General features: G+C 51.6%; 45 protein-coding genes (2 of these 45 only partly in view). 34 read left to right on the forward strand and 11 right to left on the reverse strand.

The window, feature by feature from the left end:
• The 10 genes from AC6R10_RS18350 to crp form a co-directional block, all read left to right on the forward strand.
• On the forward strand, positions 1-2,092 hold the 3' portion of the coding sequence (locus AC6R10_RS18350) for an SLBB domain-containing protein (RefSeq protein ID WP_500673120.1). 488 nt of this gene lie to the left of the window's left edge; the window shows 2,092 of its 2,580 coding nt (coding positions 489-2,580); its start codon lies off the left edge, out of view; it ends in the stop codon at positions 2,090-2,092.
• Between the two features lie 87 nt (positions 2,093-2,179).
• Positions 2,180-3,166, forward strand: a complete 987-nt coding sequence (locus AC6R10_RS18355) for a Wzz/FepE/Etk N-terminal domain-containing protein (RefSeq protein ID WP_500673121.1) — start codon at positions 2,180-2,182, stop codon at positions 3,164-3,166.
• A gap of 160 nt (positions 3,167-3,326) precedes the next feature.
• Complete coding sequence (locus AC6R10_RS18360; protein ID WP_500673122.1) at positions 3,327-3,509, forward strand: hypothetical protein; 183 nt, start codon at positions 3,327-3,329, stop codon at positions 3,507-3,509.
• Positions 3,510-3,611: 102 nt separating this feature from the next.
• The gene (locus AC6R10_RS18365; protein ID WP_500673123.1) at positions 3,612-4,289 is read left to right on the forward strand and encodes a YjbF family lipoprotein; all 678 of its coding nucleotides are present in this window, start codon (positions 3,612-3,614) and stop codon (positions 4,287-4,289) included.
• Between the two features lie 48 nt (positions 4,290-4,337).
• On the forward strand, positions 4,338-5,105 hold the full coding sequence (locus AC6R10_RS18370; protein WP_500673124.1) for a capsule biosynthesis GfcC family protein: 768 nt from the start codon (positions 4,338-4,340) through the stop codon (positions 5,103-5,105).
• Positions 5,106-5,107: 2 nt separating this feature from the next.
• Positions 5,108-7,333, forward strand: a complete 2,226-nt coding sequence (locus AC6R10_RS18375; RefSeq protein ID WP_500673125.1) for a YjbH domain-containing protein — start codon at positions 5,108-5,110, stop codon at positions 7,331-7,333.
• Positions 7,334-7,493: 160 nt separating this feature from the next.
• The gene (locus tag AC6R10_RS18380; RefSeq protein WP_500673126.1) at positions 7,494-8,990 is read left to right on the forward strand and encodes an SH2 domain-containing protein; all 1,497 of its coding nucleotides are present in this window, start codon (positions 7,494-7,496) and stop codon (positions 8,988-8,990) included.
• Between the two features lie 168 nt (positions 8,991-9,158).
• Positions 9,159-9,371: a YheU family protein gene (locus tag AC6R10_RS18385; protein WP_500629854.1), complete on the forward strand. Its 213-nt coding sequence runs from the start codon at positions 9,159-9,161 to the stop codon at positions 9,369-9,371.
• Between the two features lie 94 nt (positions 9,372-9,465).
• Positions 9,466-10,335 carry a phosphoribulokinase gene (locus AC6R10_RS18390; protein WP_500673127.1) on the forward strand — a complete coding sequence of 290 codons (870 nt, stop codon included), beginning with the start codon at positions 9,466-9,468 and terminating at the stop codon, positions 10,333-10,335.
• A 257-nt stretch (positions 10,336-10,592) separates the two neighbouring features.
• Positions 10,593-11,225, forward strand: a complete 633-nt coding sequence (gene crp, locus AC6R10_RS18395; protein WP_004410522.1) for a cAMP-activated global transcriptional regulator CRP — start codon at positions 10,593-10,595, stop codon at positions 11,223-11,225.
• A 193-nt stretch (positions 11,226-11,418) separates the two neighbouring features.
• Here the strand turns inward: crp and AC6R10_RS18400 are convergent, their stop codons facing one another.
• From AC6R10_RS18400 to AC6R10_RS18430, 7 genes are all read right to left on the reverse strand, one after another.
• Complete coding sequence (locus AC6R10_RS18400) at positions 11,419-12,210, reverse strand: DUF1338 domain-containing protein (RefSeq protein WP_500673128.1); 792 nt, start codon at positions 12,208-12,210, stop codon at positions 11,419-11,421.
• A 119-nt stretch (positions 12,211-12,329) separates the two neighbouring features.
• Complete coding sequence (gene astD / locus AC6R10_RS18405) at positions 12,330-13,787, reverse strand: succinylglutamate-semialdehyde dehydrogenase (RefSeq protein WP_500673129.1); 1,458 nt, start codon at positions 13,785-13,787, stop codon at positions 12,330-12,332.
• Positions 13,788-13,846: 59 nt separating this feature from the next.
• Positions 13,847-14,866, reverse strand: a complete 1,020-nt coding sequence (gene astA / locus AC6R10_RS18410) for an arginine N-succinyltransferase (protein ID WP_500673130.1) — start codon at positions 14,864-14,866, stop codon at positions 13,847-13,849.
• 195 nt (positions 14,867-15,061) lie between these two features.
• Complete coding sequence (locus AC6R10_RS18415) at positions 15,062-16,273, reverse strand: aspartate aminotransferase family protein (protein WP_500673131.1); 1,212 nt, start codon at positions 16,271-16,273, stop codon at positions 15,062-15,064.
• A 539-nt stretch (positions 16,274-16,812) separates the two neighbouring features.
• Positions 16,813-17,397, reverse strand: coding sequence for an aminodeoxychorismate/anthranilate synthase component II (locus AC6R10_RS18420; RefSeq protein WP_500629864.1), 585 nt, complete (start codon positions 17,395-17,397; stop codon positions 16,813-16,815).
• A gap of 140 nt (positions 17,398-17,537) precedes the next feature.
• Positions 17,538-20,129: an ExeM/NucH family extracellular endonuclease gene (locus AC6R10_RS18425; RefSeq protein WP_500673132.1), complete on the reverse strand. Its 2,592-nt coding sequence runs from the start codon at positions 20,127-20,129 to the stop codon at positions 17,538-17,540.
• A 370-nt stretch (positions 20,130-20,499) separates the two neighbouring features.
• On the reverse strand, positions 20,500-21,036 hold the full coding sequence (locus AC6R10_RS18430; RefSeq protein WP_500673133.1) for an FxsA family protein: 537 nt from the start codon (positions 21,034-21,036) through the stop codon (positions 20,500-20,502).
• A 270-nt stretch (positions 21,037-21,306) separates the two neighbouring features.
• Between AC6R10_RS18430 and aspA the strand changes: the two genes are divergently transcribed.
• From aspA to AC6R10_RS18475, 9 genes are all read left to right on the forward strand, one after another.
• Positions 21,307-22,758, forward strand: coding sequence for an aspartate ammonia-lyase (gene aspA / locus AC6R10_RS18435; RefSeq protein ID WP_500629848.1), 1,452 nt, complete (start codon positions 21,307-21,309; stop codon positions 22,756-22,758).
• 213 nt (positions 22,759-22,971) lie between these two features.
• Positions 22,972-24,279, forward strand: coding sequence for an anaerobic C4-dicarboxylate transporter (locus AC6R10_RS18440; protein ID WP_500673134.1), 1,308 nt, complete (start codon positions 22,972-22,974; stop codon positions 24,277-24,279).
• A gap of 445 nt (positions 24,280-24,724) precedes the next feature.
• On the forward strand, positions 24,725-26,188 hold the full coding sequence (locus AC6R10_RS18445; protein WP_500673135.1) for a YfcC family protein: 1,464 nt from the start codon (positions 24,725-24,727) through the stop codon (positions 26,186-26,188).
• Between the two features lie 701 nt (positions 26,189-26,889).
• On the forward strand, positions 26,890-28,110 hold the full coding sequence (gene arcA, locus AC6R10_RS18450) for an arginine deiminase (protein ID WP_500673136.1): 1,221 nt from the start codon (positions 26,890-26,892) through the stop codon (positions 28,108-28,110).
• Positions 28,111-28,212: 102 nt separating this feature from the next.
• Entirely contained in the window at positions 28,213-29,124 is a 912-nt protein-coding gene (arcC, locus tag AC6R10_RS18455; RefSeq protein WP_500627493.1) for a carbamate kinase, read from the forward strand.
• An 87-nt stretch (positions 29,125-29,211) separates the two neighbouring features.
• Positions 29,212-30,222 carry an ornithine carbamoyltransferase gene (locus AC6R10_RS18460; RefSeq protein ID WP_500673137.1) on the forward strand — a complete coding sequence of 337 codons (1,011 nt, stop codon included), beginning with the start codon at positions 29,212-29,214 and terminating at the stop codon, positions 30,220-30,222.
• A gap of 250 nt (positions 30,223-30,472) precedes the next feature.
• Positions 30,473-30,964, forward strand: a complete 492-nt coding sequence (locus tag AC6R10_RS18465) for an arginine repressor (RefSeq protein WP_334554683.1) — start codon at positions 30,473-30,475, stop codon at positions 30,962-30,964.
• A 226-nt stretch (positions 30,965-31,190) separates the two neighbouring features.
• Positions 31,191-32,999 carry a protein-disulfide reductase DsbD gene (locus tag AC6R10_RS18470; RefSeq protein ID WP_500673138.1) on the forward strand — a complete coding sequence of 603 codons (1,809 nt, stop codon included), beginning with the start codon at positions 31,191-31,193 and terminating at the stop codon, positions 32,997-32,999.
• A gap of 122 nt (positions 33,000-33,121) precedes the next feature.
• Complete coding sequence (locus AC6R10_RS18475; RefSeq protein ID WP_334554691.1) at positions 33,122-33,751, forward strand: response regulator transcription factor; 630 nt, start codon at positions 33,122-33,124, stop codon at positions 33,749-33,751.
• Between the two features lie 23 nt (positions 33,752-33,774).
• Here the strand turns inward: AC6R10_RS18475 and AC6R10_RS18480 are convergent, their stop codons facing one another.
• Positions 33,775-35,496 carry a potassium/proton antiporter gene (locus AC6R10_RS18480; RefSeq protein WP_500673151.1) on the reverse strand — a complete coding sequence of 574 codons (1,722 nt, stop codon included), beginning with the start codon at positions 35,494-35,496 and terminating at the stop codon, positions 33,775-33,777.
• A gap of 385 nt (positions 35,497-35,881) precedes the next feature.
• On the opposite strand from AC6R10_RS18480, the gene AC6R10_RS18485 reads away from it, so the two are divergent.
• The 3 genes from AC6R10_RS18485 (at position 35,882) to AC6R10_RS18495 (ending at position 38,480) form a co-directional block, all read left to right on the forward strand.
• Positions 35,882-36,145, forward strand: coding sequence for a DUF4212 domain-containing protein (locus AC6R10_RS18485; RefSeq protein WP_500673139.1), 264 nt, complete (start codon positions 35,882-35,884; stop codon positions 36,143-36,145).
• Between the two features lie 12 nt (positions 36,146-36,157).
• Positions 36,158-37,885 (forward strand): sodium:solute symporter family protein, encoded by a 1,728-nt coding sequence (locus AC6R10_RS18490; protein ID WP_334554695.1) that lies wholly within the window; start codon positions 36,158-36,160, stop codon positions 37,883-37,885.
• Positions 37,886-37,991: 106 nt separating this feature from the next.
• A complete protein-coding gene (locus AC6R10_RS18495) occupies positions 37,992-38,480 on the forward strand; it encodes a hypothetical protein (protein WP_500673140.1) in 489 nt (162 codons plus the stop codon).
• An 83-nt stretch (positions 38,481-38,563) separates the two neighbouring features.
• Here the strand turns inward: AC6R10_RS18495 and AC6R10_RS18500 are convergent, their stop codons facing one another.
• The 3 genes from AC6R10_RS18500 to AC6R10_RS18510 all read right to left on the reverse strand — a co-directional run bounded on the left by AC6R10_RS18500 (position 38,564) and on the right by AC6R10_RS18510 (position 44,320).
• Positions 38,564-42,055 carry a hybrid sensor histidine kinase/response regulator gene (locus tag AC6R10_RS18500; protein ID WP_500629839.1) on the reverse strand — a complete coding sequence of 1,164 codons (3,492 nt, stop codon included), beginning with the start codon at positions 42,053-42,055 and terminating at the stop codon, positions 38,564-38,566.
• Positions 42,056-42,179: 124 nt separating this feature from the next.
• The gene (locus AC6R10_RS18505; protein ID WP_500673141.1) at positions 42,180-43,412 is read right to left on the reverse strand and encodes a 3-phenylpropionate MFS transporter; all 1,233 of its coding nucleotides are present in this window, start codon (positions 43,410-43,412) and stop codon (positions 42,180-42,182) included.
• 182 nt (positions 43,413-43,594) lie between these two features.
• Positions 43,595-44,320: a hypothetical protein gene (locus AC6R10_RS18510; RefSeq protein WP_500673142.1), complete on the reverse strand. Its 726-nt coding sequence runs from the start codon at positions 44,318-44,320 to the stop codon at positions 43,595-43,597.
• 273 nt (positions 44,321-44,593) lie between these two features.
• Here AC6R10_RS18510 and AC6R10_RS18515 point away from each other — a divergent pair, with 273 nt between their 5' ends.
• The 12 genes from AC6R10_RS18515 to purH all read left to right on the forward strand — a co-directional run.
• Entirely contained in the window at positions 44,594-46,420 is a 1,827-nt protein-coding gene (locus AC6R10_RS18515) for a DUF294 nucleotidyltransferase-like domain-containing protein (protein WP_500673143.1), read from the forward strand.
• 8 nt (positions 46,421-46,428) lie between these two features.
• Positions 46,429-47,064, forward strand: a complete 636-nt coding sequence (locus tag AC6R10_RS18520) for a 3'-5' exonuclease (RefSeq protein WP_487902786.1) — start codon at positions 46,429-46,431, stop codon at positions 47,062-47,064.
• Positions 47,065-47,288: 224 nt separating this feature from the next.
• Positions 47,289-49,241: an acetate--CoA ligase gene (gene acs / locus AC6R10_RS18525; protein WP_500673144.1), complete on the forward strand. Its 1,953-nt coding sequence runs from the start codon at positions 47,289-47,291 to the stop codon at positions 49,239-49,241.
• Positions 49,242-49,653: 412 nt separating this feature from the next.
• The gene (aroQ, locus tag AC6R10_RS18530; RefSeq protein ID WP_334554711.1) at positions 49,654-50,103 is read left to right on the forward strand and encodes a type II 3-dehydroquinate dehydratase; all 450 of its coding nucleotides are present in this window, start codon (positions 49,654-49,656) and stop codon (positions 50,101-50,103) included.
• A 96-nt stretch (positions 50,104-50,199) separates the two neighbouring features.
• Positions 50,200-50,664, forward strand: coding sequence for an acetyl-CoA carboxylase biotin carboxyl carrier protein (gene accB, locus AC6R10_RS18535; protein WP_487902788.1), 465 nt, complete (start codon positions 50,200-50,202; stop codon positions 50,662-50,664).
• 15 nt (positions 50,665-50,679) lie between these two features.
• Positions 50,680-52,026: an acetyl-CoA carboxylase biotin carboxylase subunit gene (gene accC / locus AC6R10_RS18540; protein ID WP_487902789.1), complete on the forward strand. Its 1,347-nt coding sequence runs from the start codon at positions 50,680-50,682 to the stop codon at positions 52,024-52,026.
• 180 nt (positions 52,027-52,206) lie between these two features.
• Positions 52,207-53,094 carry a 50S ribosomal protein L11 methyltransferase gene (prmA, locus tag AC6R10_RS18545; protein WP_334554717.1) on the forward strand — a complete coding sequence of 296 codons (888 nt, stop codon included), beginning with the start codon at positions 52,207-52,209 and terminating at the stop codon, positions 53,092-53,094.
• Positions 53,095-53,247: 153 nt separating this feature from the next.
• Positions 53,248-54,210 (forward strand): tRNA dihydrouridine synthase DusB, encoded by a 963-nt coding sequence (gene dusB, locus AC6R10_RS18550; protein ID WP_334554981.1) that lies wholly within the window; start codon positions 53,248-53,250, stop codon positions 54,208-54,210.
• A gap of 71 nt (positions 54,211-54,281) precedes the next feature.
• Positions 54,282-54,578, forward strand: a complete 297-nt coding sequence (gene fis, locus AC6R10_RS18555; RefSeq protein WP_000462885.1) for a DNA-binding transcriptional regulator Fis — start codon at positions 54,282-54,284, stop codon at positions 54,576-54,578.
• 154 nt (positions 54,579-54,732) lie between these two features.
• Positions 54,733-56,193, forward strand: a complete 1,461-nt coding sequence (locus tag AC6R10_RS18560) for an HD-GYP domain-containing protein (RefSeq protein WP_500673145.1) — start codon at positions 54,733-54,735, stop codon at positions 56,191-56,193.
• A 293-nt stretch (positions 56,194-56,486) separates the two neighbouring features.
• Positions 56,487-57,473 carry a sensor domain-containing diguanylate cyclase gene (locus AC6R10_RS18565; protein ID WP_500673146.1) on the forward strand — a complete coding sequence of 329 codons (987 nt, stop codon included), beginning with the start codon at positions 56,487-56,489 and terminating at the stop codon, positions 57,471-57,473.
• Between the two features lie 194 nt (positions 57,474-57,667).
• Positions 57,668-57,671: the beginning of a bifunctional phosphoribosylaminoimidazolecarboxamide formyltransferase/IMP cyclohydrolase gene (gene purH / locus AC6R10_RS18570; RefSeq protein WP_500673147.1), read on the forward strand. 1,589 nt of this gene lie beyond the right edge of the window; only the first 4 of its 1,593 coding nucleotides appear in the window; the start codon lies at positions 57,668-57,670; its stop codon lies beyond the right edge, outside the window.

A 57,671-nucleotide genomic window follows, 5' to 3' on the forward strand; every position in this document is an offset into this window, starting at 1 on the left:
ATCGTTCCAAGATCTCGATAGCGAACTCACCGCACTCATCAAAGAGCGCACTATAGGTGTCAATGTCACTGTCTCTATGGGCAGTATGCGTATGATGCAAATCTACGTCACCGGTGAAGCCACCATGCCCGGCGCGTACAATGTCAACGGTCTCACCACCATCACACAAGCATTGATTGCCGCGGGTGGGGTAAAAAACACGGGCTCATTGCGTGAAGTTCAGCTCAAGCGCAAAGGCCAAACCGTTGCCAAGCTCGATCTGTATCAACTGCTGCTTAAAGGCGATACAAGCCAAGACGTGCGCTTACAAAAAGGCGATACCCTCTTTATTCCAAGCAAGAAGTCCAACATCACCATCAGTGGTGAAGTCACCCGCCCAGCGCACTTCGAGTTAACCACGGCCACGCCACTGTCCACCGTGGTCGAGTACGCAGGTGGTACGCTCAACACTGCCTACCTCAGCAGTGTCACTGTGCGCCGACAAACGCAGCAAGGGATTGTGGTCGATACGGTGGATCTTACCCAGCCAGCCGGTCAGCAATATCGCGTTAAAGATGGCGATGAAATTTTTATCTCCAAGGCCAGCAATAACATTGTTGATGCAGTCGCCGTGCGTGGCCAAGTCACCAAACAAGGCGTGCATGAGTATAAAAAAGGAATGCGTATCTCGGATGTCTTATCATCACTCGACGATGACCTACTTCCTTCTGCTGATCTTAGCTATGCCTTGATTGTCAGAGAGCGTACACCTCACGGAAAAATCGATGTACTGCAGCTAAACCTAAGAGAAGCAGTGACAAAGCCAGGCTCGCAGGCTGACCTCATTCTCGCCAACCGCGATCAGATTTTTGTTTTATCGAACAATTACGACGCGGATTTCTGGCTAGGCAAGGGCGCCCAAAAGCGCAGCGCCCTCGATCAAAAACGTGATACGGATGAAAAAGTCGGCACAAGCGCCGGGCAAACCAACACATCCCGTGCTTCAACATTGGCCGATAATGAAACTTTGACCCTGAGAGAACGTGAGCTTAAACCTATTTTGCAGCGTCTAAAAGAGCAATCCTCGTGGAAGGAACCCGCTCAAATCGTGCAAATTGTAGGCGAAGTGAAATTTCCGGGCACCTACCCGATCACTGAGAATATGACCGTCGCCGATCTCGTTCAAGCTGCGGGAGGCTTTATGGAGTCTGCCTACTTGGATGGTGTGGAAATGACGCGTTTTGATCCTACAACTGAGGACGAGACTAAACTGCTCGACAAGTTGAAACTCAACCTCTCATCCCTATCAACCAACGATGCGCAACGCAAACTGGTGTCAAAAGACCGCATTGCTGTTCTGAAGAATACCGCATGGCGATCAGAAATGGTGGTTCAACTGAGCGGTGAAGTGATGTATCCAGGCACCTACGCGATCAACCGGGGTGATACTATTTTGGACGTCATTGAACGTGCAGGCGGCTTGACTGACTACGCTTACCCGAACGGAGCTATCTTCTCACGTGAGAGCCTAAAAGAGCGTGAGCGTCAACAGATGGCGCACCTACAAAGCACACTAGAAAGCCAAATTGCGGGATTAACCTTACGCAAGAATAGCTCTTCTGCCAGCTTCTCATCGAGCCCATCTGAAGCGATGGCACTGGTGCAAAACTTGGCGGACACGCCTGCGCTAGGGCGTATGGTCATCGACTTGCCGGCCATTTTGGAAGGCAATCAAGAGGCCAATATCATGCTGGCGAATAATGATAAGTTGTACATTCCTGAATTTGACAAGTCTGTCTCTATCATCGGTGAAGTGCAGTTTACCTCGACCCATACCTTCGATTACAGCAAGACGGTAGACGATTACATTCAACTGGCGGGCGGCACGAAAAAGCAAGCCGATACTGATCGCGTCTACGTTGTGCGCGCGGATGGCTCCGTCATGCTGCCGAATAACTCATTCTGGTTCAGTCGCAGCAGTGAGTCCTTACAGCCAGGTGATACCATCATAGTACCGATTGACGTCGATTACCTCGATGGCCTGAGCACCGTCACCTCCGCCACTCAGATCTTGTATCAGTTGGGTGTCGCATGGAGCGCAATCAAAGACTAACGCTCTCCATTTTACTTGCATAGCGAAGCGCACTGGTGAAAAGCATAAGCCCCAGCGCGCTTCGTTTAACCTAAGCCGAAAGATATTATGTCGAAATCTCAACCAATTACACAACAAGACGGACACTACCCATTCCCGCCTTCTTATTACGCTACAGCGCCCGCCGATGACGAAATCGATCTGCGTGAGCTGTTTTATGCACTTTGGCGTGGCAAGTGGATCATCCTATTGACCACGGCTGTTTTTGCCGTGGGTGGCGTGTTGTTTGCGCTATCTCAGCCAAACACCTACAAATCGGAGGCTCTACTGGCGGCTACGCAAAGCAGTGGCAGCGGTGGTTTATCAGGATCGCTAGGAAGTCTCGCTGCCTTTGCAGGCGTCAATATTGGCAAAGGTAACACCGCGGATCCCAAAATTGAGGCATTGGCGGTCCTTCAATCGCGCAAGTTTATCGAAACCTTCATCGAGAAACATCAGCTGTTGGTGCCGCTGATGGCTATCGAGTCATGGAATCCCGACACGGACACCGTGCGCTACAACGCTGATCTCTATGACACCATCAGTGGCGAATGGCTACTCGATGACGAAGGTGAAAGCCTCGAGCCGACCCTATGGGAGGCGCACAAAGCATTTAAGCAAGTGCTGTCTGTCTCAGAAAACAAAGACAGCGGCATGGTGACGATTTCGATTGTCAGCAAATCGCCCTTTATTGCTCAGCAATGGGTCACACTACTGATTGAAGATCTTAATCAATGGATGAAAACCCAAGCGTTGAGTGAAGCGGGAGACAAAATCGCCTACTTGCAAGAGCAGATCACTCGCACCTCGATCACTGAGCTACAGAATATGTTCTACTCACTGATTGAAGAGCAATACAAAACGCAAATGTTGGCGGAAGTGGAAAAAGAGTTCGTATTCAAAACCATCGATCCTGCCGTGGCGCCGGAAGAAAAAGATGGCCCGAAACGTGCTTTAATCTGTGTACTCGCCACATTATTGGGTGGCATGCTCGGCGTCGCCATCGTGCTCGTTCGCTTCGCGTTTCGTAAAGAAGAAGAGGCGCCTTCGGCATAACGCGAAACAGACATTCAGTGTTACCGAGTATGCTAACAGTTTTACATTCTATAAATAGTCTCATAGAATGAAGGGGAAGGGGCTATGCCCTTTTACATCGATGTTTAGTAAGTAAATTTACTTCAAGGAATAAAGTAACATGAAAAAAATTGCACTAGCTATGCTAATCGCAATGGGCGTTTCTGGTACTGCAGCCGCAAATGAAGCTGCTGGCACTGGCGCTGCTGGCGCTGGCGCTGGCGCTGCAGGCACTGTAGTAGCAACAACAGCACTATTAACAGCGGCTCTAGTTGTAGGTACTAGCAGTGATGGTACTGACGGTTCGACCGACGGTTCGAACTAATATCGTTAGGTGCTCATAATCAAACACCCTTAGCTAAGCTAAGGGTGTTTTTTTAGGTGAGATTCTTTTATATTGCCTTATTTGCCCCGTTAGGATTACAGGATGTTAACGCTTAGGAACCCACTTCGTTTCATTTTTTCCGCCGCACTTCTTCTTCTCATATCAGGATGCACACAGCGCTTTGAGGATATCAATGCGACCTTCAAAGAAGTCGTATGGGGTTCAGAAGATATTCACTTACCTAAAGCTCATGTCGATGAGTTGCCTTACGCAAGTATCTACGCTCGAATTAATGATGGTGGACAAATTTTCATGGTGCTCGCGTTTGCAGATACCAACCCAGAAACAGGTCGAACTCAACTGCAATGGCTATCAACAGACCGCGCTATGATCGCCACTGAAAATGGTCGTATTGTAAAAACCCAAGGCCTCCCTTTTGCGAACCTTGCCGGCCTTAGCCAGGTCAATCAGCCGCTGCCCGATGTCGGCACAAAAAGTGAGTGGCAAGCGGAGTACGACTGGCAGCCTGGGTATTACTACGGTCAACGTGCCAACGTCAGCTCAAAAGAAATGGGCCAAGAAACCGTGACCTCACTATTGTGGGAAAAAAGCACCACGAAAATCACCGAGCAGGTGTCGTTTGCTGCGCGCCATAGCGACATGATCAATCATTTCTGGCTCGACGATACCAATCAAGTGGTAAAAACCAAGCAATGGCTGGTGCCCGATGAGCTCTTCATTGAGCTTGAAATTTTAAAACCTTACATCAAAAAACAATAACGGCACTGACACGCCCATTTCTGCACAGGGATAGATAGGACATTCATCATGTTAACACCCATATCTGCACGCCTTTTAAGTGTGCTCTCTATGCTGCTGCTCAGCCTGTCCACTTACGCTGAGACACTCATCGTTGACTTACCTAGCAGTGAGATTTCGCTGCAATACTCAAGCCCTGTTCGTCTTGAACAAGTGCTCTCTGATGCGCGTGAGAACACACCTACAGGAACTTGGCAGGCCTACCCACTGGGTCATCGCTTGTTTAATAAAAACAAACAGCGTGAGGCACGCCAACAGAAACAGCAGGTGATCAACCGCCTCAATGAAGCCTTGCAGGAAGGCCCATGGTTTACCGACAACACAGAGCAGAAACGCTCGATTGGCATGCTGCTCGAGGACATCAAACAGTGGAACGTCGGCTATCGCGAGACGCTGTCGCTCGACTACGATGACATCCGTATCCACCCTCGTCACAACCCTCAACTCAGTGGCCATTTCACCCTAATAGCGGGTGAGCGTACACCGAGTATACAAATTGAAGGCCTGCTATTTAGCCCGCACCAAGTGGCGTTTGATGCCAATAAAAGCGTCAGTGACTACCTTGCCCCGATTCAAGCGCACCCGAGCGCGCACAAGAGCAAAGTCTGGGTGATTTACCCAGACGGGGAAATTGAGCGTGTCGGTTACGCTTACTGGAACGATCAACGCACCGCCCTTGCGCCAGGCAGCGTGCTTTTTCTTGGCTTTGATGTCGAATCAGGCCCACTTTATGACTTAGAACCACAATTGGTTCGCCTACTGAGCATGAGGAAGTAACCATGAGTCGCACTTTACCTACGTTTGTCTTCTCCTCATGTGCGCTACTGGTCAGCCAAGCGCTGCACGCCAGTCAAGATTGGCAAAAGGCCGATTGGGCGGTGTCCCAAAGTGACTTTGGTGGCGTTGGCCTGATGCAGGTGCCGACTGGGCGTATGGCCCCCGAAGGGGAGTTTAACCTCGGCATCAATTACAACGACGACTACTACCACTATACCGCGACCGTGCAGTTGATGTCGTGGTTTGAGACCACCATTCGTTATACGCGCGTGCCTGACGTGCTATACAACTCAAACCCTGCGTACAGTGGCGATAACCTCTATACCGATAAAGGGATCGACTTTAAGCTTCGCCTTCTAGAAGAGAGCTATTGGCTGCCTGAAGTCTCCGCTGGCGTAAGAGACTTTGGTGGCACCGGCCTATTTGATGGCGAGTTCGTCGCCGCCACCAAACGCTTTGGACCACTGGATGTCACATTCGGTATGGGTTGGGGCTATTTAGGTGAGCGCGGAAACGTCACTAACCCTTTCTGCAAAGCAAGTGACAAATTTTGCGACCGCGACTCCAGCTTTAAAAATAATGGCGGCAGTGTCGATTTTGAACGTTGGTTTAAAGGCCCAGCCGCCCTTTTTGGTGGTTTAGAGTACCAAACCCCGTATGAGCCACTGCGTCTAAAAGTAGAATACGAAGGGAATGACTACAGCCGAGATTTCCCGGTCACCCGAGGCAATAAACCTATGCCTCAGCACACACCATGGAACGTTGGCCTTAACTACCGCGTCAGTGACTGGGCCGACGCAAAGGTCAGCTATCAGCGCGGTGACACCCTCACTCTGGGCTTGAACATTTACACCAACTTCAATGATATTGCCGCTAACTGGCGTGATGAGGAGAAGCCGCAAAGTGTGCTAAGGCCAAGCGCTCAAGACACCGACTGGCAAGCGATGGCACAGCAGCTAGAGAACAACGCCGGCTACAAGCAAAATCGCCTCTACAAGGAAGGAAACGTACTTGTCTTGACTGCAGAGCAAACCAAATATCGTGACCGAGACGAAGCGCTCGAGCGCAGTGCACTCATCATGAATAATCAAGCGGATACGTCCATCGAGACCTTTAAAGTCATCGAGACCAAAAATGGCGTGCCGTTAACCCAAACCACGATTGATCGTGCCGAGTTTGCCCATGCGGCCAATGCGCTCTCTATCGATGCCAGTGTGCCCGATGCCTTTGAGCATGGTGAGCCTCAAAATAGCTCTCATGCTTCACCCCCCCTTGCGACGACAAAAGAACGCTGGACTTATGGCATCGAACCCAAACTAACCCAATCATTAGGTGGCCCAGAAGGCTTCTATCTATACAGTTTAGGACTCAATGCCGGTTCTAGTCTTTGGTTGACGGATAACATCGAATTTGGTGGTTCAATTTACTTTAACTTGATAGACAACTACGACAAGTTTAACTACGTCGAGAACTCACCACACATACGCAACCACGCCACTCCTCGTGTACGTACCATGTTCCGAGCGTATGTGCATGACAACCCAGTACGTCTCAACCACTTGCAGTTGACCTGGTTTGAGCAGCCCGCCCAAGACATCTACACCCAAATGTACGGTGGCTACCTGGAGATGATGTTTGCCGGTGTGGGCGGCGAAGTGCTCTATCGCCCAAGAAATACCAACTGGGCAGTGGGCGTGGATGCCAACGTCGTAAGCCAACGAGATCCTAACTCTTGGTTTGGCGTCTATGACGATGAGTATTTCTATTACAGCGGGTATGATGCCGATAACTGTGATGGAAGAAGCGATCCTTGGAGATGTAAAGCTTACGTTCTTGACCAAGGCTTTACCGGCCACGTCACGGGCTACTATATGCCGCAGTGGCAATTCTTTGACGGTACCCTGTTTAAAGTCAGCGCAGGACAATTCCTCGGCGGTGACATCGGTGCGCGCGTCGATTTCTCCAAACAGTTTAAATCCGGCGTAACTGTCGGTGCATACGCCACCTTCACTGACCTGACCGCGGATGAGTATGGCGAAGGCAGTTACAACAAAGGCTTCTACATCTCTGTGCCGTTTGATCTTGTAACGGTCAAACCAAGTACCGGCCGAGGTACCATAGGTTGGGAGCCCATCACTCGTGATGGTGGCCAAATGCTCAACAAGCAATATGATCTGTTTGATGTCACCGACCCTCGCTCGCCTTGGTATCAACGCCCAGGCAACTGATGCTCGGTTAAGCCTTCACCCAATCTCGCCGCCTCCCACGGGCGGCGCTTTTTTATCAGCACTTTCACCATTAATATAAATAAGCTCCGATACCGTACAACGGCATAACTTTTGCTTTCTTATACCCATGCACTTTTGACTCTGAGGCGAGATTTTGACGATGACTTTAACCAAAAAGGCGAGCGTATTAGCCCTACCTTTACTGCTCCTAGGCTGTGGCGGAGGGGAAAGTGGTGGAGGTTCATCACCACAACCAGTAGCGAAATATACACTGAACTTTTACGCGCTTGTAAACGTCGCCCAGAGCGCGGTTTCCAACTGTGCTGTTTATGGACAAGATGACGAAGATAATCCAACAGAATACACGGTGGCAAGAAAAGCAACCGGACAGAACCTTAATGTGTATGTTCACAATGAGGATGGCTCATTAAAGCAAAGTTACAACAATACGAATTGGTCTAATGGTAGTTTTACTTTTAATCAGAGCGTTGTGCCATCAGACGGTTATCTAAGCATAGTAGCGACCAATACGGCCGCTGGGTTTACCGGATACGACATCCTAACAATGGAAAAGTCACTAATTCCCTCCAGTTTTAATATCAATGCGAAAGGCGAGACCTCACAAAGCGCATGCATCACCAGTACTAGCCAATCTTCACCACAAGATTTTACCGGCCACATATCTAACGACGGTGATTCTCAAGATGGGTGGTTTGCTTTCCACTCAGCGCAAGAAGAGGTGAGCGGTGCGCAAAATAGCCCGATTGAATTTAGTAGCATCTCTAAAAAAGATGTATTAGCCGCGAGATATTGTCGCGAGACTCCCACGCCGACAACCTGTAACGCAGGTGAATTACTTAAGTTCAAATTTGTCACCACCGCTAACCTTGGCACAGCGGCAAACCCAATCGAGCTCAATGATGTTGATGACAGCAGTTTAGTTTGGACACCTGATACCTCAGCAGAGACCACCATCGATCAGGCGAATCTGAACGTTTACCGTTCAGGCACTGGGGCGATTTTGTGGCAAGCTCTCAATACTGCATCAGCCAGTTCGTATAGCTACGCCAACAGCCTAGACGCACTCTATTACCTTAACGTATCTGGTGACCACTCATCATGGGACTTTGAGTACACGAAACAACCTCAAAATGTTTCAGTCGAAATAGACGAATCTTCAACACTGACAGATAGCAATATTCCCGCGGTTATCACGGTATCTCCACCCACTTTAGTTGGATGTTCTGGATATACCATGGACTGCGTTGAAGGCTACGATACCACACCACCTGCATCCCTCGACCTGCAAAGAACCTTGGTTCAATCTACGCTCGATAACACCTCGACAAGACAAAGTATCTACGCGACGGCAAAGCAATATCAACCACTCATGTCGTTTGATAACGGTATCGACACTAGTTGGAACTCTTCCCTTGATAAAGTGGAAGTATCGCTCGTCGAAAGCGCAGCAAACAGCGATGTCGAGGACGCTCTATTGACCAGTAATTTTGATGCTTATGCTATCGCCAACAATACTTATTTAAGTAAGAACTACGCTGATAGCATCGGTGTACTAGAGAACTCAGCAACCATTGAAACTACGCTCAATAAACTCCTATTCACTGAGTACAAGATTTTCAGATATAGTCATCAATAAGTTCGCAAACTTAATCAAGACTGGGCAAAAAATCGCCCATTATTTTACCAAGGGAGAGCCATCGCGCTCTCCCCTGTACGTTATACCGCGAGTGCATAAAGTCCCTAGAACCCCTCTAGGAACTAGGCACTGACGACTAGGAACTCCCCCATCAACCAACGAGGCCCTATGATTATCCCTTGGCAACAAATCGCTCCTGACACCCTAGACAACCTGATCCGTGAATTTGTACTGCGTGAAGGGACGGACTATGGCGAGCAGGAAATCTCTCTTGACGAGAAAATCGCCCAGATCCGTCAGAGCTTGGTGAGTGGTGAAGCTGTGGTGGTCTATTCAGAGCTGCATGAGAGCGTGGATATTCAACTCAAATCAAAGTTTTAATATTTCCAGTGCGTTAAAAAACGCCATACCGTGATCAATCAATAGAACATGCTATATTGGTCATCATTTGACAAGGAATAAGACAAGGTTTGTCATGTCAGCAAAACACCCCATTATTGCCGTAACGGGCTCTTCCGGTGCGGGCACAACCACGACCTCTGAAGCGTTTCGCAAAATGTTTAACATGATGCGCGTGAAACCGGCTTGGGTGGAAGGGGACAGTTTCCACCGCTTTACGCGCCCAGAAATGGATGTCGAGATCCGCAAAGCGCGCGAGCAAGGACGCCACATCAGCTACTTTGGTCCGCAGGCGAACGACTTCCCTGCGCTGTCTGCGTTTTTTAAGCAGTATGGCAATGAAGGCACAGGGCAAATTCGTCGCTACTTGCACACCTTCGATGAAGCCGTGCCCTACAATCAAATGCCGGGCACCTTCACGCCGTGGCAAGATTTGCCGGAAAATTCTGACGTCTTGTTCTATGAAGGACTGCATGGCGGCGTGGTGGATGGTGAGGTTAATGTCGCCCAACACGTCGACTTTTTGATTGGCATGGTGCCGATTGTGAACTTGGAGTGGATTCAAAAATTCGTCCGTGACACGCGCGATCGCGGTCACTCACGCGAAGCGGTGATGGACTCGATTGTCCGCTCGATGGATGACTATCTCAACTACATTACCCCGCAATTTTCGCGCACCCACATCAACTTCCAACGCGTGCCGACCGTCGATACGTCCAACCCACTTAACGCTAAAGGCATCCCAAGTTTGGATGAGAGTTTCGTGGTGATCCGCCTGCGCGGCATCAAACAGGTCGACTTCCCATATCTGCTCGCTATGATTGATGGCTCTTTCATGTCGCGCCACAACACCATTGTCGTGCCGGGGGGTAAGATGAGTTTTGCGATGGAGCTCATCGTCAGACCTATCCTACAGCAGCTTATCGAGACGGGTAAAATTGGCTAGCGATCAGTCCTAAGACCCGTTTACTTGTCATACCGTGATCATGTGCACATTTTTGCGTAAACAATCACCAACTTGACACGATTAAAATCAAGAAATCCCTTTTGAAAAAGGCTACTATTTGTAACCGAAACAAAGATGGCTTGCAGCATTGAATAAGTGCTCTTATCCTAAAAAGCCTTGTTCAAGGCTTCGCGTCTTTTACTGGCGCGACAAAAATGGAAAGCGGCAAGCGTACCCTGCAGAGGAAGTGAGATATTATGGTTCTAGGTAAACCTCAAACCGATCCAACATTAGAGTGGTTCCTGTCACATTGTCATATTCATAAGTACCCATCAAAAAGCACATTGATCCACGCCGGTGAGAAAGCAGAGACGCTTTACTACATCGTCAAAGGCTCTGTGGCGGTACTGATTAAAGACGAAGAAGGTAAGGAAATGATCCTTTCTTACCTAAACCAAGGTGACTTTATCGGTGAACTTGGTCTATTTGAAGAAGATCAAGAGCGTACCGCTTGGGTTCGCGCTAAATCACCTTGTGAAGTTGCAGAGATCTCATTCAAGAAATTCCGTCAGCTTATCCAAGTCAACCCTGACATCCTGATGCGTCTATCTGCGCAAATGGCAAGCCGCCTACAAGTGACGAGCCAAAAAGTCGGTGACCTCGCCTTCCTAGACGTGACAGGCCGCATCGCGCAGACGCTACTTAACCTAGCGAAACAGCCAGATGCCATGACGCACCCAGACGGCATGCAAATCAAGATCACTCGTCAAGAGATCGGTCAGATTGTCGGCTGTTCACGTGAGACCGTTGGCCGAATCTTGAAGATGCTTGAAGAGCAAAACCTGATCTCCGCCCACGGTAAAACCATCGTCGTCTACGGCACGCGATAAGAGTTAGAGGCGAGTTCCTAGTGACGAGTTCCTAGAGAAAACCTTTAAAGATAAGAAAGCCACCCTGTCTACCAGCGGTGGCTTTTTATTTACCAGGCCCTAGCACCATCACCCACTACCCATCACCCATTTCACCAGCCCCCTCTAGGAACTAGTAACTAGGAACTAGGCACTCCCATCAACTAGGCACTCCCTACCCATTCGTACTCTCAAATATCTTATCCGCTGACGCCGCGACAAACCCTGGGTAGAGCTCCCCATTACTCATCTGATAGCGTTTGGCAAATTCGTAGAAGCCGCCTGGGATCACTTGCGTACCGTCACTAAAGCTCACCTCGACTTTGTCTGCCATGGTGGACGATTGCTCAAGCAGTACCTCTGGTGAGCCTTTCACTTCGCCGCCCGACTCATTGATGACAAAACCCGCTTGGCGAAGATGCTCATTCACCGCCGCCACCTCGTCAAATGCCTTGAGCTGATTAACGCTTACGGTGAAATGGTTAGCCCCATAGCCGTGCGCCGCAAGCCATGCTGCGTACTCACTCTCTTGGGCGAGGGTTTGAAAATCTTCATAGCTGAGATCCCACAAACGGCCCGCATACAAAAACTCATGGCTTTGTAGTGTGGATGCCTCCACTTGTGCCACCAGCTTGCTGACAATGCTTTGCAGAGGCGCTGAGCACTCTTCGACTTTCAGCTCACTGATGAACACTTTTGGCAGCGTCGGATCGGCGTGCTCATAGTGCTTGGCGACCAAGTGCTTGCTCTCAAAAAGATAATCACCACACGCTTGGTAACCCAGTGCAATAAATGGCGCAGCTAATGTCTCGATACCGAGCGGCGCGATGTTAAAGGTGCGCAGCGCAATATGGTCATTGATCAGCGGCTCATCTTCTTCTAAAAGCTGATGAACCTTGGCCGCTTGAGGGCATAGACGAGAAATATAGTCTTGCCACAGTAAATCGAACAGTTGAGCAGGCGTCATAACGTCTCCATGTTAATCGTGAAGCTGAATCGTAAAGCTAGTTCTTTAAAAGAATGGCTTAATCACAAACCTAGCAATGAATCGAACACCTTGGGCTCCAAGCGAGCCCAAGGTGCGTCTTACAGTTCTACACCCGGGCTTAACGTCTCAGGCAGCAAGGTGTGCTCGCCTTCCATCGACGCCATAGGGTAAGCGCAATAATCCGCAGCGTAGTAAGCACTTGGGCGAAGGTTGCCCGAGGCGCCCGGTCCGCCAAACGGCGCATCGCCACTCGCCCCAGTTAATTGGCGGTTGCGATTGACGATCCCTGCACGAATGTGGTCAACAAAGTAGGCCCACTCATCATCATCAGTGGACACCAGTCCAGCAGAGAGACCAAAGCGGGTGTCATTGGCCAGCTCAACCGCGCGCTCAAGACCTTGATAACGCACCACTTGCAGCAGCGGGCCAAAATACTCTTCATCTGGCAGCGCGTCGATGGCCGTGACATCAATAATCCCCGGAGTGACAAACGCCGCCTCGCCCGCTTTCGCTTCCACCAAGCTCACACCACCAAGGCTCTGTAAGTTCGCCTGTGCGTTGAGGATAAAGTGTGCCGCAGCTTTAGAAATTTGTGGTCCCATAAAAGGCGCTGGCTCTGCAAACGGCTGATCGACGCGCAGCTTGCGTGTGGCCTCAACCAAGCGATTGACCAAGGCATCGCCTTTGTCGCCCACAGGCACATAGAGACGACGCGCGCAGGTACAACGCTGCCCAGCACTGATAAAGGCCGATTGCAAAATGGTGTAGACCGTTGCGTCCAGCTCACCGTAGTGCTCACTGATGACCATAGGGTTGTTGCCGCCCATCTCCAGTGCCAGCATCTTGTCTGGCTGACCTGCAAACTGACGATGCAGCAGATGACCCGTATTGGCGCTACCAGTAAACAGCAGGCCGTCAATGCCTTTGGACTCCGCCAGCGCAATGCCCGTCTCTTTGCCCCCTTGGACTAAATTGATCACGCCCGCAGGTAATCCGGCTTGTTGCCACAGCTTCATCGCTAGCTCACCGGTCAGCGGCGTTTGCTCTGACGGCTTGAACACCACGGTATTGCCCGCCAGCAGCGCTGGGACAATGTGACCATTGGGTAAATGACACGGGAAGTTATACGGGCCAAACACCGCCATCACACCCAGCGGGCGATGGCGCAGCACAATTTGGTTGCCCGCCGCTTCACGGGTACTTTCGCCTGTGCGATCATGATAAGCGCGAATAGAGATGGCAATTTTGCCCGCCATCGCCGCGGCTTCTGTGCGCGTTTCCCACAACGGCTTGCCGGTCTCTTTAGCAATCACTTCGGCTATCTGCTCGCTGCTCTCTTTCACTTTTTCAGCAAACGCCAGCACGATGGCTTCGCGCTGCGCAAAGCTGAGTTTTTTCCACGTCTGAAAGGCGTTTCTCGCCGCGCTGACCGCCGCTTCGACTTGCGCGCTGGACGCGCTGTCACCCTGCCAAATGACCTCGTCATTGTACGGGCTGGTTGAATTCATCGGCTCGCCTTGTCCGGCCAGCCACTCTCCTGCAATCCAATGAGTCATGTTGTTTTCCTTGTCCAATTCTACTGCCATTACTGGGCTGACTATTCCTGAGATAGCGATTACTGAGCCAGCATACGCACATAGTCACCATCGCCGACTTGCAGCGCGTTCGCCACCTCTGGCGCTAGGATGACCGAACCCGACTCTTTGTCGTACGCCGCTTTGGCGGCGGTGGCTCTAAAGTTCTCAAATGAGGTGTTAGCAATCAGGTAGTCCTGAGAACTGGCGTGTTCAGAGAGGCTCACTTTGGCTCGAAACGATTCTCGCACCGACTCGATATTGCGCACCTCACACTCAACCGTTGGGCCGCCGTCAAAAATGTCGACATAGTTGCGACAGGTGAATCCTTCTTTCTCTAGAAGGCGCAGCGCCGGCTTGGTGTTCTCGTGCACTTGGCCGATCACCGCTTGCGCCTCTTTACTGAGCAAGTTGATGTAAATCGGCAGCTTAGGCATCAAATCGGCAATGAAGCCTTTTTTACCGATCCCGGTAAGATAATCCGCCATGGTGAAATCAATCGAGAAGAAGTGCTCTTGCAGCCATTGCCAAAACGGCGAGTTGCCGTTCTCATCAGAGACACCGCGCATCTCGGCAAACACGGTTGTCGAGAAGCGATGCGGATGCTCGGCCATCATCAAAAAACGACACTTCGACATCAAACGACCATTAAGCCCGCCACGGAAACTGGGTCTGAGAAACAGCGTGCAAATCTCACTGCATCCGGTGTAGTTGTTGCCAAACGTGAGCAGTTTCACCACGTTATTCACGCCCAGTTTGGGAGATGAGTGAACAATGGTGCTAATGTGGTACGAGTAAAACGGGACATCCCAGCCAATCGAGGCTTCGATTCCGGTACACCCGGCCACTTCCCCCGTCTCGCTGTCAAACCCAACCATCAAATAGCCTTCGTCACCGGGCTCGGTCACATTGGCTTTGCCGAAGCTGTATTCGGAATGGGTAATGCGGTTCGTCAACAGCTCTTCGTTGACGGGTAGAGAAGTAAATCCGTGACCAGACTCCACCGCGCATGTGTGCAGCGCGTCATAGTCCGAAATAGAAATAGGGCGAACAACCAGCATCGATACTCCCTCCTGATGCGATATAAGTTCCTAGAGGTAAGGTCCTAGTTCCTAGAAAGCAGTGCCTAGTTCCTAGAGGCGAGTTCCTAGAAAACAGTGCCTAGTTCCTAGAGGCGAGTTCCTAGAGAAAGGAAAACCTCACTCTAGGAACTAGGAACTAGGAACTAGGAACTAGAAACTAGACACTCACAAAACCTAAACCAAACTTGCGATGGCTTTATCTAAACGTGCGAGACCTTGTTCGATCTCTTCTTTGGTGATCACCAGTGATGGCGTGAAGCGCACGACGTTAGCGCCGGCGACCAGTACCATCAGGCCTTCTTTACCTGCGGCGACCAGAACATCACGAGCGCGGCCTTGCCACTGCTCATTCAGTGCAGCGCCAAGCAGTAGGCCTTTACCGCGAATTTCGTCGAACAGGTGGTACTTGGCATTGATTTTGTTCAGACCATCACGGAACAGGGCTTCACGCTCGGCAACCCCTGCCAATGTGTCTGGTTGGCTGACGATATCAACCACGGCCTCAGCGACCGCACACGCTAGCGGGTTACCGCCGTAAGTCGAACCGTGCGTGCCCACTTTCATGTGCTCCGCGAGCGCATTGGTGGTCAGCATTGCCCCAATCGGGAAACCGCCACCGAGTGATTTCGCTGTGCTCAAAATATCCGGCGTCACACCCAAACCTTGGTAGGCGTAAAAGTTGCCAGTACGGCCGTTGCCGGTTTGCACTTCATCGAAGATCAGCAGCGCATTGTGCTTGTCACACAGCTCGCGCACAGTCGCAACAAACTCGTCCGTTGGCGAGATAATGCCGCCTTCGCCTTGCAGCGGCTCCATCATGATGGCGCAGGTGCGATCTGAGATGCGCGCTTTCAGTGCTTCGACATCGTTGTAAGGCAAGTGCGTAACATCGCCCGGTTTCGGGCCAAAACCATCCGAGTAAGCCGCTTGACCACCGACCGTTACCGTAAAGAACGTTCGGCCGTGGAAGCCTTGTTTAAAGGCAATAATTTCCGATTTTTCAGGGCCAAACTTATCGGCTGCCACGCGGCGAGCCAGTTTTAGCGCCGCTTCATTGGCTTCTGCGCCTGAGTTAGCAAAGAAGACTTTCTCGGCAAAGCTCACTTGGGTCAGCTTTTTCGCTAAACGCAGCGCTGGCTCATTGGTCATCACGTTGCTCAGGTGCCACAATTTTTGACCTTGCTCGGTCAACGCCTTCACCATCGCAGGGTGACAATGCCCCAAGCAGCTCACGGCAATCCCCCCTGCAAAGTCGATATACTCATTGCCTTGCTGATCCCACACGCGAGCACCCTCGCCTTTCACTGGGATCATCTCCATTGGGTTGTAACAAGGCACCATCACCTCATCAAACAGACCGCGTTCTACGTTCACTTCAGTTGTCATCGTCTTTCCCTCTCGATACTGCTCACTGGATCGCTGTTGCTCGATATCTCTTCATTGATTGGATATCTCTTCATTCATTGAAAGTCTCTTCGTTCATTGGTGTCGCCCACGACGTTCGCTTATCACGTTACCAATAGAGACAGAAAACAGAATGTTTTGCATATCAGCCATCACAGCATTGTATTTACAATTAATTAACCATTTCAATAGTGATTTATTCTTTTTATAGGCACCATAGGAGGCAAAACCCTATTGAGCTTGAGTATTTATGCACGATGCCACCCCTTTTATGAAGCAATTTATTCTTATAACAAAGATAAGCAGGGGTTTAACCCAGAGGCAACAAGGCGCGAGCCCAGAGCGCCACTTGGCTAACGAATAGTTTTTCAATCGCTATGCAAACGGCAAGTTATGAAATAAATGTTAAGAAAAGTGATCTGAGTGCGGTTTTCAGCACATTAGGAAAGAGACGAGTGTTGCACGCGGCTTGCTGACCGATTTGAAGACAGTTTTAAACTATGCGCATTCAATCATGCGCGTTAAACCATGCGCGTCAGGAAATTCGCCAGCAGCTGATGCCCTTGCTCGGTTTTGATCGATTCCGGGTGAAACTGCACCGCGTCAATCGGCAGAGTGCGGTGCTGATAGCCCATGATCTCATCCATGCTGCCATCGGCGAGTGTCGTCCAAGCCGTGAGCTCAAACTCACTCGGTAGGCTGTTTGCCTCGACCACCAGCGAATGGTAACGCGTCACCGTTAGCGGGTTATTGAGCCCTTTAAAGACGCTCTTACCCGTATGGATAATGGGGGAGGTTTTGCCGTGCATCACTTGACGCGCACGCACAACTTTGGCGCCAAAGGCTTGGGCAATCGCTTGATGCCCTAAGCAGACACCAAGAATCGGCAGCTTACCAGCAAAGTGGCGAATGGCCGCTAGGGAAATCCCCGCTTCATTGGGCGTACATGGCCCGGGGGAAATCACCAAATGGCTTGGCGACAGCGCCTCAATCTCTTCAAGCGTGATCTCATCATTACGTCGCACCAACACCTCGCAGCCCAACTCACAAAAGTATTGGTAGAGGTTGTAGGTAAACGAGTCGTAATTGTCGATGATCAGTAGCATGAGTGGCGATGACACACAGGTTGGTTTTCACTGGGGCGGTATTGTGCAACACCATGCTAGAAAGGCAAGGGAAAAGCGCAAAAATAAGGCCAGCAAACGCTGGCCAGAAGTTGATGTGATGAGGTTGATGTTGCGAACCCTTAGTGGGTTCTTCTGCGCCATAACGCCAAACCAAACAAGCCTGCCAACGCGCCAAGGCCAAACGAGCCTGCCATGTTGAGCTCTAGCACCGCTGGATCATGATCCGACGAGCGGTAGTGATCGCGATAGGTCGGCAGATCCCCTTTGTACTCTTGGTTGTAATCAAACAGCGTCGACTCGCCACCATTGATGTGCCAATCGGTCGCATCGACAAAGTGTTTGTTGAGGCTTGGACTTATCAGCAGGTGATCCAACGCGCCCACTTCATCATTGTACGAGTAGCTCCAGCTCTCTGGATGCGCTTTCGCGACTGCATTGATGTACCCGTAGTTGTGGGTGATCACCGCACCTTGATCGCCAAACTGCTCCTCACCATTGATCACGGTATTGCGTGCCGCGGTGATGGTTTTCGCGTACTTCTCTGGGGTGTAATCGGTCAGCACCAAGAGTGGATCTTCCATCCCGTAGGCGTTGAGGTCGCCCAAAATGACTTTGTGTCCTTTGATGGCCTGCAGCGCATCACCCAGCGCGACGGCCGCCGCGACGCGGAACTGCTCACACGACCCTTGCCAATCGGAATCTTGGCCACCCTGACCGCCTTGCTCAATCGGCGCAGCGTCTTCCCAGCACTTAGAGCCTTTCGATTTGAAGTGGTTGACGGCCACCGTAATGGTCTCTTTGGTGCCGCGTACTTTGAATGTTGGCGCGAGAGAGTCACGTTGGTAATTCTTACCGTCTTCAATTACTTTACCGTTGTCATCCAGCACTTCCGGTGCCTGCTGAGAAGGCATGGCAATCACACGGGCTTGTTTGAGCTTGACCACTTTCGGCCGATAGAGCACACCCGTGGTAATCGCATCGGTGCCCACAAAGTCTTGCCCGTCCTCACTGCCGTCGCCATTGCTGTCAATCGCGACATAGCGGTATTGGTCGCGCTTGCTCTCGATGCGCGCATTGAGCTCCTGCACTAAGCGGTGAATCGCCCCGCCCTCACCAAAGCCGTTGTTTTCGATCTCCATCAAACCGATGATGTCGGCATCTAAACGCAAAATGGCGTTGAGGATTTTCGCCTCCTGCACCTCAAACTCCTCAGCGCTGTTGGCGCCGCGATTGTCGCCAAATGGGTTGCTATCGCCACCGAATGGGGAGTTAAAGTAGTTGAGTACGTTGAAGGTCGCGATACGCAAGTCGCCTTGCTTCAGCTCGGGTGTATCGGTGCGTGGATCGTTATGGACAAAATTCTCCGCATTGAGTGAGTTGGTCGCGATTAAGCGATACTCGTTGTAGCTGTAGCTCAGCACGCCCTCTAGACCGATGACGGTGTCATCGATACGAATGTAGTCCTCGGTGGAGCCATCTTGGTCGACGTCAGTGCGGCCAAAATCGGCGTAATACGGGATCTGCCCATCCGCGGCTTTTTGATCCGATTCGACAAACAATCGGCGCGCCGCGTTGCTTGCGCTTTGCTCTAACGCCTCTGGCGAACCAGCCGCAAAGACTTGGTTAGGCTGCATATTGATTCGCTCGTGCGCCAAGACCATATTGTTGCGACGCGCCGCGTAATCATAACCAAAAGTGCGCGTCACACGCATATCCAGTTCAGCCGAGGTGCGCACGAGCATGCCTTCATAACGCTCTAGCGTTTGGGCAAAGCTCTGATCACTCTCGATAGGCGTGATATCGACCGCCACGGGCGCGGCTTGCTCGCCCGTTTTCACCCAGTCGTTCGCTTTAAGCTGAGTGAGATTGTAATACTCTTGCACCTGACCTTTGACACATACCACATCGCCCGCATTGAGATCGGAGCTGGACTGATTGGTGTACACAAACAGGCCTTCGGAAGTGAGCGGATTGCCATCATCGCTCAGTGCTTGCAGGTAGAAACCTTTGGTGAGCCCAGTGGTGACGGCGCTGACCACCCCTTGGACAAAATAACTCTCAGCGGTGATGTATGGGTAACCATCAATAAAGGGTGACGTACTGCCTTCCCCTTGGATGGTTTGAATGTCGGTAAAGTTTGGCTCTGCACCATCTTGAGTACAGGCAAAAGGCTCCGGCAGCTCAGCGCCATCCAATACGCCAAGACCTGTGATGTCATCCGTTTCTAGTGCCACCCAGTCGCTGGCGTTATAAGTGCTTGAGGGCGTCATGGCTTCACTGGCGCGCACTAAGGTGACGTTTTCACCAAAGCTCACATCGCCCATCACACCGATGATGTCGTGTACGTTGCCCTCATAGAGCAGTGCGATAGGATCATCACCATTAAAGCTGGTGATACCGTGGATTTCGTTCGCCACGGCTCGTGTTTCGGCATAGGCTTGTGAGTTCGCCACCACCCACACGCTTTTCGCCGCGAGGGTGACGGAGTCCAAATCGAGTGTGGCGCCCCACTCACCATTGCCGTTGGTGGATTTGGCAAGTTGGAAACCAGTCAGCGTGACGGCTTCCTCGCCAGTATTGGCGATCTCGATGGCTTTGTTATTTGAGCTTCCCTCGACATATTGCGAGAGCAAAATATCTGCGGCTACCGGCGCAGATAAGGCACTGGCCACCACGGCGGCCAGTAAACTGGGTGTGAATGTGTGTCTCATCGTGTTTCCCTTGCATGCTTTCTGTTCGATGCGAGAAAGCGCGTTCCATATCACTTTTCGTATGAGAAAAGACCTATAAAGCACGACAAGTGTTGATGTTTTTTATGAAACAAAAATATAGGAATCATTACAACGAGAAGTAGATCTCATTGAGCCGATGAATAACGGAAGTGTGGTCAACTTTTCAACAAAACAGGAAAGCATGCTGTTGCAAAGATGCGATTAAGCAGATGATTCTAGGAACAATTCGTTGACAGCCCGACTAAGCGACACCCATCCACGCAGCACGTAAGCCGCCCCTAAATAAACACGCTGCGGCCCATAAAAACGACAAAAGCGCCCGCAGGCGCTCATCATCAGAGCCAAGACCCTATTTTAATTTTGGCTTGTCGTTCTCATCGTCTTTGCGTTCGAACTCACCTTCAAACGTCTCCCCCTGTGTCGAGTCAGACTCAAACGGCGAAGCGCCGTCACGATGGAAAGGGTCTTGATGAGAAAAGGGATCATGAGAGAATGGATCATGACCAAAGCCACTCTGCCCACCCACCGATCGAATCACCATTTTGCTCATCAGCGTTTTGGCGATCATGGCACGGGGCGCCGGCAGTAACACCAACATGCCTAATGCGTCGGTCAAAAAACCGGGAGTGAGCAGTAAGACACCCGCCACCGCCAGCATCACGCCTTCCATGATCTGCTGCGCGGGAAGCTCACCTTGTGCCAGGCGCTGCTGCACCGACAGTAACGTTGCAACGCCTTGGCTGCGCACTAAAGAGGCGCCGACAAACGCGGTGACCAGCACCAGACCGATGGTCGGCCATAAACCAAGAAACCCACCCACTTGGATAAACAGGCCGATTTCAACAATAGGTACAATGATAAATAGTAAGAGTAAGATAGGAAACACACGCCCTCCTTTGTTGCCCTCAGTGTACGCGCAAAGCCTGTACAGGCACAAATCTAAGCGGTAAAAAAGTGTTTACCTCTCACGATGAAACTTTCAGTAAATAAATATAAAAAAGGTGATCAAGTTACTATTTTTATGCGCTAGGTGCAGTATGATGTGCCACATAAGTCAGGACGGATTTATAGCCCAAAATTCTGATGAATGGATTCTTAGACTACAGAATGGCTAGCATTTAACTTTATTATCAGAATAATACTCTAAGGATCCTGTATGGCTACCCTAACCGATGCCACTAAGGCACTTTCCCCTGCAACACGTCTTGAAGAAGATTTATTGGGTGAGCGTCACGTCCCTGCCGACGCTTACTACGGCATCCACACCCTACGTGCGATTGAAAACTTCAACATCTCTAACATGACCATCTCCGACGTGCCGGATTTTGTCCGCGGTATGGTGATGACCAAAAAAGCCGCGGCGCTGGCCAACAAAGAGCTGGGTGTAATTCCAAAGGATGTGGCGAATTACATTATCCAAGCGTGTGATTTGATTCTAGAAACCGGCAAGTGCATGGACCAATTCCCATCAGACGTCTACCAAGGTGGCGCGGGCACATCGGTCAACATGAACACCAACGAAGTGATTGCCAATATCGCCCTCGAATTAATGGGCAAGGAAAAAGGCGAGTACGACTTCATCAACCCAAATGACCACGTCAACAAGAGCCAGTCGACCAACTGTGCCTACCCAACCGGTTTTCGCATTGCGGTGTACAACAGCGTGCACAAACTGATTGAATCGATTGAATACCTCAAAGGTGCGTTCGAGCTTAAGAGCCAAGAGTTCAAAGATATCCTCAAGATGGGCCGTACTCAGCTGCAAGACGCGGTGCCAATGACGGTCGGTCAAGAGTTCCACGCTTGGGCGGTGACACTCAACGAAGAGATCCGCGCGCTTGAGTACACCTCAAAACTGCTGCTCGAAGTGAACCTTGGCGCAACGGCCATCGGTACGGGTCTCAACGCGGCGCCGGGCTATCAAGCAGCGGCAGTCAAACACTTAGCACAAGTGACTGGTCTTGATGTGGTCCCTGCGGAAGATTTGATTGAAGCTACCTCAGACTGCGGCGCCTACGTGATGACGCACGGCGCGCTGAAACGCCTAGCGGTGAAGCTATCTAAAATCTGTAACGACTTGCGCTTGCTCTCTTCTGGTCCTCGCGCAGGTCTAAACGAGTTGAACTTGCCACAGCTGCAAGCGGGCTCTTCCATCATGCCTGCTAAGGTCAACCCTGTGGTGCCTGAAGTGGTCAACCAAGTCTGCTTTAAAGTGCTGGGTAACGACAACACCATCTCTTTCGCGGCAGAAGGCGGTCAATTGCAGCTTAACGTGATGGAGCCAGTGATTGCCCAAAGCATGTTTGAGTCGATTTCGATTCTGTCTAACGCTTGCGTGAACTTGCGCGACAAATGCATCGACGGCATTACCGTCAATAAAGAAGTGTGCGAAAACTACGTCTACAACTCGATTGGTATCGTCACTTACCTCAACCCGTACATCGGCCACCACGAAGGCGACATCGTCGGTAAGATTTGTGCTGAAACCGGTAAGAGCGTACGTGAGGTGGTGCTAGAGCGTGGATTGCTGACGCCAGAAGAGCTGGATGACATTCTTTCGGTTGAAAACTTCATGCGTCCAACGTATAAAGCCAAGCGCTACGAGTAAGCGCAAAAATAGGGCCTGCGGGCCCTTTTTTAGGCACGCATCCGGTAACCACACTTTTCCTATGGATTACTCTCATACAAGGTAAACAACACGCAGTGATTATCTAAACCTTCATGCCGCTGGCCTGCGTTCAAAGGCGCGAAGCATTAGATAATCAAAATCAAACATTCAATATCAAACATTCAATATCAAACATTAAACGAGGATATAGCTATGGTCGCAGTGGAGCTCATTGTTGTTCTGCTCTTCATTTACTTGGGAGCAAGAATCGGCGGGATTGGCATCGGCCTTGCCGGTGGTGCGGGTGTGATTGCCCTGTCTTTGGTGTTGGGCGTGCCCACCAGTCAGGCGTTCATTCCAGTTGACGTTATCTTAATCATTATGTCCGTGATTACCGCGATTGCCGCCATGCAAGTGGCCGGTGGTATGGACTGGCTGGTTCAAGTAGCGGAAAACTTTTTGCGCAAACACCCTGAACGAATCACTTTTTACGCGCCGATCGTCACCTTCTTAATGACCTTGATGGCGGGTACCGGCCACACGGCGTTCTCAACCTTGCCTGTGATTGCTGAAGTGGCAAAAGGCCAAGGCGTGCGCCCTTCTCGTCCACTGTCGATTGCCGTCGTTGCCTCGCAAATTGCCATCACGGCATCGCCAATCTCAGCGGCGGTCGTGGCTTTCGCGGCGATGTTGGCGCCAATGGGCGTGGACTACCTCACGCTACTGGCGGTCTGCATTCCAACCACTTTTATTGCTTGTATGATTGGTGCGTTTGTCGCCAACTTCATGGGTAAAGAGCTAAAAGACGATCCTATCTACCAAGAGCGTTTGGAAAAAGGGTTGATCAAACTAAGCAGCGACACGCAACGTGAGATCCTGCCAACCGCAAAAACCGCCACCTACATTTTCTTGGCGGCGATTGGTTTTGTGGTCTGCTACGCGGCGGCGATTTCAGGCTCGGTTGGCCTAATTAAAGACCCTGCGCTTGGTCGTAACGAAGCCATCATGACCGTGATGCTCGCCGCGGCGGCCGCTATTGTGCTGGTGACCAAAATCGATGCAGCGAAAATCCCATCAGCCGCGACCTTCCGCTCAGGTATGACGGCGTGTGTCTGCGTACTGGGTGTTGCATGGCTTGGTTCAACATTCGTCAATGCGCACGTGGCAGAAATCAAAGAGCTGGCGGGCGATCTCTTGTCTGAACATCCTTGGATGTTGGCGATGGTGCTGTTTTTTGCCTCTATGCTCCTTTACTCACAAGGCGCAACCACAGTGGCGCTTATGCCTGCCGCGCTAGCGATTGGTGTCGCGCCACTGACCGCCGTTGCGTCCTTTGCCGCCGTCAGTGCTCTGTTTGTACTGCCGACCTACCCAACGCTGTTGGCTGCGGTTGAGATGGACGACACTGGCTCAACGCGCATCGGTCAATACGTGTTTAACCACCCGTTCTTTATTCCTGGTGTGGTGACCATTGCCTCGGCAGTTGCACTCGGCTTTACCTTTGGCGGTCTGCTGATCTAGTCTCAATAAGACGCCATAAAAATAATTCGATACAAAGGGAGCCGAGCGCTCCCTTTTATTTTGCACTGAATAAAAAATCACAGATCACAGACGGTTTTTGATTGACATCAAAATAGCGTTAATTAATAAAACCTTCTCGTTAACCAAATCGATTGAATAAAATTCCCAGCGTTTATTTTTACTGCTATTAAATCCATTCACTCTTTCTAAAAAAATCCAAAAACCAGCATAGAAATCCAACTATTTCACTTGAATACCCTAGCGCTTTTTCCATGAAAATTTTGGCAAAAAATATAGGACAGTAATTTGTGACCCGCTCCAAGGTTAATCTTTGAGACGAAATTTACACTAGTTTTAAATTCGATCATGCCTATCAATAATAACGCTATCTATTGTCACAGATTCACTTGTATTCACCCTTTGCAATACAAGTAAGGAGATCATCATGACCACTCAAACTGTCCCTAGAGAACATAAAAACAGCGAAGAGAAAAAACGCGGCTTTTTTGCCAATTTTAAATTCCCTTCCGCCTACACCATCTTATTTGTCTTAATAGCCCTTGTGGCCATGTTGACGTGGATTATCCCCGCTGGCCAATATGACCGCGCCATGAATGAAGACCTAGGCCGTGAAGTGCCGGTGACGGGCACTTATCAGCCTGTGGAAGGCAATCCACAAGGGGTGATTGATGTCTTGCTTGCGCCGATAGATGGCTTTTATGACCACAACAGCTACGAAGCGGCCGCGATTGATGTGTCGCTGTTTATCCTCGTCATCGGCGGTTTCTTGGGCCTAGTGACTAAAACCGGCGCGATTGATGCTGGGATAGAGCGCGTCACTCACCGCCTTGAAGGACGCGAAGAGATGATGATCCCCATCTTGATGGCACTGTTTGCCGCAGGCGGCACCGTGTATGGGATGGCGGAAGAGTCCTTGCCTTTCTATACCTTACTTGTGCCCGTGATGATGGCCGCACGTTTTGACCCTGTGGTCGCCGCCGCGACCGTGTTGCTCGGTGCTGGGATTGGCTGTTTGGGTTCAACCATCAACCCGTTCGCCACTGTGATTGCCGCCAACGCCTCTAGCATTCCCTTCACCGATGGCATCATGCTACGCGCCATCATGTTGGTGATTGGCTGGGCCATCTGTGTCGCCTATGTGATGCGCTATGCACGCATGGTGCGCCAAGACCAATCCAAATCGATTGTGTTTGATAAGTATGAAGAGAACAAAGCGCACTTCTTGGGTAATCAATCCGAGCAAGGCCTTGAGTTCACCACCACACGCAAAGCGATTCTGACCATCTTTGGCCTCTCGTTCGCGGTCATGATTTACGGTGTCTCCATTGCCGGTTGGTGGATGGCGGAAATCTCAGCCATGTTCCTGGCCGCCACCATCATCGTGGGTATCGTGGCACGCATGAGTGAAGAGGAGTTCACCACCAGCTTTATTGATGGCGCCCGCGATCTACTTGGCGTTGCCCTCATCATCGGGATTGCGCGCGGTATTGTGGTGGTGATGGATCGCGGCATGATCACCGATACCATCTTGTACTCAGCAGAGCAGATGGTGACTGGGCTCTCCTCGGTCGTCTTTATTAACGTGATGTTCTTCCTAGAGATTTTGCTCTCGTTCTTGGTGCCGTCGACCTCTGGTCTTGCCGTACTCACCATGCCGATTATGGCGCCATTGGCCGACTTTGCCGGCGTCGGTCGTGATTTGGTGATCACCGCATACCAATCAGCATCAGGACTGGTGAACCTCATCACGCCAACCTCAGCCGTGGTGATGGGTGGCCTTGCGATCGCCCGCGTGCCTTACGTGCGCTGGGTGAAATGGGTCGCGCCGCTGCTCGCTATCTTGACTCTGTTCTGCGTATTGGCGTTAAGCCTAGGTGCGCTACTCTAACCGCTCGCGCAAAGCCGTTAAGCAGGATAACGAAACGGTTGTCCTGCCTCCTCCCTGCTTGCAAGACTCAATCAAGAAAAAAGCCACGTGTGTGGCTTTTTCTTTATCTGCACTTTCTTTATCTACTCTTTCTTTATCCGTACGTTTCAATTTTTATTCCAATTGGATAATCCATTTTTATAGGCTGGGTTAGTTTTTCTTATCTAAAAATAAAAACCACGCTTTGGTGAATAAAAACAAAAACAAGCGTGATCACCTAGACAAATTAGCACATTCATTTATTAACAAATGCCGTCAAAAGCGAAACAAAGTCACTATATAAAGAAAAACAGCGCATAAAACCGCACACTCATTCCATCCATTATAAATATCGACATGAATACAATTCCCTCTCTTTACCATGATTGACTCTCACGGCACTATTTTTCTGTCACTCGGTGAATAAAAATCCTTACAGAGCGAAAAACAAACACCGTCACAGCTTGGTAACAACTGCATGGATATTGTTAAAACCCTAGGCGTAGCAAGGGCTGCAAGAAAAAATGAAGTGTGACTGAGCGCAGAGAATCCTCCTCTCCAGGGCGTAATATGAATATCAGAACAACAAAGTGAATAATTAAATTCACTCTCAAATAATCCCTACACCCTTATTTAATTTGTCACAGATGCATTAAATAAAAAATAAATAGAGAGATACGATTATGAGTAAGTTATACGTAGGTTCTGAAATCGGTCAATTACGTCGCGTGTTGGTTCACCGCCCGCGTCGTGCTCTCACCCACTTAACCCCCTCAAACTGCCACGAGCTACTGTTTGACGACGTGTTAGCGGTCGAACGTGCCGGCGATGAACACGATGTGTTTACCCAGACGCTGCGCGATCAAGGGGTGGAAGTGCTGCTATTGACCGACATGCTGGCAGAGACGCTGGCAGTACCAGAAGCCAAGGAGTGGCTACTCAATCGTCAGGTGTCTGACTACCGCTTAGGCCGAACCTTTGCCAACGACGTGCGCTGCTATCTGGGCGACTTGCCCAACCTTGAATTGGCCAAGATCCTCACCGGCGGCCTCTCCTACGCGGAAATGCCTATGCGCTCTTCCTCGATGATGCAAGCGCTGCATGCACCGACCGATTTTATTATCGAGCCGCTGCCCAATCACCTCTTTACCCGTGATACCTCCTGCTGGGTCTACGGTGGCGTCTCCATCAACCCGATGGCTAAGCCAGCTCGCCAACGTGAAACCAACCACGTGCGCGCCATTTACCGCTGGCACCCAACCTTCGCTGGCCAAGAATTCATCAAATACTTTGGTGATGAAGAGGCGCTGTACGACAACTCAACCATTGAGGGCGGTGACGTATTGGTCATTGGCCGTGGCAGCGTCTTGATTGGTATGTCTGAACGCACCACACCGCAAGGGGTGGAGCACCTCGCTGCCGGCCTATTTAAACACGGCCAAGCCAAACAAGTGATTGCGATGGAGCTGCCTAAACATCGCTCTTGCATGCATTTGGATACCGTGATGACCCACATGCGTGAAGACACCTTCTCCGTCTACCCAGAAGTGGTGCGCAAAGACGTCAAATGTTGGAGCTTGACGGGTGACGAGTCTGGCGCGGTGCGTGTCAAAGAGGAAGGCTACTTTGTCTCGGCGATTGAAAGAGCGCTCGGCGTTGGCCAACTCAACCTCATCACCACGGGCGGCGATAACTTCAACGCTGAGCGTGAGCAGTGGAACGACGCCAACAACGTGTTGACCGTCAAACCGGGCGTCGTGATTGGCTATGAGGGCAACACCTACACCAATGAAAAATACGACAAAGCCGGCATCAAGGTACTGCCCATCCCTGGGGATGAATTGGGACGAGGCCGCGGCGGCGCTCGCTGCATGAGCTGCCCGATTGAGCGCGATGGCATCTAAGCCCGCGGTCGTCACAGACGCCATCGTTATCAACCCATTCATCCTTATCATCGGATCAACAAGGAGCAAAAGCGGGCGCTTTTGCTCTGTGGAGACAGAGCTATGAACAAACAAACCGTCGTTGTCGCCCTAGGGGGCAATGCGCTACTTCGCCGCGGTGAGCCGCTCGAAGCCGAGGTGCAGCGCCACAACATTGAAATCGCGGTCAACACCATTGCCAAAATCGCCGAGCACTACAACGTGGTGTTGGTGCATGGCAACGGCCCGCAAGTGGGGCTGCTTGCGCTGCAAGGCCTTGAGTACAAGAAAGTCGCGCCCTACCCACTCGATGTGCTGGGCAGTGAAACCCAAGGCATGATTGGCTACATGCTGATGCAAGAGTTTAAAAACCAGATGCCGAGCACCAACATCACTTGCATGTTGACGCAAATGACCGTCGACCCAAATGATCCGGCCTTCGCCAATCCAACCAAACCGATTGGACCGATTTACCAAGAAGCCGAAGCGCGCGAACTGGCTGAGCGCTATCACTGGACCGTCAAACCCGATGGCGCGCATTTTCGCCGCGTCGTACCGAGCCCTAAACCAACAGGCATCATTGAACACGAAGCCATTACCAAGTTGATCGCCGAAGGGCATTTGGTGATCTGTACCGGTGGCGGCGGCATTCCTGTCAAACGGGAAGGCGGTAAATTGATGGGCGTTGAAGCGGTGATCGACAAAGACATGTCCGCCGCCTATCTCGCCAAACAGCTCAACGCCGACGCGCTATTGATCCTGACAGACGCCGACGCCGTCTACCTTGATTGGGGCAAGCCCACTCAGCATCCGCTACGTGCCACCACCCCTAGCGAGCTGGCGCACTATACGTTCGATGAAGGCTCGATGGGGCCAAAAATTGATGCCTCGTGCGAGTTCATTCGCCAAGGAGGCAAGGTGGTTGGCATCGGCGCCCTCGAAGATGGCCTAGCGATTTTGCAAGGCACCGCCGGCACCAACATCACCAAAGGCTAACAACCAACAACGAGGCTCGGGCCATCTTCGCGCCGAGCCTAAACAGGCATTGCACGTCATCATCTCTTTTTAAGAAGGAAATTCACCATGGCTTTCAATTTACGTAACCGCAACTTCCTTAAACTGCTCGACTTTACCCCACGTGAGATTGACCATCTGCTCGCGCTCTCTGCTGAACTGAAAAAAGCCAAATACAACGGTTACGAGCAGCCGCGTCTCAAAGGCAAAAACATCGCGCTGATTTTCGAAAAAACCTCAACCCGCACTCGCTGCGCGTTTGAAGTGGCGGCGTTTGACCAAGGCGCGCAAGTCTCCTACTTGGGCCCCTCTGGCTCACAAATCGGCCATAAAGAGTCAATGAAAGACACCGCACGCGTATTGGGACGTATGTATGACGGCATCGAATATCGCGGCTTTGGCCAAGAGATCGTCGAAGAGCTCGGCCGATACGCCGGTGTACCCGTCTGGAATGGCTTGACCGACGAGTTCCACCCCACCCAAATCCTCGCTGACTTCCTGACCATGATGGAACATGGCCGCGGCAAAGCGCTGCGCGACATCTCCTTTGCCTACCTTGGCGATGCACGCAACAACATGGGCAACTCCTTGATGGTGGGCGCGGCGAAAATGGGCATGGACATCCGCCTCGTTGCGCCAAAGCAGTTCTGGCCAGAAGAGAGTTTGGTCGCCACCTGCCGCGACATCGCCCTGACCACAGGCGCTAAAATCACGCTCACCGACGATGTGCAAGAGGGCGTGCAAGGCTGTGACTTCCTCTACACTGACGTCTGGGTATCGATGGGCGAAGCGAAAGAAGCGTGGGCTGAGCGCATCAATTTGATGCTGCCGTATCAAGTCAACATGGCGATGATCAAAGCCACCGGTAACCCGCACGTGAAGTTCATGCACTGCTTACCCGCCTTCCACGGCGAAGACACCACGGTCGGCAAACAGCTCGCGAGCGAATATCCCATGCTCAAAGACGGCTGTGAAGTGACGGATGAAGTGGTCGAGTCGGACTACTCGATTGTCTTCGACGAGGCGGAAAACCGCATGCACACCATCAAAGCGGTGATGGTGGCGACGCTCGGCGCGTAACCACCGGCTTTAGATGAACTAAGAGACTCGCGGGGCTGATAAAAGCCTCGCTTTATTAGAATAAATGACCAGAAAAACACTTTTTCATTAGTTTTTTATTTGGTGACAAGTGTCATATAGCCACACTTTTATTGGTGATAAACTCAGCGTGCGTAACGGCGCTTTTTCATTGAACAACCTACAAGGGTACATAGATGGAGCTGTGTACTCATTCCCATCAGGATGGCGATAATCATAATAAGGGGTCCTTATGAGTGACACTCTTCATCTCGCGGACGACCAATTTGCCGATGACAAAACCCTCACTTCAGCGTGCAAACGGCTACTGCAACAACAAAGCTTTTCCACTCAAAATGAGCTCAGAGAAGCCCTAGTGAACATCGGTTTCGAGGGCATCAGTCAATCGACCGTCTCTCGCTTGCTGTCGCAACTTGGCGTCGTCAAAGTGCAAAACGCCTGCGGCAAAAAAGTCTACTGCATCACGGTCGAAACTGCGCCAGTGCGCGTCGAGTCCTCCATCTCTTCGCAAATCGAGTTCATCACCCACAACCAATCCATGGTGGTCGTCAAAACCCACCCCGGCAGCGCCCAACTGGTCGCCCGCCTCGTCGACATCGACCCACACACCGAGATACTCGGCACCGTCGGCGGCAACGACACCGTACTCATCATCCCAAAAGACACACAAAAGATAGATGCGTGTGAGCGGATTGTGCGGATGAGATTAGGAGTGAGTTCATAGGGAATAGGTCCTAGAGGCGAGTGCCTAGTTCCTAGAGGGATGGTGATGGGTGATGGGTACAATCTTCTAGGCACTAGGAACTAGAAACTAGGCACTAGGAACTAGAAACTAGGCACTAGGAACTAGAAACTAGGCACTAAAAACTAGAAACTATTTGAAACTTATCCATCCGATCTCCTGTCTGATTGAGTTACACTGAATCCATCTTAGTTAACGTGACGGTCTTATGCGCTTCGCTTTCTCGCTTGTTGTACTGATTCTTTCTCTCTTTTCGAGCTCGGTGTGGGCTCTGTTTGGCAATTCGCAATCTACGTTCAGTCCTGCCAATGAGGACAATCGTTTTGTCACTGTTGATGAGGCGTTTGCCTTCAATGCGGTGCAGCAAGGCGCGCGGGTCTATCTCGATTGGCAAATCAAGCCAGATTACTATCTCTATCAAGATAAGATTGCCATCAGTGGCGAGCACATCACGTTAGGCGATATCACACTGCGCCAAGGTGAGCCCTATCATGATGAGTTTTTCGGTGACGTGAACATCTACACCACGCCGCTGTTTGTCGAGGTGCCTTTGGCCGAGTATCAAGCCGGGGCTCGCTTAATGGTTCAATACCAAGGCTGCGCCAAAGCCGGTTTCTGTTATCCGCCAGAAACTAAGGTCATTGACCTGACCTCGTTTGATTTTCAAGACGCCGATGTAGTCATCGCGCCCACCGCCACCAATTCAGAAAAGACGCCTATTACGACTGACACGGCGACAGACTCATCACGCTCACAACAGGCACAACTAGCCGATCGCATCAGCGAGAGCGTTTGGACACCACTGCTGTTTCTCGCACTGGGTATTGGCCTCGCCTTTACCCCATGTGTCTTGCCGATGTACCCGATTTTGACCAGCATTGTGCTCGGCGGCGGTCAGATCAACACGCGCCGCGCATTGGGCCTTTCGTTTGTCTACGTGCAAGGCATGGCATTGACTTACACCTTGCTCGGCTTGGTGGTGGCGCAAGCCGGTTTGCAGTTCCAAGCGGCGATGCAGCACCCCGCGGTGTTGATAGGGCTGAGTGTGTTATTCGTCGCGCTGGCCTTGTCGATGTTTGGGCTCTATACGCTGCAACTGCCAAGTCGCCTGCAAACTTGGCTCAATCAACTGAGCAGTCAGCAGCAAGGTGGCAATCTGCTCGGTGTGTTTAGCATGGGGGCGATTTCTGGTTTAGTCTGCTCACCCTGCACCACAGCGCCGCTGTCGGGCGCGCTCTTGTATGTGGCGCAAAGCGGCGACTTATTTACCGGAGGGATCACCCTCTACGCGTTAGCACTTGGTATGGGCATTCCTCTGATTTTGGTCGCGGTCTTTGGCAATCAGCTATTGCCCAAAGCGGGAGAGTGGATGAATCGCGTCAAGACGCTGTTTGGCTTTATCCTCCTCGCGGCGCCGATTTTCTTGCTTGAACGCATCCTGCCCGAGCTGTGGAGCAGTGCGCTGTGGTCGGGGCTCGGTATCACGGCGTTTGGCTGGCTCTATCACAGTAAAAATGCGCTGCCTTTTGGCGGCTGGAAGCAAAGTGTAGTGGGCATTATTGCGGTGCTCGGCTTGTTCGCCAGCGCTCAGCCGCTGCTCAATCTTTGGTTTGATGGCCCAAGCACCCACTCGCCAGCCGCTCCGAGCATTGAGTTTACCCGCATCAACAACGTCGCCGAGCTCAACTTAGCCCTCAGCCAAGCCCGAGAGCAAGGCAAACCTGTGATGCTCGATTTTTATGCCGACTGGTGCGTCGCGTGTAAGGAGTTTGAGAAATACACCTTCCACCAAGCCGATGTGGAAGCCAAGCTGAGCGAGTTTGTGTTGTTGCAAGCCGACGTCACCCGCAACCAAGTGCAAGACATCGAACTACTCAAGCAACTCGGCGTGCTCGGGTTACCGACCATTGATTTTTGGGATGCCAATGGCCAGCCGATGCAACATGCTCGCATAACAGGATTTATGCCAGCCGAGACGTTTTTAGCGCACCTTGAGGCGTCTTACCCAAAGCCATGACAGGCGCCTCAGATTTGCGTTCAAAACCCGATACACTTCAGACTTTTAGCGGATAAAGATTGTCCGCCGCGGCAAAGCTGACAATAATTCTATTAACTAAATCATCATAAGTGTGCAACGTCATGGACTCGACCTACACCATCATCATCGCAGACGATCACCCGCTGTTTCGCAACGCGTTGTTCCAATCGGTACATATGGCGGTCAGTGGGGCCAATCTGCTTGAGGCCGATTCCCTCGATGCCTTGATGACGCTGCTCGCCAAAGAAGATGAGCCCGACTTGCTGCTGCTCGATCTGAAAATGCCAGGCGCCAATGGCATGTCTGGCTTGATTCAACTGCGCGCCGAGTACCCAGAGTTGCCGATTGTGGTGGTCTCAGCCAGTGAAGAGCCTTCCGTGGTCACGCAAGTGAAAAGCCACGGCGCGTTTGGTTTTATCCCTAAATCGAGTGACATGCGCGAGCTGGTGAAAGCCCTCAATCAAGTGCTGGCGGGCGACCCTTACTTCCCTGAGGGCTCTATTGTTGAGAATGCAGCGTGCAATGATCTCGCTGAGAAAATGGCGACCCTCACCCCGCAGCAGTACAAGGTACTGGGTATGCTCTCCGACGGACTGCTCAACAAGCAGATCGCCTATGAGCTCAACGTCTCAGAAGCGACCATCAAAGCGCACATGACGGCCATTTTCCGCAAGCTGGGGGTAAAAAATCGCACCCAAGCGGTAATACTACTTAGCGAACTCAACGACTAGCACTAACAGAAGACAGGCCAACTCTACTCTGGCTCTTGCGAGTCCGGAAGGCACAGACCCAACTGCGTCACTTCGTAGTTCTCCACTTTGGAGATGACAAACCTCAGCCCCTGCCAATCAAAACTGTCACCAAGCACCACTTGATGGGGCAGTTGCTCCGCCACCAACTGCTTTAGCGTGAACGTCGCGTATTCAACAGGCACATCAATGCCGTAGTGCTGACACACATCGCTAAGCGAAACCTCTGCGGCAAAAAAGAAGTCACCAAAGAAACGGGTTTGAGTTTCCGCCAAAGGCGCAGTGCTAAACAGTTGGCTTAACGGCTCAAGGTTCTCTTCTCGGCCCAGCACGCATAAAGTGTCGCCCGCTTGCAGCACAGTGCTGCCCGATGGGTGGAGCAAAGTTCGCTGACGAAACAGCGCCGCAATCCGCGTTCCATCAGGCATCGCCAACTTACTCAGTGGCTCACCAATACACCACTTCTCCGCTTCCAAGCGATAAACATAGAGCTCCCAATTGCTGGTTGGGAAAATCTCGATCCCTGCCCGTGCCACCGGCGCGGGCTGAGGTGGCAGCTCTACTTTGGCCAGCTTGGCCGCCTTGGTTAAACTCACGCCTTGCACGATCAGCGAGACCATAACGACGAAAAAGGCGATATTGAAATACATCTGCGCATTGGGCAGCCCAGCCATCAAAGGGAATACCGCCAAAATGATCGGCACAGCGCCGCGCAATCCGACCCAACTTAAAAACCACTTCTCCCTGGAGCGAAACTTGCCAAACGGCAGCAAACTGAGCCACACCGCAATAGGGCGAGCAAATAAAATCATGCCGAAGGCGAGCACCAGTGCCGGCAGTGCGATGTCGAGTAAATCTTTCGGATTGACCAACAGACCAAGCACAACAAACATGATGATCTGGCTAAACCATGTCAGTCCATCCATGACATTCAAAATCGAGTGTTTTGAGCGCGTCGGCAAATTACCCAGCAGCAAACCAAACAGATAAATGGTGAGAATACCGCTGCCGCCCAAGGTATTCGACAATGCAAACAGCCCAACGCCAAGCCCCGAAACCAGAATCGGGTACATGCCTTCTGGTAATTGGATGCGATTGATGATTTGCAAAGACAACCAGCCGCCACCAAGCCCAAGGGCGATGCCGATACCAAACTGCATCATAAAACTCAGTGACACGAACCCAACGCTGAGCACCGCGGTTGGATCCGCCAGTACCGCAATCAAGGTAATGGTGAGAAACACCGCCATCGGATCATTGGTGCCTGATTCAATCTCCAACGTCGCGCCCACCCGTTCATTGATGCTGCGCCCTTTAAGGAGTGAAAAGACCGCCGCTGCATCAGTGGAACCCACTATCGCGCCAAGCAGCAAGCCTTGTAGCAAAGTGAGATTGAAGAGCCAGGTGGCGAGCAAACCAGTGAGAAACGTGGTACAAAATACGCCAAAGGTGGCCAAAGAGAACGCGGGCCAAAAAGCGAGCCGAAAACTGCTGAGCCGAGTCCGCAAGCCACCATCGAGCAAGATGATGGCCAGGGCTAAGTTACTGACCAGATAGGTAGTGGAGTAGCTGTCAAACTTGATGCCTCCCGGGCCGTCTTGACCGGCCAGCATACCGACGCAGAGAAACAACACGAGGATCGGCACACCCAGGCGCGAGGAGAGCTGGCTGAATAACACACTGATAACAAGAAGAAGCGTCCCAGTGAGAAACAGTCCATTAATCATATCTACTGTCAAGCTTTACCCTCCTTAAATACAATTGGAGTCAATGAGTTATTCTACCCATAGTTCCCTCTTGGCAGTAGCGAGAAATTGTCAACATATGCAAATTGTCGGTGAACAAATCGACACTGATTGAACGATTCTTTGCTCAAGACATTAGACCTTTGGCTAACTTAACAAGTTATTAACATCACAAAATTATCAGTAAACCTCGCTAAGCGCCCATTTTAGGGCGCTTTTTGTCGTTATCGCCCCGACTAAAGTTGAAAGGTTTTTCGCCCATTGCCTTGCTAATGTACATGGTGAAACATTTTTTTAACAAGCGCTAACCTCAAAAGCAGGTTAACCGAACACCCCATTTAACTAGCGAAATCGTAAGGAGGCGGCAATGGCGTTCGAAAGTCAGGAAAGAGCCAAAGCCTACTGGGATAAAAACGTAAAACTGATGATCACCTTAATGGTCATCTGGTTTGTCGTATCTTTTGGCTGCGGCATATTATTTGTCGACGTACTGAATGAAATTCAAATCGGTGGATACAAACTCGGCTTCTGGTTTGCCCAGCAAGGCTCCATCTATGCGTTTCTTGGCATTATTTTCTACTACGCGTGGAAGATGCGCCAACTGGACCGTGAATTCGGCGTGGATGAGTAAGGAGTCACTCAGATGGATTTGAAAACAATCACGTACCTTGTTGTGGGTGCCACTTTTATCCTCTATATCGGGATTGCGATTTGGGCACGCGCTGGGTCAACCAAAGAGTTTTATGTCGCAGGTGGCGGGGTTAACCCGATTGCCAATGGTATGGCGACGGCAGCGGACTGGATGTCAGCGGCGTCGTTTATCTCGATGGCGGGTCTGATTGCCTTTATGGGCTACGGCGGCTCCGTCTTCTTAATGGGTTGGACGGGCGGCTACGTGCTTCTCGCGCTGCTGCTCGCCCCTTATCTACGTAAATTCGGTAAGTTCACCGTACCTGAGTTTGTCGGTGAGCGTTTCTACTCCAACACCGCGCGCGTGGTGGCGGTTGTCTGTCTTATCATCGCATCGGTGACCTACGTTATCGGTCAGATGAAAGGCGTGGGCGTGGCGTTTGGTCGCTTCTTGGAAGTGGACTACTCGACTGGCCTGTTGATCGGTATGTGTATCGTGTTTGTCTACGCGGTTATGGGCGGCATGAAAGGCATCACCTACACGCAGATTGCTCAGTATTGCGTACTCATTCTTGCTTACACTATCCCTGCAATCTTTATCTCTCTGCAACTGACCGGGCACCCTCTGCCACAAATTGGCCTAGGTAGTACCCTCTCCGGTACGGATGTCTATCTGCTCGACCGGCTCGATCAAGTGGTGACCGAACTCGGCTTCACCGAGTACACCACCCAAGTGCGGGGCGATACCCTCAACATGTTCGTCTACACCATGTCACTGATGATTGGTACGGCAGGTCTTCCGCACGTTATCATCCGTTTCTTCACGGTGCCAAAAGTGCGTGATGCGCGTACCTCTGCCGGTTGGGCATTGGTGTTCATCGCAATTCTTTACACCACAGCGCCAGCCGTATCGGCGATGGCTCGCTTGAACCTGATGGACACAGTGAACCCAGCGCCAGGCCAACATCTGGCTTATGATGAGCGTCCTGACTGGTTTAAGAACTGGGAAAAAACCGGCCTACTTGGCTTTGATGACAAAAACAACGATGGCTATATCCAATACACATCGAGCGCTGCCACTAACGAACTGAAAGTGGACAACGACATCATGGTATTGGCCAACCCTGAGATTGCGAAACTGCCTAACTGGGTGATCGCATTAGTCGCTGCCGGTGGTCTTGCGGCGGCACTGTCGACCGCTGCGGGCTTGCTATTAGCGATCTCCTCCGCCATCTCCCATGACTTGATCAAAGGGGTCATCAACCCGAACATCTCCGAGAAGAAAGAGCTGATGGCGAGCCGGATATCCATGGCCGTCGCCATTGCGGTGGCGGGTTATCTTGGTCTCAATCCTCCCGGCTTTGCCGCAGGTACGGTCGCCTTGGCCTTTGGTCTTGCCGCCTCCTCGATCTTCCCAGCATTGATGATGGGTATCTTCAGCAAGAACATCAACAAAGAGGGCGCGATTGCAGGCATGATCGCCGGTATCACCATCACGCTGTTCTACGTATTCCAGCACAAGGGTATCTTGTTTATCTCTGACTGGACTTACCTAGAGAGCTGGGGCAGCAACTGGTTCCTAGGCATTGAGCCTAACGCCTTTGGTGCCATCGGTGCTGTCGTCAACTTCATCGTCGCGTTCGCGGTGTCGAAAGTGACTGCAGAAACGCCACAAGAAGTGAAAGATTTGGTCGAGCACGTGCGTGTTCCAGCCGGTGCTGGCGAAGCGGTTGACCATTAATCCTTAACCTCTACCACAAAAGCCCCGTTTGGGGCTTTTTTATTCTTCAAATTGGGTTAACTTACTTTTGTAAAGAAAAACTTGGAGCTGTTGCAAGGAAGCCAAGATGTTCAAAAATAAACACTTTATCATTGCTCTATTGATTGCCCCGATTCTCTCCATCATCGCCTATTTCGGTACCGATTTGGCCGTGAGTGAAAAGCCACACGCCGCCAAAGAGGGCCAAGCGTATAAGTTGGTCAGCAAATCCAACTGCCGCTATACCAGCGGTCTGTGTGACATGGAAAATGGCGAGTTCAAAATTAAGTTTCGCTCTGAAAAGTTGACCGAAGAGACGTTAGAACTCTCAATGAGTTCGCTGCACCCACTGCAAGGGGTCAAACTCTCACTAGTGAATAACATCGACACCACCACGCCCCCCGTCGACATGCAACGCGCCGACAGTGAAGGTAAACAGTGGTTCATCACCCTACCCAGCCCCGCCTCCCAAGAGAGCTGGCTGCGCGTCGCGGCGCAATCCGATGGTACCCTCTACTACGGTGACACCCAAACGGCGTTTGTGACCTATGAGACCTTGTTTACTGGCAATGAATGATGGGCCGCAAAGGAACCATGAACGAAAAGGGAAAGCGATGTTCGCTTTCCCTTTTCGTTTACACCGATGAATTTTCCGTCAGGCTAAAGCCCATTCAGCATGGCTCTCAATTTCAACGGTTTGACCGGCTTGGCGATAAACGCAAATCCGCTCGACTCGATGCCTTGCATCATCTCTTGGGTGCGATCGGCGCTGATGATCACCCCTTTAAATCGCGCGCCCAGTCGCAAGCGACATTGCTGCAACACTTCTAAACCCGTTCGGCCGTGATCGAGACGGTAATCGGACAAAATCACATCCGGCTGCCACTGCTCGTCCATCGCCGCCAGCGCGCTGACCAGATCGGTGGCGCTGCGCACCTCACATCCCCAGCGGCCAAGCAGTGTCTCCATCCCGACCAGAATATCCGTTTCGTTATCGACACACAGCACGCGCAAGTGGCTGAGATCGCCAACACTCGGCGCAGCGGCAGGCGCAGGAGCTGGGCTGGCATGCACCGCGCGCGGCAGACGAATCGAGAACACGCTGCCACGCCCAGGCCATGAACGCATCCCTATTTCATGATTGAGTACATGCGCGATGCCTTTGGAAATGGCGAGCCCGAGACCCAACCCTTGATCGCGTAGCCCTTGGCCATCTTGGGCATGGCTGCCACGATTAAACTCTTCAAAGATCTCTTGCTGCTTGTCTTCATCAATCCCCACGCCGTTATCCCACACCTCAATGCGTGCCTCACCTTGAATGCGGCGCACGCCGAGCACCACCTTGCCTTGTGGGTTGTAACGAAACGCATTGGTGAGGAAGTTTTGCACCACGCGGCGCAGCAGTTTAGGGTCCGATTCGACCACCAAATCACTCGGCATCATGCGAAAGTCGATGCCTTGCTTTTTCGCCAGAGCGCTGAACTCGGCATTAAGGTTGGAGAGCACATCATTGAGCGCAAAGGGGTGAATGTGCACTTCCAGCTTGCCAGACTCCAAACGCGAAATATCGAGCAGATCGCCAATCAAATCTTCTGCCGCGCCAAGGGCACTTTCGATATGGTGAGCAAGACGCTGCGCCTCGGACTCTTTCCCCTCCTCCATAGCAGTCGAAGAAGAAATAGAGACCGAGTCAGCTTTCGTCACTTCAGATAAGGAGGAGGCAAACAAGCGCGCGGCATTGAGCGGCTGCATCAAATCGTGGCTCACCGCGGCCAAAAAGCGTGATTTGGACTGCGATTCGCGCTCGGAACGCTGGGTTGCACTGACCAATTTTTTGTTGAGTTTTTCCAGCTCAAAGGTGCGCTCTCGAACGCGCTCTTCTAGGGTTTCATTGGCGTCGATCAACGCCTGCTCGGCGTCGCGGAACACGGTAATGTCGGTAAAACTCATCACAAAACCGCCGCCGGGCATCGGATTGCCTTGCACCTCAATCACGCGCCCATCGGGCCGCACGCGTGAAGAGGTATGACGCGTGCCTTGTTCTAAGTGATACACCCGCCTGCGAACGTGATCTTCTGGGTCACCGGGGCCACACAGTCCCTGCTCGGCGTTGTGGCGAATCACATCGGCAATTGGCCTACCCACTTGAATCAAGCCGGGCGGAAACTCAAATAACTCAAGATAACGCTGGTTCCACGCCACCAAACGCAACTGCTTGTCCACCACAGCAATGCCTTGGCCGATATGCTCAATCGCCCCTTGCAGCAAGCCGCGACTGAAGTCATACAGCTCGGATGCCTCATCGACAATGGTCGCCACCTCTTCAAGCTGCATGTTACGCCCTTGCAGCGCAGAGGTGAGCACCAACTTCGCTGACGAGGCACCAAACACGCCGGCCAGCACCCGCTCAGTATGGCGAATCAAGGTCGAAGGCGCTTGCTGATTAGGCATCAGTGTCTCGCGTTGCTGCTGCCAATATTGACGAAACGCGCTGCGCACCCGCTGCCTGCCGACAAAGCGTGAGGCAAGCATTTCCAGCTCACCGACCGTCACTCGGCTCTGGTAGAGGCTCATGTTCTCACTCTCTGGCAGCGGCGTACCGATAAAAGAGGCTGACTGTAACCGCTCACTGAGGCTCGAGCGCGTGACGCTCGACACCAGCAAATAGAAGAACAGGTTAGCGCTGATGCTCAGCAACATCCCCCAATCAGAGCGCGCAATGCCCAGTGATGCCAACCCTTCTGGCGGTGTGATGATCCACAACAGGAAGTTGCTTTGTGCATCCCCCGCTAAGATGCCGGTTTGGCTCATCAAGGTGATCAGCCACAAGGTAAAACCAAAACCTAGCCCGACATAGACGCCTTTGCGATTGCCTTGACGCCAGTACATACCGCCAATCAGCGCTGGGGCAAACTGGGTGATCGCCGCAAACGAGAGAAAGCCAATTGCAGAGAGCGAATGAATGCTGCCCAGCGCCTGATAAAAGCCCCAAGCGCCAAGCAGTAGCAGTAAAATCAAGCCGCGACGAATGATCAGCAGCAAGCCAGAGAAGTGACGATGGTTACGATGCGAGAGGCGCATCCGACGCAGCAGCAATGGCATCACCATATCATTCGACACCATGATCGCCAGCGCGATGGTCGAGACAATCACCATGCCACTGGCCGCCGAGGTGCCGCCCAAAAACGCCAGCAGAGCGAAATCTTGCGCGCCCACCGCCATCGGCAAGCTGATCACATACGTATCTGGGCTTTCGCCGCTTAAGATGCCTTGGCCGACCCACGCAATCGGCAGCACGAACAGTCCCATCAACACCAGGTAGAGCGGGAAGAGCCAGCGCGCGGTATGCAAATCTTGCGCGCGTTCGTTCTCCACCACCATGGTATGAAACTGACGTGGCAAACAGACGATCGCCATCATGGTCAGGGCGGTGTGGATCAGCAAGGTCGGGATATTGGGGGATTGATACGTCTCGGCGGCAATCGCCATCAACTGAATGTCACTGCGACGAAAGGCGAGATAGAGAATAAAACAGCCGACAACTAAAAACGCCACCAGCTTGACCAGCGACTCAAACGCAATCGCCATCATCATACCGCGGTGGTGCTCGGTATTATCAATATGACGCGTACCAAACAGCATGGTAAACACCGCCAGCGCCCCGACCACAAACCAGGACACATCAAAACCAAAGCGGGCGAAATCCTCACTCACACTCGGCGCGATGATCTCTAGCCCCATGGTAATGCCACGCAGTTGCAGCGCGATGTAGGGCAAAATGCCAATCACAGCAATAAAGGTGATCGCCACTGCTAGCCCTTGAGATTTGCCATAACGAGCCGCGATAAAATCGGCGATCGAAGTAATATGCTCACGCTTGGCGGTGATCACCAAGCGAGCGAGGACGCGCCAACCGAGGGTAAAGACCAGAATCGGCGCCACATAGATAGGCAGAAAGGACCAAGGATTGCTGCTCGCCTGACCAACGGTGCCATAAAACGTCCACGAGGTGCAGTAAACCGCTATCGAGAGGCTATAGACCCAAGGCCGCCAGCGCGACAACCACTTAACGCGATTATCGCCATACCATGCGATCAAAAAAAGCAGACCAAGATAGAGAAGCGAAACCGCGATCACCAACCAACCTTGCATTCGATATCCTTATCGTCGTTTATCGGTACTCCCCATCGCCGCGCCAGTGAGGTGAGCGATAAGGGTTAACTTATTAAACGAATTTGCTGGCGGCAACTCAATCGACTTGAGTAAATTCTGTGCTTTACGCGCCGCTTTCCGTGGCTTTTTCTCCCTCTTGCGGCTCTGCTTCCTTGGCGGATTGTGCTTCATTGACAAATTGCTCAGAGGTCACAGGATTCTCTTGTGGCGCCACTTTGATAAATAGCGACACAGCGCCCATCAAGGCCATCGCCCAGAAGACGTTCGCGCCCCAGTGCTCAAAGCCCCAGCCGCTTAAGGTCGTCATCAAGGCAATCACAGCGCCAAGCGGAATGGCATTGTACAAGGCTTGCAGCGCCACCATTTTTCTCTGCTCGGAGTGTTGGATGTATTGAATCGCGGCAATGTGCGCCACCGCAAAGGTCACGCCGTGCAGCAGTTGAATCAGCACCAAAGCGAGCAGTAGCGTCGTCGATGCCGTCATGCCCCAACGCACCATCACGCCGATTGAGGCGAGAGCAAACATAGCGCGCAGTGACCAACCAGAAAACAGTCGCTTGCTCAGGGCAAACACCGCCACTTCCGCCACCACCCCTAAGCTCCACAAATAGCCGATGATGTCTTCGGAGTACCCCGCCGCTTTCCAATGAATCGCACTAAAGCTGTAGTACGCCGCATGACTGCCCTGAATCAGCGCCACCAGCAGGAGAAACTTCACCACTGGCCCTTCACGCAGCAGCTCCATCAGTTTCGGTCTCACGCCTGCGCTGACATCGCTGGTCACCGGCATAGGCTGGATGCGCCTTAAACTCATTAGCCAAGCCGCCAACATGCCCGCCATCGCCGTCAACACAATCATGTCGCTGCCAAAATGGGCAACCATAAACCCGACCACGGTCGAGCCGGCAATAAAGGCAATCGAGCCCCACAAGCGCGTGCGACCATAATCGAGCTTATTGAGCCGCGCGTAGTAGTTGGCCATCGCATCAGAGAGCGGCACAATCGGCCCGCAGCAAAGGTTAAACAACACCGTCGCCAGCGCCATTAACCAAAAACTTCCGCCGGTAAAAAAGTGGAAACCGACAAACAGCAGCCCCGCCAAACTGAACCAACGCAGCGCCGGCATCAAGTGCTCTACCTTATGAATGCGCGGCGTTAACACCAAGTTCGCCACGCAGCGCGTCGCAAAGCCAATCCCAACCAAGACACCAATGTCGGTCGGCGTCACTCCTTGGTTTTCAAACCACAGCGCCCAAAACGGCAAATAGACGCCATAAGCAAAAAAGAACCCCGCAAAATATTGTGAGATCCAACCATAAGGAGAAGGAGTGAACATGCAAACCTCAGTCAGGATAAGGGAGTAGATAACGGCGGCATTATGACCGCGTTTGCATGGAATAAAAAGGGAACATTTCTCACCAAAGTGTTTCCTGAATATGGGGGAGTTCCTTGAGGCGAGTGCCTAGATCCTAGAAGTGGGTTGCTAGAAGCACGAGCCGAGTTCTTAGAATCAGACCTCTAGGAACTAGGCACTAGAAACTCGGCACTCTTCTTACACCCATTATGAAAATGCTGGAGTTCGGCGCTGCCTTGTAGCAAAAAGCCGTGATAGCGGGCTTTGACTAACTGGTAGTCGAGTGCAGGGGCATACCAGAAAGTGATGCGCTCTTCCCCGGTTTGTTCAACGGGAATCACCGCTATCTCGCCCCAAATCCCAACAGAGATGCGGGTTGGAGAGAGGACTTGATACTGATAGGGCTCGGGGCCATCAGAGGCTTGGCGCGTCAATGAAAAGCGTTGCTCGCCATTTTTGATGTGCTGACGAATTTGTATCGATAAGGTATCGACGTCGCGCAGTGGGGCCTCCCCATTGTCATAGTGGTGAATCTGCCCATCCAGGTTAACGCGAGTCTGCGTACCATCGCTAGAAAAATCGACGCTCATGTCTCGGCTGCGAAACCCCGACACCTTCTGATGAAACGAGGTGGTCAGCCAGCTTTGGCTCGCCTCTGACCACACCAATGTCGCGGTTTGATCATAGCGAGTGCCTATGCCTAAAATGCTGGCATGACTTTGTGAAGAGACCGTCGCGCTTTGCCCTTGCCAGCGCTCCACCCGATGCATCTCTCCGGTGCGAATGCCACTGAGATAAATCGCGTAGTCGGCACTTTTTTCACAAAATGGCGCAGACTCAAGCGGCATGGATACCGACACAGTGCCAAGCCACACACTGAACAACCACATCGATGTCCGAGTAAAACAGGGCATGAAACATCCGAATCATAAGAAATCAATGGTAAGCGTGCATTATACGTAACCAACCGTATTAGTAACGAGTTTTTGGGTAGGGGTTATGGGTGGAGGGTGGAAGTGGCCCCTCTAGGAACTAGGCACTAGGAACTAGGCACTAGGAACTTGCCCCCTATAAGACCAAAGTCGTCTGGCATTTATACGCTGATCGCGCACACTTTATTTATTCACCTACCCCGAACTGTAGAGCGAGAGTGTAGAGCCGCTATGCCTGATAAATTCAATATGCAGTCACCGCCGTTTGATAGGCTGAGTGAAGCGCAGCAAACCGAGCTGCGCTCGGCGCTGGATGTCGCCTATTTCCGCACAAAGGAGAGCTTGATTAGGCCCGGCGCGCGTGTGGAGCATCTGCATATTTTGATCAAAGGCGCGGTGGAAGAGCGCTCGCAGGATGGCAACGAAATTTTTGCTCACTACGCCAATGATGACTTGTTTGATGTGCGCGGCCTGTTTGATGGCCAATCCAAGCACCATTACGTGGCGCTAGAAGATACCCTCGCTTACCTGCTGCCCAAAGCGACCTTTATGTCGCTCTACAACGAGAATGGCCAGTTCGCCGCCTATTTTGATACCAATCTGGCGCGCCGTCAGGCGTTAATTGAAGCCGCGCAGCAGCAGCAAAACTTGGCCGAGTTCATTCTGACCAAAGTCGATAAAGCCATCTATCATCCACCGATGGTGATTGCCCCCAACATGCCGCTCAATGAGGTGACGCGCACACTCAAAGAGAACGCTATTGATGCCGCGCTGGTGCGGTTAGAAGAGGGTGACCCAAGGCTTGCCGACCGCCCTCATGAGCTGCCCTTTGGCATTGTCACGCGCACCAATATGCTCCATGCGGTCATGTTGGATGACCACCCGCTCGACACCCCAGTGGGCGAGATCGCAACCTTTCCTGTCATCCATGTCGACGATGGCGAGTTTCTGTTTAATGCGATGATCAAAATGACGCGTCAACGCATGAAGCGCGTGATGGTCGCCGATGGCAAAGAAGCGGTCGGCATGCTGGATATGACGCAAATCCTCAGCGCCTTTTCCACTCACTCACATGTGTTGAGTTTGAGCATTGCCAGAGCGAGCAGTGTCGAAGAGCTCGCGCTCGCATCGAACCGCCAGCGCCACTTGGTCGAGAGCCTGCTTGGCAATGGTATTCGCACCCGCTTTATCATGGAGCTGATTTCTGCCGTTAATGAACAAATTATTGAGAAAGCCTTTGAACTGATTGTTCCTCCCGCCCTTCACGATCACTGCTGTTTGATCGTTTTAGGCTCAGAAGGGCGTGGGGAGCAGATCTTAAAAACCGACCAAGACAACGCGCTTATCCTCGCCCCCGACCTCGAATGGCCGCAGTGTGAAGCCGTCATGCAACAGCTGACCCATACCTTGCAGCAGCTGGGTTATCCGCTCTGCCCGGGCAATGTGATGGTCAACAATCCGCAGTGGGTCAAAAGCCAATCGCAATGGAGCGCCACGTTGAGCCGCTGGGCCAAAGCGAGCAGTGCCGAGCAGATCATGAACTTGGCGATTTTCAGTGATGCGCATGCGGTGGCGGGCAATCTCACGCTCCTCGACCCCATCATGGAACACCTTCATCGCTTGATGTTCAACAACATGTTGGCGCTGCAGGACTTTTGTCGTCCGGCGCTGCAATTCTCTCTGCCGCTGACGCTGTTTGGCAACGTCAAAACCGACAAACAGGGGGTCGATCTGAAAAGTGGCGGCATCTTCCCCATCGTGCATGGTATTCGTACCTTGGCGCTAGAATACGGCATTGAAGAGCACAACACCTTTGAACGCATCGAAAGCCTCGCGCGCAAGAAAATCCTCGAGCCCGATACCGCCGACAACCTCAGTGAAGCGCTGAAACTGTTTTTTAAACTGCGCCTTCATCAGCAGCTTGGTAACCAACACACCCACAACCGAATTGACCTCAAACAGCTCGATCGCACCGAGCGCGATCTGCTGCGCCACAGTTTGCACGTGGTGAAGAAATTTAAGCAGTTTCTCAGCTATCACTACCAGATCCGAGATTGAGGTCATCCATGAACCTATTGATGCGTCGTTACTGGTACTACAAACTCAAAGGCAGCCCCTACCAATCGTTATTTGGCGCGTTGCAAAAAGGGGAGTACGTGTCACTCGATTGTGAAACCACCAGCCTGGACCCCAACCGCGCCGAGCTAGTCACCATTGCGGCGACCAAAATCATCGACAATCGCATCCTCACCAGTGCGCCCTTTGAAGTGCGCCTACGCGCGCCGCAATCGCTCGACTCGGGCTCAGTGAAAATTCACCACATTCGCCACCAAGACTTGCTCGATGGCATCGATGAAAAGCGCGCTCTGATCAAACTGCTCGATTTTATCGGCAATCGGCCTTTAGTAGGCTATCACATCCGCTACGACAAGAAGATCCTCGACTTAGCGTGTCGTAAGCAGTTGGGCTTTCCTCTGCCCAACCCACTCATCGAAGTGAGTCAGATCTACCACGACAAGCTGGAAAAGCACCTACCCAACGCCTATTTCGATTTGAGTCTCGATGCCATCTGCAAACACCTCGATCTGCCGCTGCAAAACCGCCATGACGCGCTGCAAGACGCCATCGCCGCAGCGATGGTGTTTGTGCGTTTAACCCACGGCGACCTACCGAGCCTTAACTTGCCCTACGTCTCACGCTGAACGTAAGCAAGAAGAACGTACACAAGGAGAGTGCGCGAGATCGCAAAGTTCGCCATTACGCCGACCACGGCCACCGATATCTCGCCCATTCATCCTAAAGTCTAATTGTCGAATCGAGGGCGGTGGCCGAAAGTGAACAGTAATTCAAACGCTCACCGTTTAAAACGACAACAAACAGGACACCTTTGCTTGGCAAGCCCAAGCAGAGCATAAGGAGATTAGCCATGAGTGAAGCCCACGTGTATCCAGTCAAAGAGAACATCAAAGCCACGACCCACGCAGACAATGACACCTACCTTGCCATGTACCAGCAATCGGTCACGGACCCAACCGCGTTTTGGAGCGAGCACGGCAAAGTGGTGGATTGGATCAAACCCTTCACTAAAGTCAAAAGCACCTCGTTCGATACCGGCCACGTCGATATTCGCTGGTTTGAAGATGGCACACTGAACGTCTCCGCAAACTGTATTGACCGCCACCTGGCTGAGCGCGGCGATGACGTCGCCATCATCTGGGAAGGGGACGACCCGGCAGACGACAAAACACTCACGTTTAACGAGTTGCACCAAGAGGTGTGCCGTTTCTCTAACGCCCTGAAAGAGCAAGGCGTACACAAAGGCGATGTGGTCTGTCTGTACATGCCAATGGTACCGGAAGCGGCGATCGCCATGCTGGCCTGTACCCGCATTGGCGCGGTGCACACCGTCGTGTTTGGCGGCTTTTCACCGGAAGCGCTCTCTGGCCGTATTATTGACTCCGACGCCAAAGTGGTGATCACCGCCGATGAAGGCGTGCGCGGCGGTCGTGCGGTGCCTTTGAAGAAAAACGTCGATGAAGCGCTCACCAACCCCGAAGTGAAAACGATTGAAAAAGTGGTGGTGTTCAAACGTACAGGCGGCGACATTGATTGGCACGATCACCGCGATGTGTGGTGGCACAAAGCCACCGCCGCAGCCTCTGATCACTGCCCACCGGAAGAGATGAAAGCCGAAGATCCGCTCTTTATCCTCTACACCTCAGGCTCAACGGGCAAACCCAAAGGCGTGCTGCACACCACAGGCGGCTACCTCGTCTACGCCACCATGACATTCAAATACGTGTTTGACTATCAACCGGGCGAAACCTTCTGGTGTACCGCCGATGTGGGTTGGATTACCGGTCACACCTATCTGATTTATGGCCCGCTCGCCAATGGCGCCAAAACCATTTTGTTTGAAGGCGTGCCTAACTATCCCAACACCAGCCGCATGAGCGAAGTGGTCGACAAGCATCAAGTCAACATTCTCTACACCGCGCCCACCGCGATTCGCGCTTTGATGGCGAAAGGCAATGAAGCCATCGAAGGCACCTCACGCGACAGCTTACGCATCATGGGCTCGGTCGGTGAACCCATCAACCCAGAAGCGTGGGAGTGGTACTACAAAACCATAGGTAATGAACAATCTCCGATTGTCGATACTTGGTGGCAAACCGAAACCGGCGGCATTTTGATCACGCCACTACCGGGCGCAACGGACCTCAAACCCGGCTCGGCGACCCGTCCTTTCTTTGGCGTTCAACCTGCGCTGGTCGATAACATGGGCAACGTGATTGAAGAGCAAGCCGCTGAAGGTAACTTGGTGATCCTCGACTCATGGCCGGGGCAGATGCGCACCGTATATGGCGATCACGAGCGTTTTGAGCAAACCTATTTCTCCACCTTCAAAGGCATGTACTTTACCGGCGACGGCGCCCGTCGTGATGAAGATGGCTATTACTGGATCACCGGCCGTGTCGATGATGTGCTCAATGTCTCCGGTCACCGCATGGGTACCGCTGAGATTGAATCAGCGCTCGTTGCGCACGAGAAGATTGCCGAAGCGGCGATTGTTGGCATTCCGCACGACATTAAAGGCCAAGCCATCTACGCCTACGTGACGCTCATCGACGGCGAGTTCCCTTCTGCCGAGCTGCACAAAGAGGTCAAAGATTGGGTAAGAAAAGAGATAGGCCCAATTGCCACCCCAGATGTGCTGCACTGGACCGATTCGCTACCGAAAACCCGCTCGGGCAAAATCATGCGCCGCATCCTGCGCAAGATTGCCACCGGAGACACCAGTAACCTCGGCGATACCTCTACCTTGGCCGACCCAAGCGTGGTCGACAAGCTCATCAAAGAGAAAGCAGAGTTGGTTTGAGTGCCTAGAGGCGAGTGCCTAGTTCCTAGAAGATAGTTCCTAGAGGCGAGTTCCTAGAGGGTGACCACTCCAACACTCTCGCCGCTCTAGGAACTAGGAACTAGGAACTAGGAACTAGGAACTAAAATTACCCGCCGCGCTTACAATAAGCGCGGCGTTTTTACCTCCCCACTTCCACTCTTATCCCACTCTTATTCATGCGCGAGAAGGCATCAAGCCTAGATCCTCGTCCCACTTCCTGGCTCCCCTACAGGTGATTAGACCAGTAAATTGCTGCTAAATGCGCTGAATTAGCTATAATCTTGGTCAATTTCAAAGATTCGGCATCGTTTGCATTAAAAATGACATGCCCTATCCTTGATAATGTGGGAATATTTGAGTTCATCTCAATAACTAGGAAGATAGCGACACAATGACAGCAAAATCACGCATTCTTGTCCTAAATGGTCCAAATCTCAACCTGCTTGGGCTAAGAGAGCCTGCCCACTATGGCTCTCACACCTTAGCGGACATTGTCGATAGCTTGATGGAACAAGCCCAGCAAGCGGATGTCGAACTGGAGCATTTGCAGTCAAACCGAGAGTATGAACTGATTGAAAAAATCCACGCGTCGCTCAACGAGGTGGACTTTATCATCATCAATCCAGCGGCCTTTACTCATACGAGTGTCGCGCTGCGCGATGCGCTGCTCGGCGTCGCGATTCCCTTTATTGAAGTGCACTTATCCAATGTGCACGCACGTGAACCCTTCCGTCATCACTCTTACCTGTCTGATAAAGCAGTGGGGGTGATTTGTGGTTTAGGTGCACAAGGTTACCAATTTGCGTTGATGGCAGCGATAGACAAGCTCAAGTCGGCGTAACAAGACAACACGCGGCGGACACATGGACGCCGATACTCACTACTCTGCAGCGCCTTTAGGCGCTGTCTTATTCACAAGATAAAAGAGAAAGACACAATGGATATCCGTAAAATTAAGAAGCTTATCGAATTAGTTGAAGAGTCTGGCATTGCTGAGCTAGAGATCTCTGAAGGTGAAGAGTCGGTACGCATCAGTCGTCACGGCGTTGCAGCGCCTGCGCAGCCTGCTCCTATCCAATACGCAGCCGCGCCAGCACCGGTTGCGGCGCCAGCGCCAGCCGCTGCACCTGCCCCTGCGGCTCAAGAGTCTGCACCAGCAGCGGTGTCTGGTCACCAGGTTCTTTCTCCAATGGTCGGTACTTTCTACCGTTCACCAAGCCCAGATGCGAAAGCGTTTGTTGAAGTTGGTCAGAAAGTGAATGCCGGCGATACGCTATGTATCGTTGAAGCGATGAAAATGATGAACCAAATCGAAGCCGATAAATCTGGCGTCGTGACTGCCATCCTTGCTGAAGACGGCCAACCGGTAGAATTCGATCAACCGCTTGTTGTTATCGAATAATAGAGGCCCTCTGTTATGTTAGATAAAGTAGTCATCGCGAACCGAGGTGAAATCGCACTTCGTATCCTTCGCGCTTGTAAAGAGCTCGGTATCAAGACGGTAGCCGTCCACTCAACGGCTGACCGCGATCTTAAACACGTCCTGCTGGCAGACGAGACCGTCTGTATCGGCCCTGCACGTGGTATCGACAGTTACCTCAATATTCCTCGTATTATTTCTGCGGCAGAAGTGACCGGTGCGGTCGCTATCCACCCAGGTTACGGCTTCTTGTCGGAAAACGCAGACTTCGCTGAGCAAGTTGAGCGCAGCGGCTTCATCTTTGTCGGTCCAAAAGCCGAGACCATTCGCATGATGGGCGACAAAGTGTCAGCCATCACCGCAATGAAAAAAGCGGGCGTACCTTGTGTACCTGGCTCAGATGGCCCGCTCGACAACGACGAAGACAAAAACAAAGCCCACGCCAAACGCATCGGCTACCCAGTGATCATCAAAGCCTCTGGCGGCGGCGGCGGTCGTGGTATGCGTGTGGTCCGTGCTGAAAAAGACTTGGTGCAAGCCATTGCCATGACGCGCGCAGAAGCGAAAGCGGCCTTCAACAATGACATGGTCTACATGGAGAAATTCCTTGAAAACCCTCGTCACGTTGAAGTCCAGGTCATCGCAGACGGTCAAGGCGGCGCTATCCACCTTGGTGAACGTGACTGTTCTATGCAGCGTCGTCACCAAAAAGTGGTCGAAGAAGCACCGGCACCGGGCATCACGGCTGAAATGCGTAAGTACATCGGTGAGCGTTGTACCCGTGCGTGTATCGAAATCGGTTACCGCGGCGCAGGCACGTTCGAGTTCTTGTACGAAAACGGCGAGTTCTATTTCATCGAGATGAACACCCGTATTCAGGTTGAGCACCCAGTCACTGAAATGGTCACTGGCATCGACCTCATCAAAGAGCAGCTGCGTGTTGCTGCAGGTCAACCTCTGTCGTTCACGCAAGATGACATCAAAATCCGCGGCCACGCGATTGAGTGTCGTATCAACGCCGAAGACCCAGAGCGCTTCCTACCTTCACCAGGTAAAATTGAGCGTTTCCACGCCCCTGGCGGCATGGGCGTACGTTGGGAATCGCACATCTACTCTGGTTACACAGTGCCACCGCACTATGACTCGATGATCGGCAAACTGATCACTTACGGTGAGAACCGTGATGTCGCGATCGCACGCATGAAGAATGCACTCGGCGAACTGATCGTCGAAGGCATCAAAACCAACGTGCCACTGCAAGAGATGATCATGAATGATGAAAACTTCCAACACGGCGGTGCCAACATTCATTACCTAGAGAAAAAGCTCGGTCTAAACCACTAATTCTCTGAGTGACAACGCTCTCTCCTAACGCCCAGCCCACCGCTGGGCGTTTTTACTCTTCACAGTCCCCTCTAGAAACTAGAAACTAGGAACTAGCAACTAGGAACTAGCAACTCCCCCCTCTCGCTCAATTCTGCTACACTCTGCGCCAATTTCCTTTTTATCGAGCAGAGCCAGACCATGCCTTGGATTCAAATCAAACTCAACGCGACCAACGAAAACGCTGAACAGATCGGCGACATGTTAATGGAAGAGACCGGCGCCCTATCGGTCACCTTTTTAGACGCGCACGATACGCCGGTCTTCGAGCCACTGCCGGGTGAAACGCGTTTGTGGGGCGACACCGACATCCTGGCACTTTACGATGCCGAAGCGGACACCGATTTTGTGCTGGCACAGATGACGCAAAGCGGCCTGCTTCCTCAAGGGTTTGCGTACAAAGTGGAACAGCTTGAAGACAAAGACTGGGAACGTGAATGGATGGACAACTTCCACCCAATGAAGTTTGGTGAGCGTTTGTGGATTTGCCCAAGCTGGCGAGATGTCCCAGAGCCAGACGCAATCAATGTGATGCTGGACCCTGGCCTCGCATTCGGTACCGGTACTCACCCCACCACGGCGCTCTGCCTAGAGTGGCTAGAGAGCCTGGATCTATCGGGCAAAACCGTGATCGACTTTGGTTGTGGCTCAGGCATTCTAGCGATTGCAGCAATCAAACTGGGCGCAGAGCGCGTCATCGGCATTGATATCGATCCTCAAGCCCTGCTCGCCTCAAAAGACAACGCAGAGCGTAACGGTGTGGCCGACAAACTCGATGTCTTCCTTCCTCAAGATCAACCAGAAGGTCTGGTTGCCGACGTCGTAGTGGCGAACATTTTGGCCGGTCCGCTGCGTGAGCTTTCTGCCATCATCAAGTCTTTAGTTAAGCCAAATGGCGAGCTCGCGATGTCTGGCGTCCTCGACACCCAAGCGGAAGATGTGGCCGACTATTACCGTGATGAGTTTCACATTGATCCTATCAAAGAGCAGAGTGAGTGGTGCCGCATAGCAGGTCGCAAGCAAGGCTAGATAAGACTTTCAAGGCTAATTGACTGAATTTCATACAATTTAACAAAACAAATTGTCAATGCTCAAATATTAGTCTTTTCACGGCGTAAAAAAATGCGTAAAATGCGCGCCCTTGCTGGGGACTATTCATCGAACAGAAGCTGTGAAGACGTTTTGAAAATCGGACACTACCAACTTAAGAACAATCTCATCGTCGCGCCTATGGCGGGTGTCACGGATAGACCGTTCCGTGAGTTGTGTCTTCGATATGGGGCAGGCATGGCCGTCAGTGAAATGATGTCGTCCAATCCGAAACTATGGAAAACGTCCAAATCTAAGCAACGCATGGTGCATGAAGGCGAATCGGGCATTCGCTCTGTGCAGATTGCGGGTGCCGATCCACAGTTGATGGCCGACGCAGCGCAATTTAGCGTTGAGAACGGTGCGCAAATCATCGACATCAATATGGGTTGCCCAGCAAAAAAAGTGAATAAAAAGCTCGCGGGTTCTGCGCTGCTCAAGTTTCCAGACATCATCGAAGAGATTCTGAAAGCGGTGGTCAACGCAGTGGATGTCCCTGTGACACTCAAAACTCGCACAGGCTGGGATACAGACAACAAAAACTGTGTCCAGATCGCTCAATTAGCCGAAGACTGCGGCATTCAGGCCTTGGCGCTGCATGGCAGAACCAAAGCGTGTATGTACAAAGGTGAGGCCGAATACGACAGCATTAAAGCGGTAAAAGAGGCCATCTCAATACCGGTTATCGCGAACGGTGATATCGATAGCCCAGAGAAAGCCAAACACGTACTGGAGTACACCGGTGCGGACGCCTTAATGATTGGACGCCCTGCCCAAGGTCGTCCGTGGATTTTCCAGGAAATCCAACACTATTTGGAAAACGGTACCACGATGCCTGACCTTCCGGTTTCGGAAGTGAAAGACATCCTGCTCGGTCATGTGAACGCTCTCCATGAGTTTTATGGTGAGTATTTAGGTCCACGCATCGCGCGTAAGCACGTGGGTTGGTACCTAAAAGAGCATGAACAAGCAAGTGAGTTTCGCCGGACCTTCAACGCCATTGATGTAGCCGAGCTGCAACTTGAAGCGTTAGAAGGGTATTTTGATTTAGCCTAATTGGCGGTCGCTACGGCGCAGCCATGCGGGTTTAACGTTGCATCATAATTAAGAGAAGAGCTAGACCGAATATGTTCGAACAAAATCTGACTTCAGAAGCATTAACAGTAACTACAGTAACGTCGCAAGACCAGATTACTCAAAAGCCTTTACGTGACTCTGTTAAAGCATCTCTTAAAAACTACTTGGCACAACTGAACGGCCAAGAAGTCACAGAACTCTACGAATTAGTTCTAGCTGAAGTAGAACAGCCACTACTAGACACCATCATGCAGTACACTCGCGGTAACCAAACGCGCGCAGCAACCATGATGGGTATCAACCGCGGTACTCTTCGCAAGAAACTGAAAAAGTACGGCATGAACTAATCTACAAGCCTTAACTTATTGATATAAAAGCAGCTACCCCTCAGGGATAGCTGCTTTTTTGCATTTATGCGCCCTCATATGCCCCCCAAATCTCGCCCTGAATCTCATGCCGTGATATGTTCGATTTTCACATTGCTTGCTGAAGTTTGTAAAAATGCTAATAAAAACCTTTCAAGATCGCCTGGCTCTACAGTACTACTTGATTGCCGCCATTATTTTTGGTTTTTATGGCGGCTTAATCTGCCCTATGCTCGACACCTTGCCGCTAAGCGTGATAATGCTGCACTCAGTAAGTGTTTTTCTGCTTACTTTCACGATTCGACAAACGTTGATCTTTCAGCGACGGGGCAGTGTTAATCTAACCAAGCTCGACTCGGGCTTGCTATTCGCTGTCAGCCTTCCTTTTGCTCTATTTTATAACCTTCTCTATGACTTCACTCTTGATAGCAACCTCAAGGTCATCTTTGGCTTAACGTTATTTGGCTTTTTTAGTGGCGCGCTCCTTGAATTATCTAAACAGCTTACTGCGCTGAGTAATGAAGAAAACACCTCACGTTTATCCGCTAATAATGTGACGAAAAGCGCCAGTTTTAAGCACCAAATCTTGTTTGTTATGTTGCTGCTGACAGTACTCACGGTATCGCTTTCTAGCGTGGCGATAAAAGACATCTTTTGGCTCGAACATAACCCAGAGTTTGTGCAAGATGGATCGGGAAAGATAAGCGTAATCAAAGAATTGATTTTTGTTTCCGTGATTCTGGGGGGATATGCGCTGGCTATTGTTCGCTCTTCAGGGAAGCTCACTTCACGTAAACTTGAGATTCAACAGCAAGCTCTTGAAAGAGTAGCGGGTGGTCAAATTCATTCCCGAGTCCCAGTTATTGGCAATGATGAACTGAGCGTAATTGCTACGTATGCCAATAGCATGCTAGACAAACTGGAAGAGGGTCAAAACGAGTTAAAGCTGACGCGAGATGTTGCTATCACCAGTTTATCCTCCCTTGCTGAGTCTCGGGATAATGAAACTGGCGCACATATTATTCGTACACAAAACTACGTTAAAGCATTGGCTGAGTATCTGAGCCACTCTCCTTCTTGGGCAAGCACTTTGACTCCTGACTATATTGATCTCCTTCATAAATCAGCACCACTGCATGATGTCGGTAAAGTCGGTATTCCCGACAGCATCTTACTGAAGCCGGGTAAACTGACAGATGAAGAGTTTGATATAATGAAAAACCATCCACAAATTGGCGCGGATGCTCTCTCAGCTGCAGAACAGCAACTGGGCTCTAACTCGTTTTTGGTTGTTGCGAAAGAAATTGCTTTGACCCATCACGAGAAGTGGGATGGGAGTGGATATCCGAATCGACTAGTGGGTGAGGAAATTCCACTTTCTGGCCGATTGATGGCGGTTGCTGATGTCTATGATGCACTGATCTCTAAGCGTGTTTATAAACCTGCTTTCTCTCACCAAAAAGCAAGGGAGATTATTGTTGAAGGATCAGGAACGCACTTTGACCCACTAGTGGTTGATGCATTTATTGCCATTGAAACGCAGTTTGAACACATCGCAGCTTCCCATACAGACTCACAGGGATTAAAAGCGATCTGAGTGTGAGTCATTTCTGTGTTGATGGCATTAAAGTCACACCCTTACTCTCGAAGAAAGAAACCTGCGTCTGTGTCTCAACGCCCTCAGCAATCAAATCGCATCGAAATGGGCGAGAGCATTTGAGCTCAATTTGCACGCGCGTTGTGATACTGAGCGAAAAGTCAGTAATTCAAATCACTAATTAGATTGACAATTTAGCAACAACTTAGACCCGAAGTGTGACCTAGAGCGATTACACTGGCTGTCTCATCCGTTAAAATAACGTTTTTGCTCAATTATCAGGAAGATAGATCATGCCAACAGACAGCCGAGAAGAGTGGCTGAGCTATGTGCTAAGCTCGTTGCCTGATCACGTCTTTATTCTCGATGAGCAAGGTCACTATACCGACAGCTTTGGCGGCGCGCACTTTGCCGCAGGGTTTGATGTCGAGCGCTATACGGGCCTCCACCTTAGCGACGTTTTGGTCGCCAACAAAGCCAATCAACTGCTCAGCTACTTAGAAGAAGTGTTTGAGCACAAACGCGACAAAGTGGTCAAATACGCCATCGCCCCGACCGACTTACTGATGATGCCGATTGATAGCATTGAGTCGATGGGTGCAGAGAGCGAAAACTGGTTTGAAGCGATCCTGCGCTACGTGCCGCAAAGCAGCGCCCATGGCCCGCGCGTAATTTGGTCAGTGCGCGACGTCACCCGTACGCACCTGCTAGAGCAAGAGCTAAAAACCTTATCTGAGACCGATGAGCTGACGGAAATTCTCAATCGCCGCGCGTTTTTCTCTGGCCTCGATAGCGCCTTGCGCCGAGCTCAAAAGCAGCAAGTCCCGCTCGCTTGTCTGATGATAGACATTGACCACTTCAAAGAAATTAACGACCAAGTCGGTCATTTATCTGGCGATGAGGTGATCAAGCACGTCGCGCAGATCTGTAAACAGGTGGTGCGAGGCAGCGATTATCTTGGCCGTCTCGGCGGTGAAGAGTTCGGTGTCGTGCTCAGCCACACCAACGCGATCGATGCCTACGACGTCGCAGAGCGTATCCGTGAATCGATCGCAACGACGGAATGCCAAGTGGACGGCCACGCCATCCATCCTACCGTCAGTATTGGCATTGCCGAGGTCAATCCCTCCATCGCCTCAAGCAAAGACCTGCTAATCCAAGCCGATAAAGCGATGTACTACTCCAAACAAACCGGCCGCAACCAAGTCACCCTCTACCACGATGGTCTCCCTGACATGAAAGCCGGCGCAACCAACGCCAAAATCCTCTACGCCTCCTAACTGTCTCCTCCCTCTAGGAACTAGGAACTAGGCACTCCCCCTCTAGTAACGATAAATTTGAATTTTTTTGCGATGCCAAACGATTGCGCGAGCTTTTTGGCGCTAACTTGGTTAGAATACGCGCCATAAATTACCCCTGACTATTGTTAATCGTTCATTTGATTGAACTTCGTGAATTTGAGGAAGATGGAAGCATGA

Source organism: Vibrio sp. R12-SG2-ISO1 (assembly GCF_059834045.1).

Coding starts and splice junctions, on each gene's coding strand:
- AC6R10_RS18355 (WP_500673121.1), top strand. CDS start 2,180: ATGTCGAAATCTCAACCAATTACACAACAAGACGGACACTACCCATTC.
- AC6R10_RS18360 (WP_500673122.1), top strand. CDS start 3,327: ATGCTAATCGCAATGGGCGTTTCTGGTACTGCAGCCGCAAATGAAGCT.
- AC6R10_RS18365 (WP_500673123.1), top strand. CDS start 3,612: ATGTTAACGCTTAGGAACCCACTTCGTTTCATTTTTTCCGCCGCACTT.
- AC6R10_RS18370 (WP_500673124.1), top strand. CDS start 4,338: ATGTTAACACCCATATCTGCACGCCTTTTAAGTGTGCTCTCTATGCTG.
- AC6R10_RS18375 (WP_500673125.1), top strand. CDS start 5,108: ATGAGTCGCACTTTACCTACGTTTGTCTTCTCCTCATGTGCGCTACTG.
- AC6R10_RS18380 (WP_500673126.1), top strand. CDS start 7,494: ATGACTTTAACCAAAAAGGCGAGCGTATTAGCCCTACCTTTACTGCTC.
- AC6R10_RS18385 (WP_500629854.1), top strand. CDS start 9,159: ATGATTATCCCTTGGCAACAAATCGCTCCTGACACCCTAGACAACCTG.
- AC6R10_RS18390 (WP_500673127.1), top strand. CDS start 9,466: ATGTCAGCAAAACACCCCATTATTGCCGTAACGGGCTCTTCCGGTGCG.
- crp (WP_004410522.1), top strand. CDS start 10,593: ATGGTTCTAGGTAAACCTCAAACCGATCCAACATTAGAGTGGTTCCTG.
- AC6R10_RS18400 (WP_500673128.1), bottom strand. CDS start 12,210: ATGACGCCTGCTCAACTGTTCGATTTACTGTGGCAAGACTATATTTCT.
- astD (WP_500673129.1), bottom strand. CDS start 13,787: ATGACTCATTGGATTGCAGGAGAGTGGCTGGCCGGACAAGGCGAGCCG.
- astA (WP_500673130.1), bottom strand. CDS start 14,866: ATGCTGGTTGTTCGCCCTATTTCTATTTCGGACTATGACGCGCTGCAC.
- AC6R10_RS18415 (WP_500673131.1), bottom strand. CDS start 16,273: ATGACAACTGAAGTGAACGTAGAACGCGGTCTGTTTGATGAGGTGATG.
- AC6R10_RS18420 (WP_500629864.1), bottom strand. CDS start 17,397: ATGCTACTGATCATCGACAATTACGACTCGTTTACCTACAACCTCTAC.
- AC6R10_RS18425 (WP_500673132.1), bottom strand. CDS start 20,129: ATGAGACACACATTCACACCCAGTTTACTGGCCGCCGTGGTGGCCAGT.
- aspA (WP_500629848.1), top strand. CDS start 21,307: ATGGCTACCCTAACCGATGCCACTAAGGCACTTTCCCCTGCAACACGT.
- AC6R10_RS18440 (WP_500673134.1), top strand. CDS start 22,972: ATGGTCGCAGTGGAGCTCATTGTTGTTCTGCTCTTCATTTACTTGGGA.
- AC6R10_RS18445 (WP_500673135.1), top strand. CDS start 24,725: ATGACCACTCAAACTGTCCCTAGAGAACATAAAAACAGCGAAGAGAAA.
- arcA (WP_500673136.1), top strand. CDS start 26,890: ATGAGTAAGTTATACGTAGGTTCTGAAATCGGTCAATTACGTCGCGTG.
- arcC (WP_500627493.1), top strand. CDS start 28,213: ATGAACAAACAAACCGTCGTTGTCGCCCTAGGGGGCAATGCGCTACTT.
- AC6R10_RS18460 (WP_500673137.1), top strand. CDS start 29,212: ATGGCTTTCAATTTACGTAACCGCAACTTCCTTAAACTGCTCGACTTT.
- AC6R10_RS18465 (WP_334554683.1), top strand. CDS start 30,473: ATGAGTGACACTCTTCATCTCGCGGACGACCAATTTGCCGATGACAAA.
- AC6R10_RS18470 (WP_500673138.1), top strand. CDS start 31,191: ATGCGCTTCGCTTTCTCGCTTGTTGTACTGATTCTTTCTCTCTTTTCG.
- AC6R10_RS18475 (WP_334554691.1), top strand. CDS start 33,122: ATGGACTCGACCTACACCATCATCATCGCAGACGATCACCCGCTGTTT.
- AC6R10_RS18480 (WP_500673151.1), bottom strand. CDS start 35,496: ATGATTAATGGACTGTTTCTCACTGGGACGCTTCTTCTTGTTATCAGT.
- AC6R10_RS18485 (WP_500673139.1), top strand. CDS start 35,882: ATGGCGTTCGAAAGTCAGGAAAGAGCCAAAGCCTACTGGGATAAAAAC.
- AC6R10_RS18490 (WP_334554695.1), top strand. CDS start 36,158: ATGGATTTGAAAACAATCACGTACCTTGTTGTGGGTGCCACTTTTATC.
- AC6R10_RS18495 (WP_500673140.1), top strand. CDS start 37,992: ATGTTCAAAAATAAACACTTTATCATTGCTCTATTGATTGCCCCGATT.
- AC6R10_RS18500 (WP_500629839.1), bottom strand. CDS start 42,055: ATGCAAGGTTGGTTGGTGATCGCGGTTTCGCTTCTCTATCTTGGTCTG.
- AC6R10_RS18505 (WP_500673141.1), bottom strand. CDS start 43,412: ATGTTCACTCCTTCTCCTTATGGTTGGATCTCACAATATTTTGCGGGG.
- AC6R10_RS18510 (WP_500673142.1), bottom strand. CDS start 44,320: ATGTGGTTGTTCAGTGTGTGGCTTGGCACTGTGTCGGTATCCATGCCG.
- AC6R10_RS18515 (WP_500673143.1), top strand. CDS start 44,594: ATGCCTGATAAATTCAATATGCAGTCACCGCCGTTTGATAGGCTGAGT.
- AC6R10_RS18520 (WP_487902786.1), top strand. CDS start 46,429: ATGAACCTATTGATGCGTCGTTACTGGTACTACAAACTCAAAGGCAGC.
- acs (WP_500673144.1), top strand. CDS start 47,289: ATGAGTGAAGCCCACGTGTATCCAGTCAAAGAGAACATCAAAGCCACG.
- aroQ (WP_334554711.1), top strand. CDS start 49,654: ATGACAGCAAAATCACGCATTCTTGTCCTAAATGGTCCAAATCTCAAC.
- accB (WP_487902788.1), top strand. CDS start 50,200: ATGGATATCCGTAAAATTAAGAAGCTTATCGAATTAGTTGAAGAGTCT.
- accC (WP_487902789.1), top strand. CDS start 50,680: ATGTTAGATAAAGTAGTCATCGCGAACCGAGGTGAAATCGCACTTCGT.
- prmA (WP_334554717.1), top strand. CDS start 52,207: ATGCCTTGGATTCAAATCAAACTCAACGCGACCAACGAAAACGCTGAA.
- fis (WP_000462885.1), top strand. CDS start 54,282: ATGTTCGAACAAAATCTGACTTCAGAAGCATTAACAGTAACTACAGTA.
- AC6R10_RS18560 (WP_500673145.1), top strand. CDS start 54,733: ATGCTAATAAAAACCTTTCAAGATCGCCTGGCTCTACAGTACTACTTG.
- AC6R10_RS18565 (WP_500673146.1), top strand. CDS start 56,487: ATGCCAACAGACAGCCGAGAAGAGTGGCTGAGCTATGTGCTAAGCTCG.